Genomic DNA, 56,275 nt, shown 5'->3' on the forward strand with positions numbered 1-56,275 from the left:
GCGAAGATTCCGGAACAAGTGCAGTCGGTGACGCGTTTCGCTGCGGGCATTCCGGTGGGAGCGAAACACCCTGCCGAAGCCAAAGCGCTGCTGGACTATATGGCATCAGCACAGGCACAACCGGATGTGAAAGCCACCGGGCTTGATTCGGTCAGTCGCTGACAGCTGGCTGCTGGACTTTCATTTCCACCACCAGGCGTTCCAGTTCCAATGCTGCCGGGGTCAGGGTTCGGCCCCGGCGCTTGATCAAACCGACGCTGCGCATCACCTGCGGGCTGGTCAGTGGCACACTCGTCAGTATCGGATGATCCGCTGCCGGCATCGCCATCAACGGCACCGCCGCCACACCCAGCCCTGCCTCCACCAGACCGATCATCGTCGTCACATGCCGGGTTTCGCAAATGCTCGACCGTTGCGGCACCACGCGGGTCAATGCCTGATCCAGTAGAAAACGGTTTCCTGAGGTCTTATCCAGCGAAATGTAGTCCTGCTGATAAAACTCGTCCCACGTTACGCTTGTGCGCCCCGCCAACGGATGATCACGTCGACAAGCAACCACATAGCCCTCCTCCACCAGTGGCTCGAAATCCACTTCAGCCTCCAGCGTCCCCATGAAACTCAGGCCGAAATCCGCTTCGCCGTTGACCACAGCGCTCAGCACTTCATGGGCGCTGCAATCCAATACCTTGACCTTGATCCGCGGAAATTGCCGGTGGTAGTGAGCAATCACTCGCGGCATGAAGTAGTACGCCGCCGACGGCACACAAGCGACGGTGACGTGACCCAGTCGGGTCGAGGCGACTTCACTGATGCCCAGCAACGCGACGTCCAGATCGTCCAGCAGGCGCTCCACACTCGGCATGAAACCGCGACCGGCCTGGGTCAGGCTGACTTTACGGGTGGTGCGCTCAAACAACCTCACGCCGAGGGCATCTTCCAGTTTTTCGATGCGCCGGCTGAGGGCGGGCTGGGAAATACGCACCGTGTCGGCAGCCTTGCGAAAGCTGCCCTGTTCGACCACGGCACGAAAGGCTTGCAAGTCGTTGAGGTCAAAATTGATGGCCATGGGGTACTCGGAGACGGACCAGATTGATCCGCTTATTCTATGAATGTAACCAATTAATGCAAAATGTAACATCTGAGTTCCATCGTAGTGCTGACGCAGCCAGATGCAGCCTTTATCCTTACACCCCCCCGCCGTACCGAGTGAATGGAGTTTTTTCTCATGCCCCATGAAGGCAGTCTCTTACAAGCCGCTGTCGTGTTTCTGCTCGCGGCCGTGCTCACTGTTCCATTGGCCAAGCGCCTTCAGTTGGGGGCGGTGCTGGGTTACTTGTTCGCCGGCGTGATTATCGGCCCCTCTGTGTTGGGCCTGATCGGCAACCCGCAGAGCGTCAGCCACATCTCGGAACTTGGGGTGGTGTTGCTGCTGTTTATCATCGGCCTGGAATTGTCGCCGCGTCGTTTGTGGGTGATGCGTAAATCAGTCTTCGGTGTCGGATTGGCCCAAGTGCTGCTGACCGGTTCGGCGATCGGCGTGGTGGCGCTGTTTCTGTTTGGACAACCGCTGAATACCGCGATCGTGCTGGGTCTCGGACTAGCCCTGTCATCCACTGCGTTTGGCCTGCAAAGCCTGGCCGAGCGCAAGGAGCTGACCAGTCCCCACGGGCGCTTGGCGTTTGCAATTCTGCTGTTCCAGGACATCGCTGCGATCCCGTTGATCGCCATGGTGCCGCTGCTGTCAGGCGTGGATCACAACGCCAGCACCGCCGAAGATGTGAACCACGGCTTGCGCGTATTGGCCAGCATCGCCGTGGTGGTGATCGGCGGACGGTATCTGTTGCGCCCGGTGTTCCGCGTGGTGGCGAAATCCGGTTTGCCGGAGGTGTCCACCGCCACCGCGTTGCTGGTGGTGATCGGCACGGCGTGGTTGATGGACCTGGTCGGCGTGTCCATGGCTCTTGGCGCGTTCCTCGCCGGTCTGCTGCTGGCGGACTCCGAATACCGACATGAACTCGAAGCGCAAATCGAACCGTTCAAGGGGCTGTTGCTGGGGCTTTTTTTTATCAGCGTCGGCATGGGCGCAAACCTGAGTCTGCTGCTAAGTGCGCCCGTCGCGGTGCTTGGGCTGACCCTGCTGCTGATCGCCATCAAGCTGCCGTTGCTGTTTCTCGTGGGCCGACTGGGTGGAGGGTTGAGCAAAGTCAGCGCCATCCGCCTCGGCATCGTGTTGGCGGCGGGTGGTGAATTTGCCTTCGTGGTGTTCAAGATCGGCCGCGATCAGGGGCTGTTCGAAGCGCGCCTGTATGACGTGCTGGTGCTGACCATCACCCTGTCCATGGCGGTTACGCCGTTGTTGCTGCTGCTCTGTGCGCGCCTGGTCAGCCCCAAGGTGCAACCGGTGGTAGTGCCGGAAACATTCCGCGAAATCGATACCGATGCGCCCCGCGTGGTGATCGCCGGCATGGGCCGGATGGGCCAGATCGTCGCGCGGATCCTGCGGGCGCAGAACATCAAGTTTGTCGCCCTCGACACGTCGGTGGAAACCATCGAACTGTCCCGTAGCTTCGGCGGCGTGCCAGTGTTCTACGGCGACCCGATGCGCCCGGAAATCCTCAGCGCGGCCAAGGTCGGTGAAGCCGAATTCTTCGTGATCGCCACCGACGACCCGGACACCAACATCAAGACCGCCGAACTGGTGCACAGGCTGTATCCGCACATAAAAATCATCGCCCGCGCCCGTAACCGTCAACATGTGCATCGGTTGGTGGACGTCGGCGCCCAAGCTGTACGGGAAACCTTTTATTCCAGCCTGGAAATGAGCCGGCAAACGTTGATCGGTCTGGGCTTGACCCAGGCTCAGGCGGACGCGCGGATCAAACGCTTCAAGCATCACGATGAACAGGTGCTCGAAGCCCAGCACGCGGTCTACGACGACGCGGCGAAGGTCATTCAGACGGCGCAGCAAGCACGGGCGGAACTGGCGCGGTTGTTTGAGTCGGATCAGTTGGAAGAGCAGGCAGCCAGGAAATGAGGTGGCTGTAATGGCCCCTGTGGGAGCGAGCCTGCTCGCGATGAACGATAACGCGGTGCACTGGATAAACAACAATCAAGGGAATCCAAAATGGCTGCTGACCAATCCTCCCCCGCCCTCAAGGAAATCTTCAACGCCGAACGCCTCCAGCACATCGCCACGGAAATGACCGCGGTCTATCCCGCGTTTGATGCCAAGGCGTTCCTGAAACTGGCCAATACCGGTTTGGCGGAGTTGTCGGTGATGCAGCGCATGGCCCGTGTCAGCGAATGCCTGCACGCGGTGCTGCCGCTGGGTTATGAAGCCTCGCTGGAGGTATTGCGCGCCCTCGCCCCGCGCCTCAACAGCGGCTTCGTCAGCATGTGCCTGCCGCATTACGTGGCGACTTACGGTGCGGAGCGCTTCGAGTTATCCATGGACGCGCTCAAATACTTCACGGCGTTTGGCTCCTCGGAATTCGCGATCCGCCATTTTCTGCGCCGCGATATCGAACGCACGCTCAAGCTGATGTACGACTGGTCACTGGACGACAACGAACACGTTCGGCGCCTGGCCAGCGAAGGTACCCGCCCGCGCCTGCCATGGTCGTTCCGCCTGGAACAGATCCAGGCCGACCCTCGCCTGGCCGCCGACATTCTCGACAACCTCAAGGCCGACAGCAGCCTTTACGTGCGCAAGTCCGTGGCCAACCACCTGAACGACATCACCAAGGATCATCCGGACTGGGTACTGGACCTGATCGAGGGTTGGTCGCTGGACAACAAGCACACCGCGTGGATTGCCAGGCATGCCCTGCGCAGCTTGATCAAACAGGGCAATCAGCGCGCCTTGGCGATCATCGGCGCCGGTGGCAAGCCTGAAGTCGAGATTATGGATGTGCAGGTCAATCCGCCGGTGATTGGACTCGGAGAAAAAATCACCCTGTCGTTTGCAGTCAAATCCACGGTCGCAGCCAGTCAGCGCCTGGTGATCGACTACGCCATCGACTATGTAAAAGCCAACGGCAGTACCTCGGCGAAAGTCTTCAAACTCAAGGCCCTGACGCTGCCCGGCCAGAGCACCGAACACCTGAGCCGTGGTCAGCACATCAAGGAACTCACCACCCGCCGGCATTACGCGGGCAAGCATGCGGTGCATGTGCTGGTGAATGGCGAACGCCTGGCCAGTACGGCCTTCGAAATCCTCGCCTGATACGCGCTCCCCTGTAGGAGCTGCCGAAGGCTGCGATCTTTTGATCTTTTAAAATCAAGATCAAAAGATCGCAGCCTTCGGCAGCTCCTACACGGGATTAGCAGACTTACAGCCAGCACTCTTCCACCTTCAGACTCCGTTAAGAAACGGCCCGGATACTCCTCCCATTCTTTCCCGGGAGGCGCCTGCCAATGCCCCAAATCCACTGGAACATCCCTTTGCCGCTGCGCTTCGGCCACGCCGAGACTCCGCAGATGAGCCTGGCACAGGCATTGCCTGACGAACCGGCGCGCCCGGTCTTCGAAGCTTTTATCCAGCACCGTTTCCGCAAGGCTCACGGCGCCGACATCCGTCACTTCATGCCGGAACTGTTCGGCATGAGAAACGCGGCCGAAGAACTTTGTGCGGTGGTCGGCGTGCGCCTGGCGGATGGCGAACGGTTGTTCCTCGAACGTTATCTGGACGAACCGATCGATCCGCTGATCAGCGCTGCTGCCGAGCACCCCGTGGACCGGGCAGCCATCGTCGAAGTGGGCAATCTGGCGGCCAGCGATACCGGCAGTGCACGCCTGAGCATCATTGCCATGACCTACCTGCTGGCCATGGGTGGCCTGGAGTGGGTGGCGTTCACCGGTAACGTCGGCCTGGTCAACAGCTTCCATCGGCTTGGCCTGAAGCCGATAACCCTGTGCGCCGCTGACCCCGCCCGACTGGGTGGCGACCGCGATAGCTGGGGCAGCTATTACGAAAGCAAACCCTGGGTACACGTTGGCAACATCCGCGCCGGGTTCATTCACTTACGCAATATCGGGATGTTCAGTCGACTGGGGTTACCGTCGTCTTTTGAGGAGGCCAGCCATGTCGCCTGAAACCGAGCACTTGCGACAGGTCCTGCGTATTTATGCAGAATGTCAGCCCCACACTATTGCCTTGTGGGGCGATCATCTGAAGCTGGATTACGCCACGTTGTACGCCGAAGTGATCGATCGCCAGCAGCGCCTGCGCGAAGAAAACGTCCAGGTAGTCGCATTGGCGCTGGACAACGGCGTCGACGCGATGCTCTGGGACCTGGCCATACTGTTCGAAGGGCTGACCTGCCTGACGCTGCCGCCGTTTTTCAGCCCGTCTCAACGCAGCCACTGCCTTGAACAAAGTCAGGCCGAACTGGTGATTGCCGAGCCGGAAATGGAAGCCGAATTTCAGATGCACGGCTACCAGAAGCAAGGTGCATTCTGGCGACGCACGTTCAGCGGTCCAAAGCGCATACCGGAAGGCACCGCGAAACTGACTTTCACCTCTGGCACCACCGGCACGCCGAAAGGCGTATGCCTAAGCGCCGAGAGCATTCTGCGGGTCGCCCGCGAGCTGGATCAGGCCAGCAAACCCGCCCATCCGCAACATCATCTCGCCCTGCTGCCGTTGGCGATCCTGCTGGAAAATCTAGGGTGTTATGCCGCGTTGTACGCTGGCGCGACGCTGAGCCTGCCCAGCCAAAAGGTCTTGGGCATTCAGGGCGCCAGCGGCGTTGATGTGCCACGTCTGCTCGGATGCCTGGCCACGCGCGCGCCCCAAAGCCTGATCCTGGTGCCGCAGTTGTTGCTGATGCTGGTCAACGCTGCCGAACAAAAAGCCTTTAACCCTCACTCACTACGTTTTGCCGCCGTGGGCGGTGCGCGGGTGTCCGCAGAGCTGCTGCAGCGCGCGCAGAGGATCGATCTCGCGGTTTACGAGGGCTATGGATTGTCCGAATGCGCGTCCGTGGTCTGCCTCAATCGTCCTGGCGAGCACCGCCCGGGCAGCGTTGGCCGGCCCCTGCCCCACGTGGAGATTCGGCTGGCGGACGACGGCGAAGTACTGATCAAGGGTTCGACCTTGTTGGGCTATCTGGGCGATACGCCGAACGCTGATGAGTGGTGGCCCAGTGGCGATCTCGGTGAATTCGATACGGAGGGTTTTCTCTACCTCAAGGGGCGCAAGAAACACCAATTCGTGACCAGTTTCGGTCGCAACGTCAACCCGGAATGGGTCGAGGCCGAGTTGACTCAACGTCGGCATATCGCCCAGGCCTTCGTCTACGGCGAGGCCATGCCACACAACCACGCGCTGCTCTGGCCCCATCGACCCGACTGCACCGATGAACAATTGGCCGCTGCCGTGGCCGAGGCCAACGCCGATTTGCCCGACTACGCCCAGGTCCATTACTGGAGTCGCCTGAATCAGCCCTTTTCCCCCGCCAATGGCTTGCTCACTGCCAACGGCCGGCCCCGGCGTGACGCCATCGTCGAGCGTTACCGGGCACAGCTGACTGAATCTGTATTTTCCGAGGAACGCGCATCATGAGTTTTTTCGACACGCTGCAAGAGGCGACCCATCAAGAACGCCATGAGCTGTTCAATCTGCCGATCATTCTCGACGCCCTCGAAGGCCGCGTCAGCCTGCAAAGCTACCGGGCTTTTCTGACTCAGGCCTATTACCACGTGCGCCACACCGTGCCGCTGATGATGGCCTGCGGCGCACGCTTGCCCTCGCGCCTGGAATGGCTGCGCGAGGCGGTGTGCGAGTACATCGACGATGAATACGGTCATGAAAAATGGGTACTGGATGACATCGAGGCCTGCGGCGGTGACAAGGCTGCGGTACGCAGTGGTCGGCCGGCCTTGCCGATTGAATTGATGGTCAGCTTCCTCTACGACCTGATTGCCCGGGACAACCCTGTGGGGCTGTTCGGCATGGTCAACGTGCTGGAAGGCACGAGTATCGCCCTGGCCACCCATGCCGCCGGCAGCATTCGCGAGCGCCTGGAGCTGCCGGAAAGCGCGTTCAGCTACCTCAGCTCCCACGGTTCACTGGATATCGAACACATGCAGACTTACCGTCGGTTGATGAACACACTGGACGATCCGGACGATCAAGCCGCCGTCATTCATGCCTCCAAAGTCGTGTACAAGCTGTACGCCGACATGTTCCGTGGCTTGCCGCGTGACGGGGAGGACCTGCATGCGCCTGTCTGAAGCTCGCGTTGTATTGACCGGTGCCAGCGGCGGCATCGGCCTGGCCATCGCGACAGCACTGTGCGCCGCCGGGGCGCGAGTGCTGGCCGTGGCACGGCATCGGGAACCATTGGCAGCGCTGATCGAACGTTATCCGCGAAACCTGTGCTGGATCGGCGCTGATCTGACGGTTGCCACCGACCGCCGTGAAGTGCTGGCGGAAGCGCAAAGCATCGGCGGCATCAACCTGCTGGTCAATGCCGCCGGGGTCAACCATTTCGCCATGCTCGATCAACTGGATGACAGCGAGATCAACGCAATGTTGGCGGTGAACATCAGCGCGCCGATCTGCCTGACCAAACTCCTGCTGCCGCTGCTCAAACGGGCCGACAGCGCCATGGTGGTGAACGTCGGCTCTACCTACGGCTCCATTGGCTACCCCGGTTACGCCAGCTATTGCGCCACCAAGTTTGCCTTGCGCGGGTTCTCCGAAGCGCTGCGCCGGGAACTGGCGGACACCCGCGTGAGCGTGCTCTACGTCGCCCCGCGCGCCACGCGCACCAGCATGAATAGCCCGGCGGCACAGGCATTCAATGATGCCATCAAGGCCAACGTCGATGACCCGAAAACCGTCGCCACCGCGGTCATCCACGCCATCGCCGGTGACCGTCGCGACTTGTACCTGGGCTGGCCGGAACGCTTTTTCGTACGCCTGAACAGCTTGCTGCCCAACCTGGTTGATCGTGGCCTGCGCAAGCAATTGCCATTGGTACGTCGTCTGAGCCAGAAACCCGACAAGGAGAATCTCGAACCATGAAAAAAATCGTCGCTTGCCTGCTGATGGGTGCGCTTAGCCAGAGCGTCTGGGCGCTGGACGCCGCCGATCAACAACGGCTGAACGGTATCCAGCAAAGTTGGGCGCACATTCAGTACGAGGTGCCGGAGGACCAACGCACCGCCGCTTTCGAAAAACTCGCCGCCCAGGCGTCAAGCTTTACTCAACAGCGACAGTCTGTGGCGGAAGCGTGGATCTGGTCCGGCATCGTCACCAGCAGTTGGGCCGGTGCCCAAGGTGGGCTCGGCGCCCTGAGCAAGGTCAAGGACGCGAAGGCTGATCTGGAAAAAGCTTTAACCCTGGATCCCAAGGCTTTGCAAGGCTCGGCCTACACCAGTCTCGGCGCGCTGTATGACCGCGTGCCGGGCTGGCCCATTGGTTTCGGCGACTCGGACAAGGCCGAACAATTTCTCAAACTCGCCTTGCAAATGAACCCGAACGGCATCGACAGCCTGTACTTCTGGGGTGATCACCTCTACCGTCAAAAGCGCTACAGCGAAGCCAGGACAGCACTGCAAAAAGCCTTGCAGGCCTCCCCAAGACCAGGGCGCGAAACCGCCGATGCCGGGCGCCGCAAAGAAATCGAAGCGTTGCAGGTGGACGTGAACAAGAAACTCGACTGACAGGAGTCCGTGTGCGCTTATTACTGATCGAGGATGACGTGGCCTTGGGCGAAGGCATTCACCAGGCACTTGGCCGCGAAGGTTATACCGTCGACTGGGTGCAAGACGGCAGCAGTGCCCTGCACTCGTTGCTCAGTGAAGCTTTTGACGTGGCGGTGCTCGATCTGGGCCTGCCGCGCATGGACGGCCTCGAAGTGCTGCGGCGCCTGCGTGACAGTGGCTCCAACCTGCCAGTGCTGATCCTCACCGCCCGGGATGCCACCGAGGACCGCATTGCCGGGCTGGATGCCGGGGCTGACGACTACCTGATCAAGCCGTTCGACCTCGCGGAACTCAAGGCGCGTCTGCGTGCCTTGTTGCGGCGCAGCGCCGGCCGCGCCCAAGTGCTGATCGAACATGCCGGCATCAGCCTCAACCCCGGCACCCAGCAAGTCAGCTATCAGGGCGAACCGGTGGCGCTGACGCCCAAGGAATATCAACTGCTGCACGAACTGCTTTCACCTCCGGGCCGGGTCATGACCCGCGATCACCTGATGCAGTTGCTGTACGGCTGGAACGAAGAAGCCGAAAGCAACACCCTGGAAGTGCACATCCATCACCTGCGAAAGAAATTCTCCACCGACCTGATTCGCACCATCCGTGGTGTCGGCTACCTGGTGGAGGAGCGTCGATGACTTCGATCCGGCGTCGCACCCTGACACTGATCATCGGCTTGATGCTCGCTGGTTTAGCCGTGATCAGCGTGTTGAACCTGCACGACAGCAACCATGAAATCGCCGAAGTCTATGACGCCCAACTGGCGCAAAACGCGCGGTTATTGCAGGGCGTGATGCGCATGCCCATGGCCAGCCAGGAACACGCCGATTTGTACCAGGCATTCAACAAGGCGTTGGGCGAGGCGGTGCCGCGGGTCGATGGCCATCCTTATGAAAGCAAGATTGCCTTTCAGGTCTGGAACCGACAGGGCGAAGTGCTGGTGCACACGGCCAGTGCACCCGCCTTCACCGCGCCGCCGACCAAACCCGGTTTCAGCGATGTGGTGGACCTGAACAACCGCCACTGGCGCGCGTTCCTGCTGGAAGACAAACAGACTGACCTGAGGATCTGGGTCGGTGAGCGCGATGACGTGCGCGCCGATCTGGTGGATCGCATCGTGCGTCACACCCTGTGGCCCAACGTACTGGGCAGCCTGATGCTGGCGGCGATGGTCTGGCTGGCCATTGGTTGGGGTCTCAAACCCTTGGCCGATATGGCGGCGACGTTGCGGGCCCGGCACAGTGGCTCGCTGCAACCACTGCACCTGACACCACTGCCCAGCGAACTTGAACCGATGCAGGCAGCGCTCAACCGCATGCTCGCGCAGATCCAGGAAGTGCTCGGACGAGAGCGGCGCTTCATCGCCGATGCCGCCCATGAAATGCGCACGCCCCTTGCGGTATTGCGGGTCCACGCGCAGAACCTGCTGGAAGCCGGCACCGAAGATGAACGCCGTGAATCCCTGGCGTTTCTGATCAGCGGGGTCGACCGTACCAGTCGTCTGGTCAACCAATTGCTGACCATGGCCCGGCTCGAACCCGACACGCAGCCAGCGGCCCTACGCCTCATCGACTTGACCGAAGCCGTACGCGACAGCCTGGTTCAGCTTAGCCCCTGGTTGCTGAGCAAAAACCTGGAACTGGTCTTCGACGTCAGCGACCGGCCTTGCATCGTGGCGACGGACGCCGCTGCGATCGACATCGCCTTGAATAACCTGATCACCAATGCTGCGAATTTTTCCCCTGAGCACGGCGTGATCACGGTGCGATTGAGTCAGGCCGAGGGCTTCTATCACCTGAGCGTCGAGGATCAGGGACCGGGGATCGAAGAAGCGGATCGCACCCGCCTGTTCGAACGTTTCTACAGCCGCGGCAACGCCCAGGGCGCTGGATTGGGGCTGACCATCGTCAACACCATCGCCACCCGTCTGGGCGGACGGATCACTCTGGTTAATCGCCCCGAGGGTGGGTTGCGCGCGACCCTGACGATTCCAAACACCCAGCCACCCGAAGCCTGAACGCCCCTGTCGGAGCTGCCGAAGGCTGCGATCTTTTGATCTTGATTTTAAAAGATCAAAAGATCGCAGCCTGCGGCAGCTCCTACACGGGATTGGGGCCGAGCAACAGGTCCTGCTCACGCTCACACAACTCCACCACGTAATCCCACATCACTCGCAGGCGCACTGACTTGTGCAGCTCGCGGCGGGTGCTCATCCAGTAGCTGCGCAAAATACTTTCGTCAGGAAACAACGGCACCAGTCCGGGATCGGCGCTGGCCATGTAGCACGGCAGCACCGCGATCCCCAGCCCTGCGCGGGCAGCCTGTTGCTGGGCGATGACGCTGGTGCTGTGGAAGACCACCTGCGGGTTGCGGCAGAAGCTGTTGAGGAACATCAGTTCCTGGCTGAACAGCAAATCGTCGACATAGCCGATCCAGGCATGCCGACCAAGGTCTTCGCGACTGCCCAGCGGTGGCGAGCGGTCGAGGTAGTCCTGACTGGCGTACAGCGCGAGGCGATAGCCGGTGAGTTTGCGTGTGACCAGCATGTCAGCCGCCGGGCGTTCGAGGTGAATGCTGATTTCCGCTTCGCGATTAAGAATGCTGACAAAGCGTGGCACTGCCACCAGTTCCACTTCCAGCCCCGGATAACGCTCGAACAAGCCGTTCATTCGGCTGGAAAGGAACATGATGCCCAGCCCTTCGGTAACCCCGACTCGAATCTTGCCCAGCGGCGCGGTGGATTGGGTGATTTCTTCCTGGGCCAACAACGCGACGTTTTCCATCGCTTCGGCGTGTTTAAGCAGCGCTTCGCCCGCCGGGGTCAGTTCATAACCCTGGGCATGCTGGACGAACAACGCAGTGCCGAGGCTTTTTTCAATGGCCTCGATGTGCCGCGCCACGGTGGCGTGGGTGGTGTTCAAACGTCGGGCCGCCGTCAGCAAACGCCCGCTACGCTGCAACTCGAGAAAAAACCTCAGGTCATTCCAGTCGAACATGACTCATCCTTGGGTGCAGGTGTTTAAAAACGCACAGCAGGTGCGCAAAAACTAACATTCTTTTGACGAAAGCTAACAACTAGGATGACCGACAACAAGAACAACAAGAACAACAAGACGAGGTCAGGGATGCAGTCTTCCCTTGATGAATACGACTACATCGTAGTCGGAGCCGGGCCGGCCGGTTGTTTGCTGGCCAATCGACTCTCGGCCAACCCGCAACATCGCGTCCTGCTGCTTGAAGCCGGTGGCCGCGACAACTATGCGTGGATTCATATCCCCGTCGGTTACTTGTTCTGTATCGGCAACCCGCGCACCGACTGGTGCTTCAAGACCGAAGCGCAACCAGGCTTGCAAGGCCGAACCCTGAGCTACCCGCGCGGTAAAGTGCTGGGTGGCTGCTCTTCGATCAACGGCATGATCTACATGCGCGGCCAGGCCGGCGACTATGACAGCTGGGCCGCCGACGGCAATTCGGGCTGGAGCTGGCAGGACGTGCTGCCGCTGTTCAAGAAAAGCGAAAACCACTTTGCCGGCGATTCGGACTTTCACAGCGGTGCCGGTGAGTGGCGAGTCGAACGCCAGCGCCTGTCGTGGCCGATTCTCGATGCTTTCCGCAGTGCTGCCGAGCAAAGCGGCATTGCCAGCATCGATGATTTCAACCAGGGCGACAACGAAGGTTGCGGCTACTTCCAGGTCAACCAAAAGTCCGGGATCCGCTGGAATGCGGCCAAGGCGTTTCTCAAGCCGATTCGTCATCGCCCGAATCTGACGGTGCTGACCGGCATCGAAGTTGACCGCGTCTTGCTGGAAAACGCCCGGGCTTCGGCGGTCAGCGCACGCTGGCAGGGACAGGCGAAGACCTTCAAGGCACGCAAGGAAATCGTCCTTTGCGCCGGTTCTGTCGGTTCGCCGAGCATCCTACAGCGTTCAGGAATTGGCCCTCGCCCACTGCTGCAACGCCTTGGCATCGGCGTCGCCCACGAACTATCGGGGGTGGGCGGCAACCTGCAAGATCACCTGCAACTGCGCCTGATCTACAAACTGGAAAACGCCCGAACCCTCAATCAGATCGCCGGCAACGTTTGGGGCAAGATGGGCATGGGCCTGCGTTATCTGTATGACCGCAGCGGCCCGCTGTCCATGGCGCCGAGTCAGTTGGGGGCTTTCGCTCGTTCGGGACCGGAACAGACGTCGGCGAACCTTGAATATCACGTCCAGCCGCTGTCACTGGAGCGATTCGGCGAACCGTTGCATGCCTTCCCGGCATTCACCGCATCGGTCTGCGACTTGCGTCCGCAAAGTCGTGGCCGGGTGGAAATCCGTTCCGCCAACCCGCAGGAATCACCGCTGATTCAACCCAACTACCTGAGCCATCCGGAGGATTTGCGCGTCGCGGCCGATGCCATTCGCTTGACCCGGCGCATCGTTGCCGCGCCGGCGCTGAAGGCGTTCAACCCGGTGGAATACTTGCCCGGTGATAGCTTGCAAAGCGAGGAGGAACTGCACGAAGCCGCCGCACGAATCGGCACTACGATTTTTCATCCGGTCGGCACTTGCCGGATGGGCAACGATGCCGATGCGGTGGTCGATGCGGAACTGCGCGTACACGGCATTCCGGGCCTGCGTATCGCGGATGCCTCGATCATGCCGAGAATCACCTCCGGCAACACGTGTTCACCTACGCTGATGATCGCGGAGAAAGCCGCACACATGATCCTCAACCCCAGCACAAGGAACATCACGCCAGAACTGGAACTGGCAACGATTACATGAATCACCCTGTAGGAACCGGCTTACTGGCGATAGCGTCCCTGAGATCGCCATCGCCAGCAAGCCGGTTCCTACAGGGTGCGAGGACACACGGAACATCACGTTTGAAGACCGACGTACACCCGATTTATGGATAAACGCGACGCCAGCCCACAAGGCCGGCGCCGACAGTGGAACAACAAAAACAATCACTGTGAGGGATACCGATATGTCAGAACATGTTCAGCCCCTGGAAGCCGTGCGCAGCGCGGGCACCAGCCAGGAAACCCAGAAAGTCATCTTCGCCTCGTCCCTCGGGACGGTCTTCGAGTGGTATGACTTTTTCCTCTACGGCGCCCTCGCGGCGGTGATCAGCAAGCAGTTTTTTGCCGGGGTCAACGACACCACCGCGTTTATCTTCGCCCTGATGGCTTTTGCCGCCGGGTTCATTGTCAGGCCGTTCGGCGCCTTGGTGTTCGGTCGGTTGGGGGACATGATCGGGCGTAAATACACCTTCCTCGCCACCATTATCCTGATGGGCCTGGCGACCTTCTGCGTCGGCTTGTTACCGACCTACGCCAGCATCGGCATCGCCGCACCGATCATTCTCGTGGTGCTACGCATGCTTCAGGGCCTGGCCCTGGGCGGCGAATATGGCGGCGCCGCGACTTATGTGGCGGAACACGCGCCTATCGGCAAACGCGGTTTCCACACCAGCTGGATTCAGTCCACTGCCACCCTCGGCCTGTTGCTGTCGCTGCTGGTGGTGCTCGGTTGCCGCTACTTCACCGGCGACCAGTTCGAAGTCTGGGGCTGGCGCATTCCGTTCCTGTTCTCGATCATTCTGCTGGGCATCTCGACGTGGATTCGCCTGAGCCTGCACGAGTCGCCTGCGTTCGTGAAAATGAAAGAGGAAGGCAAGCTCTGCAAGTCGCCGATCCGTGATTCCTTCGGCAAATGGGAAAACCTCAAAGTCGTGCTGATCGCCCTGTTCAGCATCAACGCCGGGCAAGCCGTAACCTTCTATGCGGCGCAGTTCTACGTCCTGTTCTTCCTCACCCAGTTCCTGAAAATGGACCCGGCCGTGGCCAACGGCTTGCTCATTGTCAGCGTGACCATTGGCGCGCCGTTCTTCATTTTCTTCGGCTGGCTGTCGGACAAGGTCGGGCGTAAACCGATTCTGATGCTCGGCCTGCTATTGGCCACCGCGCTGTATTTCCCGATCTTCAAGACCCTGGCCCACTACGCCAACCCGGCCATCGACCAGGCCAGCCGCCAGGCACCGATCACCGTGCTGGCCGACCCGGCGACCTGCACCTTCCAGTTCGATCCCGTGGGCAAGGCGAAATTTGATAGCCCATGCGACAAGGTCAAAACCTTCCTGGTCAAACAGGGTCTGCCCTACCAAAGCGCTGTGGCACCGGCCGGCAGCGGCGTGCAAGTGAGCGTCGGCGACGTGAAGATCGACGGTTTCGACGAAGCCGCCCTGCGTGGCGCAGTGACCCTCGCCGGTTACCCGCAACAGGCCGACATGCAGCAGATCAACAAACCAATGATCGTGGCGCTGATTGTCGCGCTGATCATCATCTCCGCCATGTGCTACGGCCCGCTGGCGGCGCTGATGGTCGAACTGTTCCCGACCCGCATCCGCTACACCTCGATGTCCCTGCCCTATCACATCGGCAACGGCTGGTTCGGCGGCTTCCTGCCAACGGTGTCGTTTGCGCTGGTGGTGTACACCGGCGACATTTTCTACGGGCTCTGGTATCCGGTGCTGATCACCGGGGTGAGCCTGGTGGTGGGGATGATCTGCCTGCGTGAAACCCGCAACGTCGACCTCGACAAAAACTGACAGCCGACGCAAAAAAAACGCCCCGCAAATGTGGGGCGTTTTCGTTAATCTGACCCTAGACTCGACAGCACACAGCCCCGCCAATCATCCGACCGAGGCAACCGCATGATCATTTCTTCTGCATCCGACTATCGCGAGGCGGCCCGTCGCAAGCTCCCGCGCTTTCTGTTCGATTACATCGATGGCGGCGCTTATGCAGAGCACACACTGCGCGCCAACAGCGCCGACCTGACGGGCATCAGCCTGCGTCAGCGAATTCTGAAAAACGTCGAGACCCTGAGCCTCGAAACCAGCCTTTTCAATCAACCCCTTGCAATGCCGATCATTCTCGCGCCGGTCGGTTTGACGGGCATGTTCGCTCGCCGGGGTGAAGTGCAGGCTGTAAGAGCAGCGCAAAACAAAGGCATTCCCCTGTGTCTTTCAACGGTATCGGTGTGTTCGATCGAAGAAGTCGTCGCCCAGAGCCAGCAACCCATCTGGTTCCAGCTGTATGTGTTGAAAGACCGCGGCTTCATGAAAAATGCCCTGGAGCGCGCGAAGGCCGCCGGGGTGAAGAATCTGGTGTTTACCGTGGACATGCCCACGCCCGGTGCCCGCTACCGCGACGCACATTCGGGGATGTCCGGTCCTTTCGCGTCATCGCGACGAATGCTGCAGGCCATGACCAAACCCGACTGGGCCTTCAACGTCGGCCTCATGGGGCGGCCGCATGATCTGGGGAACATCTCGAAGTACCTCGGCAAAGCCGTCACGCTCGAAGACTACATGGGCTGGCTGGCCAACAACTTCGATCCGTCGATCAGCTGGAGCGATCTGGAGTGGATACGTGACTTCTGGCAAGGCCCGATGATCATAAAAGGCATTCTCGATCCCCAGGATGCCAAGGACGCAGTGACTTTCGGCGCCGATGGCATTGTCGTGTCGAACCACGGCGGCCGGCAACTGGACGGCGTGCTATCCACTACCAAGGCATTGCCGCCGATCAAGCAAGCCATCGGTGATGACCTGACGGTGCTGGTCGATTCGGGCATCCGCTCGGGGCTGGACGTTGTACGGATGCTGGCACTGGGGGCGAAAGGCGTGTTGCTGGGGCGTTCAATGGCCTATGCCTTGGCCGCCGATGGCCAACGCGGGGTGGAAAACATGCTGGATATATTCGCCAAGGAAATGCGCGTTGCCATGACCTTGACCGGAGTGACGTCCATTGACCAGATCGATGAATCGACACTGGTGCCTGCGCACTGATCCCATGAAAAAACCCCACGCACACGAGTGAATGGGGCTGTTTCAGGTGTGCATTTCAGACTTCAGCGTCGAGTAACTCAAACTTGACCTGATCAGGATAGAACGCCATGTAACCGCGTATCTGATCCACTGAAATTTTCGGATCTTCATAACTCCATACCGCGTTGGCGCCTTCGTGCCCGGGGATTTGCAGGCTGAAGTAACTCGCATCTCCCTTGTAGGGGCAATAACTGGTGTGATCGGTGCGAGCAAAGTATTTTTCGTCGATGTCCTCGCGCGGGATGTAATAGACCGGTGGATAGTTGGCTTCCAACAGAACCAGCGCCCGTGAGGTCGCCGCTACCTGCATCTCATGGAATTTAACCAGCAGGCAGCCAGGCTGCTCGGCAATGGTGATGACAGGACTAGGACCGGTGCTTTTCATGGAAGACGTTCCTCATGACGGTAATGAACCTGTGGGAGCCCCGTTTTCCTGTGGCGAGGGAGCTTGCTCCCGCTGGGCTGCGCAGCGGCCCCGATAACGGAGTTTGCGATCAAACAGGTATAACCCATGTTTGGCATTCATGACCGCTGCGCAGCCGAACGGACGCCAGAAACACAAAGCTGTACATCCATACAGATAAAGATTGCCCCCGCGCGCATCAACCGCCATTCTGTGCACCTCCCCGGACACTGATCGACGATGGTGGTTATGCGGCTGTACCTCTGTGAAAAACCTTCCCAGGCCAAAGACATTGCCGCCGTGCTCGGCGCCAAACGCCGTGGCGATGGCTGCTGGCTGGGAACGGACGTCACAGTGACCTGGTGCATCGGCCATCTGCTGGAAACCGCACCGCCGGATGCCTATGACGCGCGTTACAAGCGTTGGGTGCTGGCGGACCTGCCGATCATTCCGGACAAATGGAAAATGACCGTCAAACCGCGCACGGCCAGCCAGTACAAAGCGGTCAAGCGCCTGCTCGGTGAAGCCTCTGAATTGATCATCGCCACGGACGCCGACCGTGAGGGCGAGATGATCGCGCGGGAACTGGTAGAGCATTGTCGCTATCGAGGGCCGATCCAACGGCTTTGGCTGTCGGCACTGGACGATGCCTCAATCCGCAAAGCCCTCGCCGCGCTCAAACCGGGAGCCGAGACCTTCAGCCTCTATCATTCTGCGCTGGGCCGCTCCCGGGCCGACTGGCTGATCGGCATGAACATGAGTCGTTTGTTCACCTTACTAGGGCGCCAATCCGGGTATCAGGGCGTGTTGCCGGTGGGCCGGGTGCAAACGCCGACGCTGCGTCTGGTGGTGGACCGCGATCGCAGCATTGCCGACTTCGTACCGGTCGCCTACTGGGCCATTGATGTACAACTGCTGCACGACGGAACCGCGTTCACCGCCCAATGGCGGGCGGCTTCCGAGGTTTGCGACGATCAGGATCGCTGCCTGAATCAAGCGTTGGCGCAACAAGCCGCTGCGGCGATGATGGGTGCGGAGAGTGCCAGGGTGATCAAGCTGCGCACCGAGCGCATGCGCGAAGTAGCACCGCTGCCCTTTGATCTTGGTACTTTGCAAGAAGTCTGCTCGAAGAAGCTCGGCCTCGGCGCCCAGGAAACCCTCGACATCGCCCAGGCGCTCTACGAAACCCACAAAGTCATCACCTACCCGCGCAGCGATTGCGGCTTTCTGCCCGTCAGCCAGCACAGCGAAGCGCCGGGCATTCTGGCGGCGTTGCGTCAGGCCGATCCGGCACTGAACGCCTTGCACGATCATCTTGAACCCCAACGGCGTTCCAGGGCCTGGAACGATGCCAAGGTCAGCGCGCACCACGGCATCATCCCTACCGCGGCGGCGAAGAACCTCGAACGCCTGACCGGCAAGCACCGCGCGGTCTATACGCTGATCCGGGCACGGTATCTCGCGCAATTCCTGCCCAATCATGAATACGATCGTACCCAGGCTGACTTCGACTGCGCCGGTGAAGCGCTGCGCGCGGTCGGCAAACAGATCGTCGAACCTGGCTGGAAGCGCGCCCTGCCCGAAGCGCTGGCTCCGGCGAAGGGTCGCGAAGCACCGGCGCCGCAAACCCTGCCGAACCTTCGAGAAGGGATTGAGTGCGCGGTGGCCAACGTGCAACTCAAGGATCTTTGGACGCAACCGCCCAAACCGTTCACCGAAGGTGACCTGATCAAGGCGATGAAGAACGTCGCCAAACTGGTGGAAGACCCTCTGCTCAAGCAAAAGCTCAAGGACACCACCGGTATCGGCACCGAAGCGACCCGCGCTTCCATCATCCAAGGCCTGCTCGATCGCGGTTATCTGATCAAGAACGGTAAAGCCCTGGCCGCAACTCCCGCGGCGTTCAGCCTGATCGATGCGGTTCCGCGTGCGATTGCCGATCCGGGCACCACGGCCATCTGGGAGCAGGCGCTGGATATGGTGCAGAGCGGGGAAATGAGCCTTGAAGAATTCGTCACCAAACAAGCGGCATGGATGAGCAAACAAGTCGCCCGTTGTGCCGGCCTGAGCCTGACCATCAGCGGCCCGGCAAATCCTGCCGGGCGTGGCGCAGCACCTTGGAAAAACAAGCGCAAGCCGGCCAAGCGCAAACCATCGAGTGGCAACAAACGCACGGTCAAGGCCTGAACCCTGTGGCGAGGGAGCTTGCTCCCGCTGGACTGCGCAGCAGGCCCTCTTTTTTGGGGGCGCTACGCACCCCGGCGGGAGCAAGCTCCCTCGCCACAAATCAATCCCCACAAGTCCATCGTCGTACAAACTATCCTTGACTGACTGATATCTGGAGTCGTCAGTTATGCCCACGATAGAACTGCACGCAGCCCAGCGCGACGAACTGGAAACCATCGAAAACCTGATGCAGTTCTACACCTACGACTTCAGCGAATGGTTGCCGCTGGAACTCGGTGAACACGGTTTTTTCAACCTCCTGCCCCTGCCCGACTATTGGCAAAAACCCTCAACCCGGCCGTTTCTGATTAAGGTCGACGGCGAACTGGCCGGTTTCGTGACCGTGGATGACGAAACCCATCTGCGCGGCGCTGAACACAACATCGGCTACCTGTTCGTCAGCCGACGCTTCCGTGGCCGGGGTGTCGCGAAGTTTGTCGTTTCCACCCTCTTGAGCCGGTTCCCCGGTCAATGGCAGATTCTCCACATTGAGGCGAACGAGCCAGCGCGGCTGTTCTGGATCGCCGTCATGCCTGCTCTGACGAATGGCGACTTTAGCCTGCATAGCCAGTCGATTGGCGGCTATCGGTGCACGCTCTACCGCTTTGAAACAACGCAGCCTACCCCAATCCTGTAGGCGCTGCCGAAGGCTGCGATCTTTGCGTTGTCACCCGCCCCGCCGCCCTTCGACCTCCCCCTGTTAATTCCAAAACGACTTTGTCAGACAATATGTAGTGCATAAAAATATTCACTACAAAACCGTTGACGACTCCGATTTGCCCTTGCATGATGCAGACGTCTCCCCGATCGGGAGTACAGGCAACACGTTTGAGCAAGCTCGTCTGACCGCCGAGCTGTTATTTCCGGATACACGCTGCCCACAAGGCAGATTGAAGAAGCTGACCTGGCCTGAACGTCCAGTACAAGGGCGAGAAGCGCTGGCGATCCATCCTCAAGAAGCTTGTGGCCGACCCTGAAAGCGTCGGCAGTGGCCTGAAGGTTATCGCCGCTTCTCTTCGTTGTGACGCTATTGCGTAGCAGTTATTCAACACGACTACATGCAACAGACGCGGGACCCCGTCGACTTTGACGGACGACTGCTGACGTCCTGGTTACGGTGCCAGGGATCAACTAACCGGTGGGCTACTTGTATTAGCGACTCAACTTTGAAAGATCACCAAATGGTCAAGGGGTTTTTATGATGAATCTGAACAATCAACCAACTATCGAAGAACTGGCTCGTATGTTCGCTGCGCAAAAAGACAGCCACGACAGCCATATTCTGTGGATCAGCAAGTCGGGCCAGGTTCATATCGACTGCCTGTCGCCACATGCCCATGAAGCCGAATTTGACCAGAACAACCAGAATCTGCTCGCCCGACTGAAGATGTACCGTCGCGGCCAGGGCTACGTCGGCAAGAAAGCCGCGGCCGACAAGGACTTCATCGGTAATGTTCTGCAAACACTGAAACAAGCGTGGGCATCAATGCAGAACCAGAACGAAGTTCGGGTGATTGATCGGTTCTACTAATTGAAGTGAGTGATTAATCACTCATTAAAAGAAAAGGGCCCGCTCTCAATAAGAGCAGGCCCTTTTTATTGCCTCCGATTTACCATATCCCCTTGCTCGCGATAGCGCTGTGTCAGTCGCCAGGGATGTTGGATGTGATGGCCTCCTCGCCAGCAAGCCGGCTCCTACAAGGGGATTGGGTTGGCCACAAGACACGACACGATCCACTGTAGGAGCAAGCTTGCTCGCGATAGCGGCGTGTCAGTCGCCAGGGATGTTGGATGTGATGGCCTCATCGCCAGCAAGCCGGCACCTACAGGGAATGGTGGTGGTCAAAACGTCGCAGCACCCAACACCAACTCCAAAAATGCCAACGCCGCCGCACTGTGATAGTTGTTCTTACGCCGAAGCAACGCAGCCCCGCGCTTCGGCCCCTCGCCCATCAATGGAATCCTGCTCAATGCACGCTCTGCGCTGGCGATGGGCTCCGGGAGGATCGTGGCAATGGCTGTGTGTTGAATGACCTCCAGCAACGTATTGACTGAATTGACCTCAATGGCCACCTTCGGCGTGATCTGCTCCTTCATGAAATACTCATCGATACAGGTGCGGGTAATGAAGTCCGGGGTCAGCAGCGCAAACTGCAATTGCGCGACGTCTTCAGCGGACAACACCGCCTGACGCTCATACAGCGGATGAGCCCGGCCCACCATCAACCCCAACGTCTCGGTAAATGCCGGGATCGACTCGATGTCGGCATTTCTCACCTGGTCAAAGGCAATCGCGATATCCAGCGAATCATCCGCCAACCCCGCTTCGATATCGGCCATCGACAATTCGAAAATCTCCAGATGGATGTTCGGGTATCGCACCACGTAATCGCGTACCAACGGCCCGACCAGATACGCCATGAAGGTCGGTGTCATGGCCAGGCGCAAGGTGCCGCGGGACAAATCCTTGACGTCATGCAGCGCCCGCTTGCCCGCCTCCAGTTCCACCAGCACCCGCCGGGCGCACTCGATGTAGGCCTCTCCCGCATCGGTGGGCTTGACGGTGCGCGAGGTCCGGTCGAACAGGCTGACGCCGAGGGTTTCTTCGAGTTGGCGGATCTGTTGCGACAGGGTCGGCTGGGAAACGTGCAGTGCTTCGGCGGCCCGGGTGAAGCCGCCATGGTCGGCGACGGCCAGCAAGTAACGCAGATGACGCAACAACATGGGATCACCCTCTATAGGCTGTGCTTATGCGTTGCATTGTATATCGGTCTTGGACGCTATGGATGGATCGGCAGAGGATGGCTTCACACCCAAGCACCTCCCCACTGCGACAGGAGATACACCATGCAACAGTCCCACGCCTACAACGATCCAAGCCTGGCCCTGACCACCGAAATCCTCGACGCCAAGGCGCGCAAGAACCTGTCCTGGCAGGATCTGACTGACGGCACCGGCCTTGGCCTGGCTTACGTCACCGCCGCCCTGCTCGGCCAGCACCCGTTGCCGGAAAGCGCCGCCAAAGTGATCGGCGAAAAACTGGAGCTGGACGCCGACGCGGTCGCCCGTCTGCAGATCATCCCGTTGCGCGGCAGCCTCACGGGTGTTCCGACTGACCCGACCATCTACCGCTTCTACGAAATGATCCAGATCTATGGCACCACGTTGAAGGCGCTGGTCCATGAGCAGTTCGGCGACGGCATCATCAGCGCGATCAACTTCAAGCTCGACCTGAAGAAAGTCGAAGACCCGGAAGGCGGCTCCCGCGCCGTGATCACCCTTGATGGCAAGTTCCTGCCGCTGCGTCCTTTCTAAGTTGATACCGGCCCGCGCTTTGCTGCGGGCCACACCCGATTCACCCATGAGGACGCCACCATGCAAGCGCTCATCGACGGTTTTTTGAAATTCCAGAAAGACGTCTTTCCACAACGCACCGATCTGTTCAAACACCTGGCCACCACGCAGCACCCGGGCACTTTGTTCATCACCTGTTCCGACAGCCGTGTAGTGCCCGAACTGTTGACCCAACAAGAACCCGGTGAGCTGTTCGTGATCCGTAACGCCGGTAACATCGTGCCCTCCTACAGCCCCCATCCCGGCGGTGTGTCGGCCACGGTGGAATACGCCGTCGCGGTGTTGGGCGTGACTGACATTGTGATCTGCGGCCATTCCGACTGCGGCGCGATGACGGCAGTTGCCAAGTGCAAATGTATGGATCACCTGCCCGCTGTCAGCGGCTGGTTGCAACACGCGGAGTCGGCAAAAGTCATCAACGAATCGCGGCCTCACGCAGATGAAGCGGCAAAGGTCAGTTCGATGGTGCGTGAGAATGTCATCGCGCAACTGGCGAACATCCAGACCCACCCGAGCGTGCGTCTGGCCCAGGAGAAAGGCCTGTTGAACCTGCATGGGTGGGTGTACGACATTGAAACCGGCTCGATCGATGCGCTGGATGCTGGCAGCCGTACGTTTGTGTCGCTGGCCGAGCACCCAGGCACCTGCGCCGTCTATGGCAGAGTGGTTGAGGCTGCGTGATCAGCGTCACAGCGACCGCCATTGCAGCGGTCGCTGTGGTTTTTTTAGCGCTTAACGCCCAGATCGATCTGGGTCATGCGACTGCGAATGGTGAACACGCCATCGCCCGAAAGAATCGCACTGCGCGCAAACAAGCGACCACTCTCCCAGTTCGACAGGCCCAGTTCCGGCTTGTTGAGCGCGTACTGACCATCGACCCAACGGGTGATCCCGTTGCCAACAAAAGGTGCGTTAACCGCGTTGTAGAAACGCTCCTGCGTCGCTGCGTCTTCACTGAGGAGGGACACGGTGAACTGCGGGCTGTAGCGATTGAACAAGGCGATGGCGTTGTCCAGGTCGTCGACGATCTTCAGGCTGACTTCCGGGGTTTCTTCCCACTCCCATTCGCGGCCCAATTGATCTTCCGGCAACGCCTCGGCCAGTGCTTCGGTGCGGTAGCCTTCGGCGCGATAAACCTCCACGCTGGCGGTTCGCCAATCTGCCGGCAGGAACGATTCGCTGCCTTCTACGATATGCAACTTGCAGCCTTGACCGCGTGCCTTGCCAGCCTGTTGCAGTGCGTCGAGAAACAGCGGCACCAGTTCGGCGGCGCGGTCGCGCTGGATCAGGCAGACGTTGAGGGTGTTGCAGACCTTGCGGTCGAGGGAGTTGCGCACCACGGCGGCAAAGCGCGTCGCATCGGCGCCAGTGTCGGCGATCAACCAGGCGCCGCCCGTGCCGTGCAGGCTGACGGCGGTGCCGGCCTGCTGCGCGATGCTGCCCAGTTGACTGACGGCACGGCCCGAACCACGCGCCACGGCCAGCGACAGACGACGGTCGGCGAACATCGCCCAACCAGCGGCGTGATTGACGCTTTCCACGAGCGACACCGCGCCGGTCGGCAACCCGGCGTCGTTCAGTGCCGGGTTCAATGCGTGAGTGACGATAGCTTGAGCCGTGCCCAACGCATCGCTGCCAATGCGCAGCACTGCGGTGTTACCGGTGCGCAGTACGCCAGCGGCATCGGCGAAGACATTCGGGCGACCCTCGAAGACGAACGCGACAATGCCCAGCGGTGAGACCACTTGCTCCACTTTCCAGCCGTCGTGCTCGACGCAACTGATCACTTTGCCACGGGTGGCCGACGCATCGCGCCAGGCGCGCAGACCGGCGATCATGTCGCGGCGCATGCGTTCATCCGCCAGCAAACGCGTGGTCGAACGCCCGCGTGCCTTGGCCCGTTCGATGTCGGCCAGGTTCGCGGCCTCGATCAAGGCCCAGCATTCAGCCGTCTCCAGGCGTTGCGCGAACAAATCGAAAAAGGCGCTGATGGCCTGATCCGACACCTTCGACATCGCCTTAAACGCCGCTTCGGCACGCTCGATCGCGACGGCAGCCGCTTGCTGGTCAGCCACCGGAATCAGCAACAACTCGCCGCTTACCTGTTCCACCAACAAGTGGTCACCGGGCTGGAAGCGTGCCGCCAGTTCGGGGCTTACCACAGTGACACGATTGCCAGCGAAAGGGATCGGCGTGCCAGCGACTAGACGTTCGAGCGCAAGAGACATGAAGCGGTATCACCATGCAATGGGCGGGCGGAAAATGTATAGCAAAACACCTGTGGGGGCGAGCCTGCTCGCGATAGCGGACAGACAGGCACATTGATTTCGACTGGCCTGGCCTCATCGCGAGCAAGCTTGCTCCTAAAGGGATATGCGGTGGCTGGTGATTGCTACGTATCAAAGTGTGTACAGCCCCGCCCTCGACACACCCCGCACTTAAAACCCGCCACAAACGACACACCGCAGATACACCCGGTTGATGAAATACGTCTCAACGGGCACACCGCCGCCCGACATCCCTGACTTGAAGGAGATCAACCATGAGCACCTCGATTTCATCGGCCGTCAAAAGCCTGCACCTGAACCTTGACCGTGCCGGTAGCTGGATCGCGCCACTGACTTTGCGGGTGTTTCTCGCCTGGGAGTTCTTCGAGTCAGGCCTGGAGAAATTCAATGGCGAAAACTGGTTCGCCGACATTCAGGACCGTTTTCTGTTTCCGTTCAACCACCTTCCGGCCACGCTGAACTGGGAACTGTCGATGTGGGTGGAGCTGATCTGTGCCCTCGCCCTGCTGGTCGGCCTGGCTACTCGGTTCTCGGCGATCAGCCTGATCGTGGTCACCATCGTCGCGACCGCCGCGGTGCACTGGCCAGCCGACTGGTCGACCTTGAGCGAACTGGCCCAGGGTTACTCCATCAGCAACAAAGGTTTCGGCAACTTCAAGCTGCCACTGATTTACCTCGCCGCCCTCGTACCGCTGGTGCTTTCCGGCCCTGGCAAGTTCAGCCTCGATGCGTTGCTGGCCCGATTTTTCTGGAAGCGCAATCAACACTGATACTAAGTCCCCTCAAACGCGGAGCGCACGGCATCCACGACACGGTCCGCCATGCGTTCTTCATCAAGTTGCGGGTAAGCTTTCTTTAACTTGCCGGACACTGCCCATCCGTTCTCCTTGATAGAACGGATGATGCGGTTCGCATCCTGGTCTGGCATTTCCAGCACCTCTTTGAGTTGCTCCTGAGCTCGCTGAAAAATCACCAATACTCTGGCTTCATCCGCCATTTCCTTGCGTATCGTGTGCTCGACCACGTACACGAAACCAAATGCCAAGACCGCGGCACGAAATCCTTTACGAAGACAAGAAAAACGCTAACAGAACAGAGATTGTATGGTGAAACGCTAATTTCCGTTGATGGAAAAAGACTAATGATCGAGGAAATTTGATAACGAATCCGGCTTTTGAGAAAAAAACGATAACAGGATTCAAGATAGACGTTATCGCGCCTGAAAATTATCGAATCTCTTCTTCCACTGCCTCGATCCCGACCAGTTTCGGATGCGTACTGCGTTCATGCACATGGGCATGCGGGGTGCGGTCGATCAGCAGGCTCAGCAGTTCCGGACGACTGTAATGCCCACGCGAATCCATCATGCGTTTGCGCTTGTCGATCAGGCACATGTCGAGGTCGACAATCACCTCGCCCTCGCCTTCGGTCAACGCCCCCAGCACCACGCCGTCGGGGCTGATGATCGCGGTGTAGCAACCGCCGGAAATCGGCCCGATCGGGCAACCGGTGTCGGCCATGATCTGCGCTTGTTGCTCAGGGTTGAGCCAGGCGGTGGAGTTGACCACGAAGCAGGCCGCTTCCAACGCGTGCTGGCGGATGCTGACTTCCATTTGCGAGGTGAACAGCGGACCGGCAAACGAGCCGGGGTACATCGAGGCGTGGATCTGTTCGCCGTCGGCCATCAACGCATATCGGGCTAGCGGATTGTAGTGTTCCCAGCAGGCCAGTTGGCCGATGCGCCCTACCGCGCTGTCGACGGCGCGCAGGCCGGAACCGTCGCCCATGCCCCAGATCATGCGTTCGTGATAGGTCGGGGAAATCTTGCGGCGGCTCTGGATCAGCGTGCCGTCGGCATCAAATAGCAGTTGCGTGTTGTATAAAGTGCCAGCGTCACGTTCGTTGACGCCGATGGAGACGACCATGCCCGCCTCTCTGGCGGCGGCGCCAATAGCGTCAGTCGCTGCCGACGGCACGGTGACGGCCTGATCCAGCAACTTGTAGTGCTCCGCGCCCATGGCGAACGGCGACTGGACGAACGAGAAATACGGGTAGTACGGCACGATGGTTTCCGGGAACACGGCGAACTGCACGCCCTGCTCGCCGAGTTCGAGGATCTTCTCCACGACTTTATTGACGGTGCCTTCACGGCTGTAGAGCACGGGGCTGATTTGTACGGCGGCGGCTTTGACGAAGGTCATGGCGGTGATCTCATTGAGAGGATGGGCTTCAACGAGATCAAGATTACGGCAATCATATTCAGTCCTGAATGTCGTATGTACCACCTTTTAGGACAAAAAAAGATGTCACGTACAATCTGTGGCGAGGGAGCTCGCTCCCGCTGGACTGCGCAGCAGTTCCCTTCTTTTGGGTGAAGAGGGGTCGCTACGCGGCCCAGCGGGAGCAAGCTCCCTCGCCACAGGTTCGGTGTTTAGAATTGAAAGATGTGAGTTAGCCCCGATTGGCCCGCTGGATGACTTGTGGTGGCTGGCCGAAGGCACGGAGGAATGCCCGCCGCATGCGCTCCCTGTCACCAAACCCGGTCTCGGTCGCCACCACATCTATCGAGTGCCGGCCGGATTCCATCATCAACCGCGCGGACTCAACCCGCATGCTTTCGATGGCTTTGGCCGGCGATTGCCCGGTTTCGGCATTGAACACGCGGCTGAACTGGCGAGGACTGAGATGGACCGCGTTCGCCAGTTCCTCGACCGACAATTCGGACTTCAGATTTTGCTTGGCGTATGTCAGCGCCGCCTGGATGCGGTCGGTCTTGGGTTCCAATTCCAGCATCACCGAAAACTGCGACTGTCCACCTGCCCGGCGGTGATACACCACCAATTGCCGGGCGACCCGCCGTGCAATCTCGGCGCCCAGATCCTTCTCGACCAAAGCCAGCGCCAAATCGACGCAAGCGCTCATGCCCGCAGCGGTCCAGATGTTGCCATCGTTGATGAATATACGGTCCTCTTCGACCTTGATCCTGGGATACGTCCGCTGCAGTGACGCGGCGTGACACCAGTGAGTGGTCGCGCGCCGGCCATCCAGCAAACCGGCCTCGGCCAAGGCAATGGCGCCGGTGCAAATCGAACCGAGGCGACGGGTGGTTCGGCTGGCCTGACGCAAAAATTCGACCATGCCCGTCGATACTGGACGAATCACGTTATCGCCCATCACCAACAGCGTATCGAACGAACGCTGGTCGAACGCGGTGGTTTCCACGGCAAAACCGGCAGAGGTTTGCACCATGCCGCCGTGCTCGGACAACAAGGCAATGCTATACAGCGGCTCTTCCAGCGCGTTGTTCGTCAGTTCGAACGTGGCACACATGGCCAGGCCCAACACCTGGAAACCGGGGTAAACGATGAGTCCGATGTGCTGCATGGCGCTTGTCTCGATGTCCATAAAGGTGGCATGGCCGTTTATTCGGCCACAGGATCGGACTTTACGCCTGCCAAGGCTCTCATCTGTAAAAAACCGTCCAATGGCCATTGAGGCCCCGCCCATGGCCACCTTCGAATCAGAGCTGATTCGCCATCGCCATGTTCACGAACCGCGTATCGAAGCGCAACTTGATGTTGTTTTTGTCGCCCAGGGTCGAGCCGTCGGCGAACTGCATGCCCACCGCATCGGCGCTGGTCGCGGCCTGGCCGAGCAAGCCCTTGGCGAAGGAAAAGGTGCGGACCTTGTCCATGGTGTGACGAATCGCCTCGGAACTGGCGAACTCATAAGCAGTGGTCGGCGTATAGAACAACATGGTTTGGGTGAGTTGATCCTCGTAGCCCTTCAGATCGGTGCCCGAACGTTCGGCCATCGACGTGCGTGCGGCGATGGCCTGTGCGTTGTCGCCAGACATCAATTGCAAGGTTTCAAACCACGCGCCCACCAACGCCTTGCCCAGTTCCGGGTTGGCCGCCAGTGTCTCGGTGTTCACCGCCATCATGTCGATGATCTCCCCAGGAATTTCCCTGGAGGTGAAGACCTGAACCGCCGTCGGCGATTGCTTCATCACCATGCTCAATTGTGGATTCCACAACGCCGCCGCTGTCACGCCGGGGGTGGTGAAAGAGGCCACTGCATCGGCGTCCGAAGTGTTCATGATCTTGATGTCGCGCTGGCTCAGGCCGTGGATATCCAGCGCCCGGGACATCAGGTAATCGGAGACCGACAGTTCCACCAGATTGACTTGCTGGCCCTTGATGTCGGCGAAGGTCTTGCCGTGTTTGAGGACAATCGCGTCGTTACCGTTGGAGTAATCCCCGAGGATCAGCCCCGTGGTGTCCACGCCGTTGGCGCCTGGAATGGTCAGGGCATCCATGTTGGTCATGCCGCAAGCATCGAATGCGCCCGCGGAGTATTGGTTGATCGACTCGATGTAGTCATTGAGCTGAACCAATTCGATCTTGATGCCGTACTTCTTTGCCCATTTGTCGATGATCCCGTGTTCGCTGGCGTAGCCCCACGGCATCCAGCCGGAATAGATCGACCACGCGACCTTGAATTCCTGTTTCTTCTCAGCCGCCGAAGCACCGAAAGCGAGACAGGAAACCGCCAGTAACACGGCTGCAAAACGGTAAAACACGCACGAGAATGCCTTCATGGAAACCTCACGGGTTATGAATGGGGTGACGCATTGATTTCAAACGAGCGGCTGGGTGTAGCGGCTCAACGTCGGGGATTCGCGCTCGTACCACTGCGCGGCGTCGCGGGTAAATCCGGTGGATTGCGCGTAGCTGACTTGCTGCTCCAGCGTGTCAATGATGAACAGCCGTTCGCAGGCCAGACCATCGACGAGCAATCGTTGAGTGACGTGAACCCCGTCAGCTTGAAGCTCGAAACCATCCAGTGAGATCAGCGGCTGACCCACACGCGCGGCACAGGTGGAGAGCGTCACCTTGTAGCCCTCGTCGAGCGAGCCCTGAGCCACCGAAGTCTCGAAGTTGAACGCACGGCGCAGCCATTGCGGATCATCAGCGTGTTGGGCGACCCGCTCTCGCAGGGGCACACCGCTCTCGAGCGGATGGGCGCGCCCCAGCACCAGAGCCGCATATTCACCGCAGACAATCAGACCACCACCGCGATGGCGCACGACGCCGCTCTCGAGTTCCTTTTCCTCCAACAGCCGCAAACCAATCAACGCACCCGGCGCCGACGATTGCAGGCGCCAGTCTTCGACATAGGCGCCGCTGGGCGCGAACTCGATCATGCAGTTGCCGATACGTTTGAGCAGCCCCGGCTCAGGCCAGCGATTGTGCAACTGCAAGGACGTGTCGGTGTGCCAACTGAGGACTTCGCCTTCCCATGAACACAAGGCTTCCCAACCTTCGTAGTTGGCCAGTCGTTGCAGCTCTTCAGCGCTGTAGGCCAGCAACGGTCTGGCTTGCACCTGGTGTTCTTCCAGCGGCAGGCGCAAGTCGATGGTGAAGTTGCGGCTTTGAAACCAGCACACGTGGGTCTGCGTATCGGTCAGGCCGTCGGCAAAGCTGATTGCCCGGCGTTTGTAGAAACCCAGCATCCAGTCCGGAACACCTTGCTCCGGTTGCTGCGGGTGACGCGAGACAAGTTCATTGAGGTGCATATCAAACCTCCAGGGCGCGGGCGGTACGGCCGAATGAGGACAAGCCCATTGCCCCGTCCGGCAAGCTCAGCTCACCGCGGGCCAGGCGCTGTTTGAGGTAGCGAAAGGTTTGCAGGGTTTGCGCGTACAAATGCTCGCCACACACAACCGGACCGTAGCGGCTGGGTGTTGCCGGATCGACCAGTTGCTTAATGGGCTCGATGACCGTGTCGTAATCACAGGCGCAAAACATCGGGAACGAGTAACGCTCCTGGGCGACTTTGCGAACCCGGTGCGCCGTGGCGACGTAGGCGCCGTTGCTCAGTACTTCCATCATGTCGCCGATGTTGATGACAAACGCGCCCTCCACCAGGGGCACATCGATCCACTGCCCTGCTCCGTTCAGCACTTCGAGTCCCGGCGCGGTCGGCAGCAAAATGGTGAAGCACTCATAGTCGGTGTGCGCACCGATACCGGGACGATCCACCGGCGCATCCGGCGCGTACGGATAGTGGATCAGCCGCAGTTGACTGGGGGGATTGTTGACGCGTTGAGTGAAGGCATTTTCCGCGAGCCCCAGTGCCAGTGCGAAGCCTCGAAAAAGCGTGAGGTTGAGGCTGAACACGGCGTCGTAATAGGCCTTGATGTCTTCCTTGAACCCCGGCAACGCCGACCAGCGATTGGCACCCAGCATCGGACGCGTCCCGTGCGGCAGACGGTAATCGAAGCCGACATCGAAGGCCTCCTTGTGATCAATGCTGCCCTCGACGAATTGCTCTTCGCCCTCCGGTACATAACCGCTGTGATTGCTTGAAAGGCCGATGTAGTCGTTCATCTTCTGCTCAAGCGGCTGAGCGAAATACTCCACGGTCCGCTGCTTGAGGCGGTGGATGATCTGCGGGTCGATACCATGCCCGGTTACGTACAGAAAACCTGCTTGCGAGGCCGCTCGGCCCAAGGCAGCGGCGGTTTCGATACGATTGGCTGCGCAGTCGGAAAAGAGTCCCTGAATGTCCACAAGCGGCAAGCTTGTGAACGCTGAATGAGGGGTAATTCGAGGCGTGGGCGCCATAAGTAACCTCCTGATGATTAGTCAAAATGTCACCTGGTCGTCCAGATATCGCAAAGCCGCGAGGCCTCCGGGTCGTCCCGGATCTGTCGCACCAGAAAAGGTGCTTGAGGGGTGGAGCAATGTGCGTGCCACGTTTGATCGTGAGGATAGGTGCAGCGCTATCTTCTTGATTTGAAAAGGTCAGCAGTTAATACGAGCGATTCAGCAGCTCAATCCTGAAGCCAATCAAAGCACCAGAATGGAGCCTGCTTGCCTGGCACCGATCAATTAAGCCTCACACTGAACCCGTGGCGAGGGAGCTTGCTCCCTCGCCACAGGCGATCAATTCGCGGCGGACGGCATCCAGTCGAATCGATAGACCGCATTTGGCGCCCCTGCATGACATTGGCCGTTATCAGCATCAACGCCAACGATCGACCAATGCGCCCGGGAGTTTTCGCCCAGTGCTTGAGCGGCCTCGGGCTTGAAACACTGCTCCAGAATTTCGGTCGGCACCAATGCATAGGCTTGCGAGTGTTCGCGCAGCCATCGTGCAGCATTCTCGACCGTGGAATGCTCCATGCCGAAATGCACGATCGGCTGCCGGGCGAACAACCAGTGGCCCTCTTCCCAATTGACCAAGACCAGGTCCGCGCCGTGGCTCATGATCGCTGCTTGCGCCATGAGCGCCTGATCCGGATTGGCGCCGTCCTTGACCGGTTCGATAAACCCTCGGGCGAACCACAGCGCAAACCAGGTCGCGACCAGTGCCGGAAATATCCGTCGAAACCGCGGCCGCTGCTTGAACCAGCGTCGCAGCAGCCAGGGCATCAACGGCGCCGCCACCAACACCAGCCCCGGTAACGCCGGATAGATGTACAACTTGCGCTTGCCGGCACTGATACAGAAAAACACCACCACCAGCACCACCCAACCGAGCAACACCAGCACCCGGCCGTCACGCTTCTGCAACTGCCGACGCCACGCGGGCACCAGCCAAGGCAGGAACAGCACCAACGGCAGCCAATACTGAGGAATGACGTTGGTGAAGAAGTACCAGAACGGTTCGCGGTGATGCCATGAGTTGGCGTAGCGCCCTGCGGTCTGCCTCAAGAGGATTTCCCGCGCGTAGGCCACTTCGTCAGCAGCGCCATTGAGCAGGATGGACACCGCCAAAGGCAGCAGCCAGATCGCAGTCGCCGCCAGCATCAGCAGCAACCCAAGGAGCCACTTTCGCGTCTCGCCCGGCATCGCCACCACGCCCGGCCAGTCCTTGCGCACCGCGTAGGCATAAGGGATCAGCATCAGCGCCGGCAGAAAACCCACGCCCTTGGTGATCACGCCAATACCCATGGCCGCGCAGCCCACGTAAAACCAGCGCCACGCGGGGCCGAGCAACAGGTGTCGCGCCAACCCGTACAAGCCCAGCGTGGTGAACAAAATCAAAAAGCTGTCGATCTGGCCGGTGCGCAGAATGCTGTAGGTCTGATAAGTCGCCAGGTACAACAGCACGGCCGTGCGCCCGATGCGCGGGTTCCATAACCGGCGCCCCAGGTCGTAGATCAGCGCCGTGACCGTCACTGCAGAAAACAGCCCCGGAATATACAGCGCGATGTTGGGCTTGCCGGTGAGCCAGACGAAGAACGCCACCGTCCACATGAAAATCGGCGGTTTATCCCCGTAGATCTCACCGGCACGGTGCGGAATCAGCCATGCGCCGTTGTGTAGCATCTCCAGCGCCACACCGAGGAAGCGCTCCTCGTCGACATTCTGCGCCTGACGCCAGCCCAAACCGGCGCCAATCAACAGTAGGGCAAACAGCATCAGGCCGAGGCATTCGACCCTGGGCGACAACGATCGGCGCATCGGTTATTCCTTCAGGCTTTTGCTTTTGGCAATCAACTGCAAATTGCGCAAATAAACGATGGAGCCAAAGGCCTGGCCGACGATGAAGACCGGATCCTGGCGATAGATCGCGTAGGCGAACAGCAACGTGCTGCCAACGATGCTCAAGTACCAGAAGCTCACCGGAATCACGCTGCGTTTCTTGTATTCGCTGTACAGCCACTGCAATACAAAGCGCCCGGTGAAGGCGATCTGGCCGGCGAAACCGATCACCAGCCACAGCGTTTCACGGGTCAGCGTCATCCTTCGAGCTCCTGGGCGTGGGTGTTCAGGCGCGTGCGCTTGATCAGCCACCAGACGCCGATCAGGTCCAGGATGCCCACGAGCGCCCGGTCGAGGTTGCCGTACTTGGACACCCCGGCCGTGCGCGGACGGTGGTTGACCGGGTGGACGATCATTCGGCCGTTGTGGCGCTGGATCAACGCTGGGATAAAGCGATGCATATGGTCGAAGTACGGCAGGCGCAAAAACGCCGCGCGTTCGATCAGCTTCAACCCGCAGCCGGTGTCCGGGGTGGCGTCCTTGAGCAGGCGCCGGCGCAAGCCGTTGGCAAAACGCGAGGCCCAGCGCTTGCTCGCGGTATCGCGGCGATTGACCCGGTGGCCTGCGACCAGTTGCACGTCGCCCCTGCCCCGTTCACTGCGCACCAGCGCCAGCATGCCGGGGATATCCGCCGGGTCGTTCTGCCCGTCGCCATCGAGCGTGACCAGCCATTGCCCGCGTGCCTCGCGCGCCGCGTGATAGAGCGACGTGCTTTGGCCCAGCGAACGTTCATGGTGCAGGATGCGCAACGCGCTCAAGCCGTTGAGCCGGATCTGCCGCAGTTCGTGCAGGGTGGCGTCGGTACTGCCGTCATCGACGACGATGATTTCGTACGCTTCGTTGGCCAATGCCTGGCGAACTTCCTCAAGCAGCGGCTGGAGATTGTTCGCTTCGTTCTTCGCTGGAATCACTACGGATACAAACAGGTCTTGGCTCATGGAGTCCCCCTCGCCTTTTGTTGTTGCGGTCATCAGAGGCGAACGTTTCATACTTGATAAAACTGCCGATGCCACTGCACAAACGCCTTCACGCCGGCAGCCACTGAAACCTGCGGACGGAAATCGATCCACTCGGCCAGCGCCGATACATCAGCCCAGGTCTTGACCACATCACCCGCCTGCAGCGGCATCAAATTGCGCTGTGCCTGCATGTCCAGGGCGGACTCCAGGCAGTCGAGGAAATCCAGCAACGCCACCGGCATGCCGCGTCCGATGTTGAATAGCCTGTTCACGCCGCTGGCAGAACCTTGCGCCACCGGCGGCTTGCTGCGCAGCCGGGCGATGCTTTCGACGATGTCGTCGATGTAGGTGAAATCCCGCGCCATCTGCCCCTGGTTGTAGAGGTCGATCGGCAGGCCTTTGATGATCGCGTCAGTGAACTTGAACAGCGCCATGTCGGGACGGCCCCATGGACCGTAGACGGTAAAAAAACGCAGACCACTGGCCTTCAACCCGTACAGATGGCAATAGCTGTCCGCGAGCAGCTCATTGGCGCGTTTAGTGGCGGCGTACAGGGAAACGGGATGGTCGACGGCATCGTCGACACTGAACGGCAGTTTGCTGTTGCTGCCGTAAACCGAACTGCTCGAGGCGTAGATCAGATGCTCAGGACGATGCTGCCGGCAGGCTTCCAGCACATTGAGAAAACCCACCAGGTTCGATTGCGCATAGGCATCCGGATTGTCCAGCGAATAGCGAACCCCGGCCTGGGCTGCCAGGTGCACCACTTCGGTAAAACGGTTCTCGCGGAACAAATCGACCAGGGCCGGTTTGTCGACGATGTCGAGTTTCTGGAAGCGAAAGCCTGGCAACGACTCCAGCAGCTTGAGCCGCGCCTGCTTGAGGGTCACGTCGTAGTAGTCGTTGAGGTTGTCGATCCCGACGACTTCATGACCGTCCTGGCATAAGCGCCGGGCCGTGTGAAATCCGATAAAACCGGCCGCGCCGGTGACGAGGACCGTCACGCTGACGCACCGATGAATGCGCTGTTGCTGCTCGATAACCACGCCTGCTTCATGTTTCTGTTCCCGCTCATGACGTTTCTAATGCGTTGTTCAGTCATGAAGCTTGTAAAACAGAAATATTGCAGTTTCGGTGCTCTGGATTAACTGCGAAGGGTTTTCCCTTTAAAAGCGACTACTTCGCATCGCCACCCTGCGGCTTGTAAAACTTGAACAAACCGATGTTGGCCGTATTGGTGTACTCCTTGGCCCAAACCGGTTTCACCGTGCGGTCATGGAAATACAGCGCGCCTTTTGTGCGATCCGGCAGTTGTTTGTTCAACGCCTTGCGCGCGATTTCCTTGGCCATCGAGTAAGGCACCTCTTCCTGGACCGAATCGGCTTTGCCATCGCACCACCAGGAGAACTGGCAGCTCTTGGTTTCGGAGCCTTGCTTGACCACCCCACACACCGTATCCGGAAAGCCCTTGTGGCCGAGTCGGTTCATGACCACGTTGGCCACGGCTTCCATATCGGCGGAGTTCTTGCCCTTGGCTTCCCAGTAAATGGAACGGGCAAGGCAGGTGATGGCGTCGTCCAGCGGCGCGGCGCCGGCGCGGTCCACGGACTGGACTTCGGATTGGGTGATGGCCTGGGATTTGGAAGCCGGTGCCTGGCTAATGTTCTCGGCGGCTTTATGCTCAAGCACTTGGGCCTTGTCTTCGGCGACTTTTTGTTTTTGATCTTGATCCGCTGCGAATGTCGGACCGACAACTAGAGTTACTGCGAGGCAAGTGGCTAACCAGTCGAGGCGCATGGTGGGAATAACTCAATGGGCAGTTCGCATCAGTGTAGTAGTGAAATGATTGCACATGGCCCACAACCTTCCTGAAAATACGCTGCCTTAGATGGGGCATCTTCGCGCATCATGTGCGCAACCAGCTCAAGGGGACTTCAATGCGCTTCACTTCATCCGCTGTGCGTTTTGCCGGGTTGTCACTGGGACTGCTGTTCGCCGCCAACGCCGTGGCAAGCGACGAGTCGCAGCTGATCGAATCGATCAACGTCTACCGCAGCCAGTTGCAGCGCTGTGGCGGTCAGGTTTCTTCGGAGCTGCCGCCGCTGGCCGCCGATCCGCGACTGGTGTTGCCAGCCCCCAGCATCGGGAATCTGCAACAAGCCATGGCAGCGGCGGGTTATCCGATGAAGAATGTCCAAGCAATCAGCCTGTCCGGTCCTCGTGATGCGCCTTCGGCGATGAAAGCCATTCAGGAAAGTTTTTGCCAGATCGTGCTCGACCCGCAGTTTGTCGATGTCGGCGTGAGCCGCCAGGACCTCAATTGGCGCATCGTGCTGGCGCGGCCGCTGTTGAGCGGGCGCCTCGGCGACTGGCAAGCGGAAGGCCAGAAACTGCTGGCCGAGCTCAATGTCGCGCGTTCGCAGCCACGCCAATGCGGCACGCAATCCTTCAGCGCCACCACACCGCTGAACTGGAATGCCACCCTGGGCACCGCCGCCGAGGCCCAGTCACGGAGCATGGCCAACAACAATTACTTCGACCACAAAGACCGCGATGGCCGCACACCGGGTGACCGTGCGGAACTGGCGGGTTACAACTTCCAGCAGATCGGCGAGAACATCTCCGCCGGGCAAGACACCGCGCATAAGGTGGTCGAAGGCTGGCTGGCCAGTCCCGGCCATTGCGCCAACCTGATGAACCCACAGTTCCGTGATGTCGGCGCGGCTTATGCGACGGATCCGAAGAGTGACGCGGGGATTTACTGGACGGTGATGTTTGGGGCGCAGTAAGCACTGAACTGGCATAAAACAAACAATGTGGTGAGGGAGCTTGCTCCCTCACCACAGGTTATTTCGGTGTTTTTGCGATGTGCGTCAATAACTTCTCAGCCCGGCCGCATGCATCAACATCCGCGCCTTCACAAGGAACCTTCGCTTGAGCCTCACGCCCGCCCCTAACATCGAAACAGAACCAGCAAAACCCGAGGCCATCAGCCTGCGAGAAGCGTTTCGCTTCTGGCTCAAACTCGGCTTCATCAGTTTCGGCGGGCCGGCGGGGCAGATTTCGATCATGCATCAGGAACTGGTCGAACGCCGACGCTGGATTTCCGAGCGACGCTTTCTGCATGCGCTCAACTATTGCATGTTGCTGCCCGGCCCCGAGGCCCAGCAGCTGGCGACCTACATCGGCTGGCTGATGCACCGGACCTGGGGCGGCGTGATCGCCGGGACGCTGTTCGTGTTGCCGTCGCTGTTCATCCTGATTGCTTTGTCCTGGGTGTACATCGCCTTTGGGGAGGTGCCAGTGGTGGCCGGCGTGTTTTACGGGATCAAGCCTGCGGTGACCGCGATTGTGCTGCACGCGGCGCATCGGATCGGCTCCCGGGCCTTGAAAAATAGCTGGATGTGGGGCATCGCCGCGGCGTCATTCGTGGCCATCTTCGCGCTTAACGTGCCGTTTCCCTTGATCGTATTGGGCGCGGCAATCATCGGTTACTTTGGCGGACGACTGGCACCCGAAAAGTTCAGGACAGGTGGCCACAGCGGCGCAAAAAAATCCTTCGGCCCGGCGTTGATCGATGACGACACACCGACGCCCGAGCACGCCCGTTTCAATAGCGCGAAACTGCTGCGTCTGGCGCTCCTGGGCGCAGTGTTGTGGACCCTGCCGATGGCCGCCCTCACCGCCCTTTTCGGCTGGGAAGGCACGCTGACACAGATGGGCTGGTTCTTTACCAAAGCAGCATTGCTGACCTTCGGCGGAGCCTACGCGGTGCTGCCGTATGTGTATCAGGGCGCAGTGAGTCATTACGGCTGGCTCACGCCGACACAGATGATCGATGGCCTGGCGCTCGGCGAAACCACGCCCGGGCCGCTGATCATGGTCGTGGCGTTCGTCGGTTTTATCGGCGGCTACGTTCATCAGGTGTTCGGCCCCGATCAGGCGTTCGTGGCCGGCGCTGTCGCGGCCATGCTGGTGACCTGGTTCACCTTTCTGCCTTCGTTCCTGTTCATCCTCGCCGGTGGACCGCTGGTGGAGTCGACGCACAACGAACTGAAATTCACCGCGCCGCTGACGGCCATTACGGCGGCGGTGGTCGGCGTGATTGTTAATCTGGCGTGCTTCTTTGGCTACCACGTGCTGTGGCCCAAAGGCTTCGCCGGTCAGCTGGACTGGCCTTCGCTGATGATCGCTGTGGCAGCGGCAATTGCGCTGTTGCGCTTCAAGCGCGGCGTCATTGAAGTGCTGATCAGTTGTGGGGTGATCGGGCTGGGCGTGCACCTGTTGCGCTGAAACAGACGTTTACAGCTTTCACTTTCACCCCTAGTATCCAGACACCCGCGGATAGCTTGTCATCCGCCACCGACGTTTTCCGCTACTGGAAACATGATTCATGCGCACTGCCCCGTCAGAGCACCACGTCTCGACCCTGACCACCTCCCCGGTGGTCGCGCAAGGCATTGCCTCATGAAACGCATCGTCAACCTGCCCATGGCCTTGCGCCGCTCAAAATTGCGTCACTCCGCACGCCCGCCGGATAGCACCCTGCTCGCCTGATTGCGTCCACCACGCATAGAGCGCCCTCCTTTTTCGCTATCGCTGCCAGCACGCTCCGGGTCTTTATCCGCCGTCGTGTCGTGGCCTGAATCCGTGCGTCCGCGGGACGCCAACGTGAGTGACGAACAATGAAATTCGCAGCCCTTGAAGACGCCCAAAACTTTTTGGCGAACAACCCCGATATCGACATGCTCGAGCTGTTCATTCTCGATGCCAACGGCGTGCCGCGCGGCAAGTTGTTGCACCGCGAAGAACTGCTGGCGGTGTATGAAAGCGGTCGTCCGCTGCCCAGCACCATTCTCGGCCTGACCCTGCAGGGCGAAGACGTCGAGAACTCCGGGCTGGTCTGGGACGTGGGCGACATCGACTGCCGCGCCTACCCGCTCGAAGGCAGCCTGGTGCGCTTGCCGTGGCGGCAGATTCCGACGGCGGCGGTGCAAGTCAGCATGCACCCGCAAGAGGGCATGCCCGCGAGCATCGCCGACCCGCGTCACCTGCTGATTAAGGTCATCGATGGCTTGAAAGCCGAGGGTTACCACCCGGTAATGGCGTGCGAGTTGGAGTTCTATTTGCTGGACGCCAAACGCGATCACAACGGTCGCCCGCAACCGGCGCTGGATGCCGACGGCGGTCGACCGCGACACACTCAGGTCTACGGCCTGCGTGAGCTGGAGCAGATCGAACCCTTCCTCGCCGACCTCTATGCGGCGTGCAAACTCCACGGCATTCCGGCGCGAACGGCGATTTCCGAATACGCCCCCGGGCAAGTGGAAATCACCTTGGAACACGGCGATGCCTTGGAGGCGATGGACCAGGCCGTGCGCTACAAGCGCCTGGTGAAAGCCGTCGCCCACAAGCACGGCATGCAGGCGACATTCATGGCCAAACCCTTCGATCATTTGGCAGGCACCGGCATGCACATGCACGTCAGCATCGCCGATGCCGAAGGACGCAACCTGTTTGCCTCCGAGAACCCGGCCGGCACCCCGCTGCTGCGCACGGCCATCGGCGGCATGCTCGCCTCGCTGCTCGATTCGTTGCTGCTGTTCTGCCCCAACGCCAACTCTTACCGGCGTTTCCAGGCCAACAGCTACGCGCCATTGGCGCCGACCTGGGGCGTCGATAACCGCACGGTGAGCCTGCGTGTGCCCGGTGGCCCGGCCAACAGTCGGCATATCGAACACCGCATCTGCGGCGCCGACGCCAACCCGTATCTGGCGGCGGCAGCGATTCTGGCGGGCATTCATCGCGGCATCCGTGAAGACCTCGATCCGGGCGAACCGGTGCAAGGCAATGGCTACGCACAAGCGACCGAACTGCTGCCGACTGACTGGCTGACGTCCCTGACGGCACTGGAAAATTCGGCATGGGCGCGGGATGCATTGGGGCAGGAATTTCTGGGGGTGTATCTGGCGGTGAAGCGTGCCGAGTATCGGCAATTCATGGCGGAAGTGGGTGAGCAGGATTGGCGCTGGTATTTGACTGAGGCCTGAGCCGTTCCTTATCCCCTGTGGGAGCGAGCCTGCTCGCGAAAGCGGTGCATCAGTCACTACAAGTGCTGAATGTGCTGGCCTCATCGCGAGCAGGCTCGCTCCTACAAAGGACTGCACTCCCGTACATTTTTCCGGACGCTGACATGACTCAACCACGCTGCAATTCCTACTACACCGCCACCCTCAATCACGAAACGGACTACCCGACCCTGCAAGGCAATCACCGCGTCGACGTGGTGATCATCGGCGGCGGTTTCACCGGCGTCGCCACGGCGGTCGAACTGGCTGAAAAAGGCCTGAAAGTCGCCATCGTCGAAAGCCATAAAATCGGTTGGGGCGCCACCGGGCGCAACGGCGGCCAGGTCACTGGCAGCCTGTCCGGCGATGAGGCGATGCGCAAACAAATGCGTCACACCATCGGCGAAGAAGTCGACGATTTCATCTGGCACCTGCGCTGGCGCGGGCACCAGATCATCCAGCAGCGGGTGGAAAAATACGGCATCGCCTGCGACCTCAAGCACGGCCACCTGCACGCGGCCTACAAGCCGAGCCACATGGGTGGTTTGCGCAAGGATTATGACGAAGCCGTGCGCCGTGGCATGGGCGACGAAGTCAGCCTGCTCGACCGCAGCCAGGTGCGTGACCTGCTGCAAAGCGACCTCTATCACGGCGCAATCAAGAACACCCGCAACATGCACCTGCACCCGCTCAACCTGTGCATCGGCGAAGCCCGCGCGGCGGAAAGCCTGGGCGCGTTGATCTTCGAAAACAGCGAAGTGCTGGAGATCATTCACGGCGATAAACCGGGCGTGCGCACGGCCCACGGCCGCATCGACGCCAATCAGGTGCTGCTGGCCGGCGACGTCTACCACAAACTGGAACCGGGCAAGCTCAAGGGCAAGATCTTTCCGGCCATGGGCGGCATTATCACCACCGCGCCGCTGGGTGACCTCGCCAAGCAGATCAACCCAGAGGACCTGGCTGTCTACGACTGCCGGTTCGTACTCGATTACTACCGCCTGACTGCCGACGGTCGCCTGCTGTTCGGCGGTGGCGCCAACTACAGCGGCAAGGATTCTCGCGACATCGCCGGTGAACTGCGGCCATGCATCGAGCAGACGTTTCCGGCGCTAAAAGGCGTGGCCATCGACTTCCAGTGGAGCTGCGCGATGGGCATCGTGATCAACCGCATTCCGCAACTGGGCAAGCTTTCGGACAACGTCTGGTACTGCCAGGGCTATTCCGGCCACGGCATCGCCACCACACACATCATGGGCGAAATCATGGGGCGCGCGATCACCGGGCAACTGGAGCACTTCGATACATTCGCCGCCTGCCAACACATCCGCGTGCCCATGGGCGACCTGCTCGGCAACCCGATGCTGGCGGCTGGCATGTGGTACTACCAGATGCTCGAGCGACTGCGCTGAGGCCGTTTGACTGACAGTTACACCGCCATCGCTGGCAAGCCAGCTCCTACAAGAATTCGGGTGGGCATGACGTAATACTGTAGGAGCCGGCTTGCTGGCGAAGCGATGGTGAGCTCGACACCGTCATGACGGGTCTCAAGCCTGCGCCTGCACCACCTCAATCCCCAACTGGCGATAATCCTCGACATTGCCCGTCGCCACATGACGCTCAGTAATCAACGTATGCAAGCGCGAACACGGCGCCACCACAAACGGTTCCACTGCCCCCAGTTTGTCCGCCGTGGTAACGGCAATAATGTGAGCCGCACTGTCCAGCATTGCCTGCTTCACCGGCACTTCATCGAAATGCAGTGAGGTAATGCCCACTTCCGGATGAATCGCACACACCCCGGTAAACAACAAATCCGCCTTGATCCCCTCCAGCAAGCGCAGGGTTTCATGCCCACTGGCCGACATCGTCGCAGGATTGATTTGACCACCCGCCAGAATCACCTTGATGCCCTTGAATTCGGACAAGGTAATCGCCGTCATCGGCGACGCGGTGATCGCGGTGATGGAAATGTCCAACGGCAGCAACCGCGCGATCTGCAACGTGGTGGTGCCTGAATCGAACATCACGATCTGACCGTTCTCAACCCGCGCTGCCGCCAATTGCGCCAGTTGGGTTTTGACTTCGTCGGTTTCGCTGATCCGCGTGAAGTAATCCTTGCCCGTGTCCTTGGGACGCGGCAACGCCCCGCCATGCACGCGCTGCACCAGCCCGGCGCTGTCCAGCTCGGCCAGATCGCGGCGAATGGTGTCCTCGGAAACCGCGAAATGCTGGCTCAATTCGGACGCCATCACCTTGCCGTCACGTTCAAGGATCAAGAGGATTTTCTGCCGACGCAGATGAGGGAGTTCGGCTGCAGAATGCTGGTCGCGCATGGTTATGCCTGTTCGTGCGTGTATTTGCTTGTTTGTGCGAGATTAGCCAAACAGCCGCGCAAACACAAACACGCGCACTAGGTATCAATTGTTTCGATCTTTCAAATCACGAAGCCGAATTTTTTATTTGCACCCGACCTGTTCAAGATGAGCGCCATCACCCCTGTATCGGATGGAAACGTCATGAATCTAAATTTCGCCTTTGTCTGCATGATCGTGGTTTCATTCACCATCGCGTTGGTGCACACCTGATTCGTAACAACGCGCATCCTTTTCCATCCAGAGTTAACCCATGCTTTTTGCCCTTGTATCGAACGGCGCCCTTCTCACGCCTCAACAGCCGGATACGACGGTGCCCTGGTGGAGCTTCACCAAAACCGTGCTCGCAGCGGCAGCCCTGTCACTGGTTCGAGATCGGTTGATCGATCTGGACGATACGCTGCCTGAAGGGCCGTTTACCCTGCGGCAGTTGCTACGGCACGAAGCCGGGCTGGCGGACTATTCCGAACTTACCGATTACCACGCCGCTGTTGCCCGCAATGAAACACCCTGGCCGGCAGACGAAATGCTGCAACGACTTGATGCTTCCCGACTGCGCTACACACCGGGCGACAGTTGGCGATATTCCAACGTTGGCTACCTGTTTGTCGTGAGACTGATTGAGCGCATCACAGGCCTGCCACTCGAAGACGCGCTGACCCAACGGGTGTTTTCTCCCCTCGATTTGTCCCTGGTGCGCCTGGCCAAAACACGTGCCGATCTGGCAGCCGTAAACATGGGTTCAGCGTCCGCCTACGACCCCGGTTGGGTCTATCACGGTTTGTTGGTCGGCCCACTTTCTGAAGCAGCCCTTTGCCTGAACCGCCTGCTTGCAAGCGACTGGCTGCCGCAATCCCTGCTGCAGGAAATGCAAACAGTCCGAACCCTGGGCGGGCCGATTCCCGGCCGTCCATGGACGTCTCCCGGTTATGGCCTTGGATTGATGCGCGGTGGTGTGGAAGGTCAACGGATCTTGAGTGGCCACACTGGCGCCGGGCCGGGCTGTGTAGTGGCGGTTTATCACTGCGCTAAAGGGAATAACGCTAAAAGTTGCGCCGTTTTTTGCGAGGATGGCGACCAAGGTACTGTTGAAGATCAAGCCGTGCGCTTGTTAAGCGCAAACGCCGACGATCAGTAGCTTCAATTCGACGCGACGTGATCCCCTTTGCCCGCCGTCACCAGCGTCTTCAACGACGCATCGAACTGCTTCAACGCGTTCACTTGCAACTGGGTTTGCTGGTTGATCTGCGCGGCAATCTGCGGCGCGGATTTGCCATGCACCCAAACAGAAGGCATCTGCTCGGCGCGTGAGCCTTCTGCCTGGCCGATGTATTGCAGGTTCGAGTCGTAGAACTTGGCGACAAACCGCGCTTCAACCTGGTTGTTGCGCTTGGACACCAGGCGGCTGAAGGTGTCGAGCATCACCACCACATCCGGATGCGCCTGCACCGCGGCATCGAGGTTGTCGTAGACGGTGACCGTGGCGAATTGCTTCTGCAGCGAGCCCATCAGCCAGTTGATTGCCCGCTTAGGGTCGGAGCTGTCGACGAACGCCTGGCTGATTTGTGAGTTCATTTCAGGGTTCTTCGCACCGTTGACCGCTACGGCGTGGTAGTTCTCAAGGTATTCCTGGGTATTGATAGTGTTTTCGCTGTAGAGCACGGCCACCGATTGCGCATGCTGCAAGCTCGCGGCGCTTTCAGTGATCGGTGGGAAATGGCAGGACAGATCGGCGGCAATGGCCGGCGCGGTGGCGGCAACGCTGCCGGTGAATGCGGCGACAAAAGCCAACAGGGTTGAAAGTTTCATCGCGCAGGTTCCTTCAATGGCGAGACTGAAATGACCCTATCCTCCTCCTATGACAGAAAAACAGAACTTGCATTCTTTAATGATGGTTATCGACCAAACCGATATCTGGCTATGAGGATTTGAACCGCAGGTCTGCAAAGTTTGTAGGACATTTCCCATTGTGGCGAGGGAGCTTGCTCCCGCTAGGCTGCGAAGCGGCCCTGATCCTTTGCGACCCTTTTCCTAGGACATAACGCAGTGCCCGGTTTTACGACGGCTGCGCCGCCGAGCGGGAGCAAGCTCCCTCGCCACAGGGGGCAAGTGCGGTCCTACAGGCCGGTTGCAGACGCCTGATTCGCTGCCTAGAGTTGGCCTGTCGCTGGCATTGGTTGGCGACAGGGTTTCGCAGCCCAACAGAAAATGACCTCGTACCGTCGAACAACAATTCTGGCAAAATTCGCCAGCATTACGTTTTATGGCGGTTGTGCGCGGGAGACTTTCAAGTCTGCCGGGTTTGGTCATGTTCCGGTCTGCGAACCCGCGCACAGCTGCCACCCTATTGAATCGCAGCAAAAAGGTGGAGCTTCTTTCTAATTTTTGAGAGCACTTCCTCATGACCAAGAACAACCCGCCCCGCCGCTTCACCCCGATGGCCCAATTCGCGACCAGCTACCCTGTCCTCCTCATTGACAGCGACGCCCCGATCCGCGAACTCCACAACTGCATCAGCGAGCGCCTGAACGCCGTACTCCCCTACCTGAGTCTCATGGCCTGCACCAACCTGCCCGACTACGCCGAAAATGACATCAACACCGTCGCCAACATCGCCAAAATCCTGCTCCAGGACGTTTCTGATGTTTTTCGAGTGATTGAGCAGCGTGGCTTTGACGTGCCCAACGGCAGTCAGCCCATCTGAGAAGTAGATCTTGCAGTCTGCAAAATGCACAGGACACTTACCCTTTGGCGAGGGAGCTTGCTCCCGCTGGGCTGCGAAGCGGCCCCCTGCAATCTGACAGACGCAGCGTGTTACCCGGTTTTACGACGGCTGCGCCGCCGAGCGGGAGCAAGCTCCCTCGCCACAGGGGACAAGTGCGGTTCCCAAGGGAATTTGAGACGAAAAAAACCCGCCTGATGGCGGGTTTTTTATGCGACTGAAGCTTTTCGCTTCAACAGCGTAATCAGTGAGACTTTTTGCTTCCCGACGGACCACCCTGACTCAGCCCTTTGGTGTTGTGATCACCTGGGGTCGAGGTCGAAATAGCCCTGGCCTTGGAAAGGCCTTGTGTGTCTTTGGAATGGGCGATGCCCGAAGTTGTGGTGCCATGACCGTTATCATCATTGCGCTCACTGCCGTAGTGGTTGCCGCTGACGCCATGGTTTCGAGTCGCTTTGCCGGCATGGTCGCTGTCCAGTCCGTTGGCGCGGCCGTTGCCGTTTCCGCCCGCGTGACCTGAGCCGGCATGACCGCCGCCCGCACCACCATGTCCGCCGCCGTTGCCACCGCCGTGACCGCCACCATTCCCGCCGCCGCCGCCACCACCACCACCACCACCACCACCACCACCTTCTTTGGCGAAAGCGGAGTTGATGACAGACAGATCATTCGGCAGTAATGGGGCTGCGGCCAGCATCAGGGCGCAGGACATGACGGCTACGAGACTCTTGTTTTTTAAAAGCATGATTGCTTCCGTAGGGGTTGATATCGCAATCTTTTTGACGCGATAACGCCCCGACAGTTCAAGTTCGTCGACAGACGGATCAAGTGCCCCCTAGTCAAACGCGCCATCGAGAATTTCGTAAATGAGCCCGCTGGCCAACGCGATCAAGATCAAGTCCGTGCCGACTTGCTGCCATTCGTAGCCGTCGTAATGCGGCAACCTGCCAATCAAACGGCCGTCCAGTTTCTTGGCAATCCCGGGGGGAAGTGGTTTGCCCCGAGCGAGGTTCTTTTGAATGCCCGGAGGCAAGGCCGGACCCGGGCTCCAGTAGTCACGGTTTTCGCCAATAATCCCCAAAACGCTGCCGCGATTGATGCTTGGGCCATGGCTCCACTCCCCGGAGTCCTTGCTCTTGTTGCCGTGGCTGCCCTGGTTACCGTGCTCCGCCTTGCCGTTCCCCTGACCTTTACCAGGGTCGGCCAGTGCAGTCACTGAGCCACAGACCAATGCCACACATGTGACTGCTGCAATCAACGATCGAGACCTGATCATGAGTCGTTCCTTCGTGACGGGAATATTCCCTGAAATTTAGACGCGATGCAGCCAGTTGGTTCACCGGATCATCCTTCGCCGCTTTCGAAACCTGCAAATTAAATGAACCCTGTATCTACCTGCCCACCTAACTGAAAGACCATCAGGAGGTGACTCATGCAAATCGAAACAACGTGGATCGTACTGGCAGCCGTTCTTCTGCTGATCGAGTTGTGGGCCATTAACCGGTTGCGCAAAAGCGAAGGGAAAGCGAGCACCAAAGGGGTGTGGATGGTGGTGATCGTGTTTGTGCCGCTGATTGGTCTGATTTTGTGGGCCCTGGCGGGACCGAAGCACATTACGCATAACCCGGACCCAGCGCAGGCCCGACAGTAAGGTCGCAAGAAAATCTCAATACAACGAAAACGTGTGGCGAGGGAGCTTGCTCCCGCTGGACTGCGTAGCAGTCCCTCTTTTTGGGTGAAGAAGAAGGGTCGCTTCGCGCACCAGCGGGAGCAAGCTCCCTCGCCACAGTTCATAAATGGATGGAACCGCGCGCTTCATTGAGGCCTCGAATCTCTATCAGCGCCGAGTCTTGGCGCCCTTGGAGAGGAAACCCCGATGAACAGTCGACTGCTGCTTCTAATCGCCTGCCTCTGTCCTGCCCTTGCCTTCGCCGAAGGCTGCGATGTATTGACCCGCTCGCAAAGCCCTTCCGTTCCCGTCGTTGAATCCCACAGTTGCTACGAGTACGAAGGCATGCCAGTCAACTCCATCGACTGGTCATGCAGCAACGAAAGCAAAGACATGCTGACCAGCACCAAGAAGAAAGTCGAACACTGTGCCGATCACTATAAAGCCACCTGCGTTGCCACGTTAACTCAGGAATCGCTGGCCAATCCTCATTCCACCAGCAAGGACAAGAACAGCCAGTCGCTGAATATTCCGGACAATGCTCAAGTCACGACCTATTACTACGGTGCAGAGCATATTGATCAGGCGAGGATTGATTGCGAGTCGGGTGGGGGGCACTGGAAAGCGAAGTAATTTGCTTGAGTGAACATATGACTGATTCGCACTACCTGTAGGAGCTGCCGCAGGCTGCGATCTTTTGAGTTTGTTTTAAGATCAAGATCAAGATCAAGATCAAGATCAAGATCAAAAGATCGCAGCCTGCGGCAGCTCCTACAGGGAGATGTGTATCCAAACCATCCCGCTGGCATCAGAAGTTGGCTGGGGTGTTCGCGCTGATGATTTCGGCCTCATCCTGGCCGATGTTGCGAAACCGATGCGGCAAGGTGGTCGGGAAGTAATAGCCGTCCCCGGCATTCAGCACACTGATCTGCCCATCCACGGTCAACTCAACCGTACCCCGTGTCACCAGCCCGCACTCCTCGCCTTCGGAATGCACAATCGGCTCTTCCCCGGAACTTGCACCTGGCGCGTACTGTTCACGCAGCAGACGCATTTGCCGACTCGGTACAGACGCGCCGATCAGCAGCAGGCGCAGGCCGTGGCGGCCGAGGTCGGGTTGTTCGTTGGCGCGGAAAACGTATTGGTGCTCGCGTGGCGGTTGATCGAAGGTGAAGAAGTCCGCCAGGGACATGGGAATGCCTTCGAGCAGCTTTTTCAGGGAGCTAACGGAAGGACTGACGCGATTCTGTTCGATCAGGGAGATGGTGGCATTGGTGACGCCGCTACGCCGGGCCAGCTCGCGCTGGGACAGTTTGTAGCTTTCGCGTACTAATTTGAGTCGTGAGCCCGTGTCCATGACAGCCTTATGTGCTTGGAACGTAAGGGGTGAGGAGCAGGCGCGAATCACGCCGTTTTCCGGTCCCGGAAACGTGAAAGGCGGCTATTAAATCACGTTTGGTGGTGTAGCTGTAGGAGCTGCCGAAGGCTGCGATCTTTTGATTTTGTTTTTAAGATCAAGATCAAAAGATCGCAGCCTGCGGCAGCTCCTACAGGGGAATGTGGTGTTTCAGGTAAAAACCGGCGGCACCTGATGGGGTAGCCGCCGGTGAGGTAATGCTTAGATGCCGAAACGATCGCGCAGCGAGTAGTACACGGCCCCAAGGGCGGTCAACGGCGCCGAGAACGTACGGCCACCGATCATCGGCATGTGCGGCAATGAGGCAAACGCATCGAAACGCTCGGCGTCGCCACGGATCATTTCCGAGATCAACTTGCCGGCCAGGTGCGAACAGGTGACGCCGTGGCCGCTGTAGCCCTGCATGTAGTAAGCGTTTTTCTCGATACGGCCGAATTGCGGCATGCGCGACATGGTCAGCAGGAAATTGCCGGTCCAGCGGTAGTCGATCTTCACGTCGTTCAATTGCGGGAAGGTCTTGAGGATTTTCGGCTTGATCAATTGCTCGATGTCGTCCGGTTCACGAGCGCCGTAGACCACGCCACCGCCGTAGAGCAAGCGGTTATCAGCCGTCAGGCGGTAGTAGTCGAGCAGGTAGTTGCAGTCTTCAACGCAGTAGTTGTTTTTGATCAGGCTGCGGGCCTGTTTTTCCGACAACGGCTCGGTGACGACGATCTGCGAACCGCACGGCATGCTCTTGCTGGTCACGCGGTTGTCGAGCCCCTGCGGCAGGTAGGCGTTGCCGGCGATGAGCAGGTACTTGGCCTTCACCACGCCTTTGGCGGTACGCACGGTAATCGGTTCGCCGTAGGTGATTTCCACCGCAGCCGATTGTTCGTAGATTTTGCCGCCCAGGCCGATGATCGCCGAGGCTTCACCGAGGGCCAGGTTCAGCGGGTGAATGTGGCCGCCCTGCATGTCCAGCAGGCCGCCGACGTAGGCATCGGAACCGACTTCGCGCTTGATGTCGGCTTCGCCGAGCAGTGTCAGGTTCTTGTTACCGTAGCGCTCCCAGCTCTTCTTCTGCTCGGCCAGGCCTTTGAGCTGCTTCTTGTTCATCGCCGCGAAGATGCCACCGGGACGGTAGTCGCACTGAATGTCGTAGTGCTGTATGCGCTGACGAATGATGTCGGCGCCTTCGAAGATCATGCTGCCGAGGACTTCGGCGGTCTTGTCGCCGTAGCGCTCTTCGATGACATCAACGTCGCGGCTGTAGGAGTTGACCAGTTGGCCGCCGTTGCGACCGCTGGCACCGAAGCCGACTTTGGCGGCTTCCAGCACGGTGACGCTGTAGCCGGCTTCAGCGAGGAACAACGCCGAGGACAGGCCGGTGTAGCCGGCGCCGATCACGCAGACGTCGCAATCAACCGCCCCTTCCAGCACCGGGAAATCGCCGGTGAAGTTGCGGGTGGCGGCGTAGTAGCTGTTTACATGTGCTTGTTTCATAGACTTCTCCGATGGCCGCCGACAGAGCCGGCGACCGCCGCTTTATTGTTATTAGAGCTTGATCCAGGTCGCTTTGAGCTCGGTGTACTTGTCGAACGCGTGCAGCGATTTGTCCCTTCCGTTGCCCGACTGCTTGAACCCGCCGAACGGCGCGGTCATGTCGCCGCCGTCGAACTGGTTGACCCAGACACTGCCGGCGCGCAGGCCACGGGCGAAGGTGTGGGCCTTGCTCAGGTTGCTGGTCCACACACCGGCGGCCAGGCCGTAGATGCTGTCGTTGGCAATCGTCAGCGCCTCTTCCGCCGTGTCGAAGGTGATGACCGACAGCACCGGGCCGAAGATTTCTTCCTGGGCGATGGTCATGGCGTTGGTCACACCGTCGAAAATCGTCGGTTCCACGTACTGGCCACCGGTGTCCTCGAGGGTGCGGCTGCCGCCCGCGATCAGTTGGGCGCCCTGCTCTTTGCCGATGCCGATGTAGCGCAGCACGTTGTCCAGTTGACGCTGATCGACGACTGCGCCGACCGATGTCGAAGGATCAAGGGCATGCCCTGGTTTCCAGGCTTGCAGTGCTTCCACCAACAGCGGGATGAACTGCTCGCGGATCGAACGCTCCACCAGCAAACGCGAGCCGGCAGTGCAGACCTCGCCCTGGTTGAACGCAATGGCGCCAGCGGCGGCCTGTGCTGCGGCGCGCAAGTCCGGTGCGTCGGCGAACACCACGTTGGCGCTCTTGCCACCGGCTTCAGCCCAAACGCGTTTCATGTTGCTTTGCCCGGCGTAGATCATCAGCTGCTTGGCGATCGCCGTGGAGCCGGTGAACGCCAGCACGTCGACGTCCATGTGCAACGCCAATGCTTTGCCAACGGTGTGGCCGTAGCCCGGCAGGACGTTGAACACGCCTTTGGGGATGCCCGCATCCAGCGCCAGTTGCGCGATACGGATCGCGGTCAGCGGCGACTTTTCCGAAGGCTTGAGGATGAAAGAGTTGCCCATTGCCAGGGCCGGGGCGAATTTCCAGCTGGCCATGATCAGCGGGAAGTTCCACGGCACAATGGCGGCAACAACGCCAGCCGCTTCACGCGTCACCAGACCCAGTTGATCGTGTGGCGTGGCGGCGACTTCGTCGTAGATCTTGTCGATGGCTTCGGCGGTCCAGCGAATCGCGTTGGCGGCTGCCGGAATGTCGATGCTCATGGCGTCGCTGATCGGCTTGCCCATGTCGAGGGTTTCGAGCAGCGCCAGTTCTTCCTGGTTGGCCATGATCAGATCGGCGAAGCGGATCAGGATGCGTTTGCGCTCAGCCGGGGCCAGGTTGGACCAGACGCCGGATTCAAAGGTGCGGCGTGCGACGGCGACTGCGGCGTTCGCGTCGGCTTCGTCGGTGCTGGCCACGTTCGCCAGAAAGCGACCGTCCACCGGGCTGATGCATTCGAACGTGGCGCCGCTGGCGGCTGCGCAATATTGGCCGTCGATGAAGGCGCGGCTTTCGATGGTCAGGGACTGGAAGCGTTGCTCCCAGTCGCTGCGAGTAATTGTCATGGTTGGGACTCGACGCAGGGGAATAGATGATCGTGTTAACAGATGGGGCGAGTGCTGAGTCACCTGTGGCGAGGGAGCTTGCTCCCGCTGGGGCGCGTAGCGGCCCTAAAAGAAGGGACTGCTGCGCAGTCCAGCGGGAGCAAGCTCCCTCGCCACGAGTTGGGTGTCAGCGCCGTCAAACGGTGTGCAAGTACCAGTTGTACTCAAGGTCCGAAATGGAGTTCTCGAACTCGGCCAACTCGCTTTCCTTGCACGCCACGAACACGTCGATGTACATCGGGTCGATGTATTTGGCCATGACTTCGCTGTCGTCCAGCTCGCGCAGTGCGTCGCGCAGGTTGTTCGGCAGGCTCTGCTCGTTTTGCTCGTAGCTGTTGCCTTCCACCGGGGCGCCCGGCTCGATCTTGTTGGTCAGACCGTGATGCACACCCGCCAATACCGAAGCCATCAACAGATACGGGTTGGCATCGGCACCGGCCACGCGGTGTTCGATACGCACCGCGTCCGGCGAACCGGTGGGTACGCGGACCGCCACGGTGCGGTTGTCGATGCCCCAGCTCGGTGAGTTGGGTACGTAGAACTGCGCACCGAAACGACGGTACGAGTTGACGTTCGGGCAGAGGAACGCCATCTGCGCCGGCAGGGTCTCCAGCACACCGCCGATCGCGTGTCGCAGCGCGGCGTTCTGCTCGGGATCCTCGCTGGCGAAGATGTTGTTGCCTTCTTTATCCAGAATCGAAATGTGTACGTGCAGACCGTTGCCCGCCTGGCCTGGATACGGCTTGGCCATGAAGGTGGTGTCCATCTCGTGGTCGTAGGCGATGTTCTTCACCAGACGCTTGAGCAAGACCGCGTAGTCGCAAGCCTTTATAGGGTCAGCCACGTGATGCAGGTTGACTTCGAATTGCGCCGGGGCGCTTTCCTTGACGATGGCGTCAGCGGGGATGCCCTGCTCTTTGGCGCCTTCGAGGATGTCCTGCAGGCAATCGACGTATTCGTCGAGGTCGTCGATCAGGTAGACCTGGGTCGACATCGGACGCTTGCCCGATACTGGCGAACGTGGCGACTGTGGACGACCGTTCACGTTGTCCTGGTCGATCAGGTAGAACTCCAGTTCGAACGCGGCACAGATGGTCAGGCCCATTTCATCGAACTTGCGCACGACGTTGGCCAGCACTTCACGCGGATCGGCGAAGAACGGCTGGCCTTCCAGCTCGTGCATGGTCATCAACAGTTGCGCGGTTGGGCGCTTCTGCCATGGCTCGATGCTCAGGGTGCCAGGGATTGGGTAGCAGATTCGATCGGAGTCGCCGATGTCCAGGCCCAGGCCGGTGCTTTCCACCGTGGAGCCATTGATGTCCAGAGCGAACAGCGATGCCGGCAGGTTGATGCCTTTCTCGTAAACCTTATGAAGACTGGTGCGTTCGATGCGCTTACCGCGCACCACACCGTTCATATCCGCAATCAGAAGGTCGACGTACAAAACCTCAGGATATTTCTTAAGGAATGCGTTTGCTTCGTTGAGTTGAACGGTACGCAGAGGGACCGACATGATGCACCTATTTTTTACTGTTAATTATTATGTTCACCGCCCTTTCACGCAGCCAGTCAATCCGAAAGGCAAAGTGAAGTCAATAGCGAACACTTGGCCTTTCAACGTTTATTTTCGGGCCTCTCAGCGGCACGAGAGTGCCAGATTATCCTTGGAACACGTGTAAATCCTCAGCTTCAGACGTGCGGCGTTTAGAATTTTTTACATGAGAGTTGTTAATTAAAATCAACAAGGCTAAGCTCCGGAAAAGCTCGTTCAAGTGTGAAACTTCGAGGTGATAAAAATGGCATTCAAGCCATTGATCGGCGTTACTGCATGCGTCAAACAGATTGGCCTGCACCCCTACCACGTCAGCGGCGACAAATACTTGCGTGCTGTCAGCGTTGCGGCGCTGGGGCTGCCTGTCGTCATTCCTTCCCTGGCCGAACTGACCGAAATCGAAGACCTGCTGCCGCAGCTCGATGGTCTGTTGCTGACAGGCTCGCCGTCGAACGTGGAACCCTTCCACTATCAAGGCCCGGCCAGCGCCCCCGGCACGGATCACGATCCGGCGCGGGACGCCACCACCCTTCCCCTGATTCGCGCGGCCATTGCGGCGGGCGTTCCGGTGCTCGGCATCTGCCGGGGCTTTCAGGAGATGAACGTGGCGTTCGGTGGCAGCCTGCATCAGAAGGTCCATGAACTCCCCGGCTTCCTCGATCATCGCGAAGCCAACCATCCCGACCTGGCGGTGCAGTACGCACCGGCGCATGACGTCAGTGTGCAGGTGGGCGGTGTGTTCGAAGCGCTGGATCTGCCTTCGGAATTCCAGGTGAACTCGATTCACAGCCAAGGCATCGACCGACTCGCTCCCGGCCTGCGCGCCGAAGCCGTCGCGCCCGATGGCTTGATCGAGGCGGTCTCGGTGGAAAACAGCAAGGCCTTCGCCCTCGGCGTGCAATGGCACCCGGAATGGCAGGTTCTGGACAACCCGCCCTACTTGAAGATTTTCCAGGCGTTCGGCGAAGCGTGCCGGCAACGGGCGGCGCTGCGTAACTCGCGCTGACTTTAAACCCGATTAATCAAATTACTGCCCCCGTGTGTCTGGCGGGTGCGCTTCTGTGCATCCGTGACTCACGACAACAACACACTGCAATAACAACAAGCACTACCAGGCAGCCAGGATGGCAGCGCCGAATTAACCCGAACGGGTGCGTCGCCCTGTAGGAGCTGCCGAAGGCTGCGATCTTTTGATCTTGATTTTGAAAAACAAAGTCAAAAGATCGCAGCCTTCGGCAGCTCCTACAGGAGACCGCGCTAGCCAGGGTTTGCAATCAACTATTAAGTCTGGCCGCGTTGGCCCGACGACTGAAACCTGTTGGGAGTTTCACATGGCAAACGCCTCCAGCATTTACAGGAAGGCTCTTGAAGGTCACCAGGCACCGAAAAAGGTGTTGGTGAAAGTCGATCGCGTCACCAAGAAGTTCGACGAAACCACCGCCGTGGACGATGTGTCCCTGGAAATCCATCAGGGCGAAATCTTCGCCCTGCTCGGTGGTTCCGGTTCCGGTAAATCGACGCTGCTGCGCATGCTCGCCGGCTTCGAGCGCCCGACCGAAGGGCGGATTCTGCTCGACGGTGTCGACATCACCGACATGCCGCCGTACGAACGTCCGATCAACATGATGTTCCAGTCTTACGCGCTGTTCCCGCACATGACGGTGGCGCAGAACATCGCCTTCGGCCTCAAGCAGGACCGTTTGCCCGCCGCAGAAATCGACGCCCGCGTAGAAGAAATGCTGCGCCTGGTGCACATGACCCAATACGCCAAGCGCAAGCCGCACCAGTTGTCCGGCGGGCAACGTCAGCGCGTGGCGTTGGCCCGCTCCCTGGCCAAGCGTCCGAAGCTGTTGTTGCTCGACGAACCGATGGGCGCGCTGGATAAAAAGCTGCGATCGCAAATGCAGCTTGAACTGGTGGAAATCATCGAGCGCGTCGGCGTGACCTGCGTGATGGTGACCCACGACCAGGAAGAGGCCATGACCATGGCCCAGCGCATCGCGATCATGCACCTGGGCTGGATTGCCCAGATCGGCAGCCCGGTCGACATCTATGAAGCGCCGGTCAGCCGCATGGTCTGCGAATTCATCGGCAACGTGAACGCCTTCGATGGCACCGTGGTGGAAGACCTGGAAGGTCACGCGATCATCCACAGTCCGGACCTGGAACAGAAGATCTACGTCGGTCACGGCGTCAGCACTTCGGTGCAGGACAAGTCGATCACCTACGCCATCCGCCCGGAAAAACTGCTGGTCAGCACCACCAAGCCCGACGCCCGCTACAACTGGTCCAGCGGCAAGGTGCACGACATCGCCTACCTCGGCGGCCACTCGGTGTTCTACGTCGAGCTGCCTGGGGGCAAGGTGGTGCAGTCGTTCATGGCCAACGCCGAACGCCGTGGTGCGCGTCCGACCTGGGACGATCAGGTCTACGTGTGGTGGGAAGATGACAGCGGCGTGGTACTGCGCGCATGAGAACCTTCAATCAGCAATTCCTGCGCCTGGTGCCCAGTGGGCGAAAACTGGTCATCGGCATTCCGTTCGTATGGCTGTGCCTGTTCTTCATGTTGCCGTTCTTCCTGGTGATGAAGATCAGCTTCTCGGAAGCCGCGCTGGCGATTCCGCCCTACTCGGAGATCTACACTTACGCCGAGCAGAAATTCGAGTTGATGCTCAACATCGGCAACTACACGCTGCTGGGTGAAGACGAGTTGTACCTCTCGGCTTATCTCGGTTCGTTGAAGGTCGCGCTGTTCAGCACACTGGCGTGTCTGGTGATCGGTTTCCCGATGGCCTACGCGATCACCAAGGCGAGCAAGGAAGCGCAAAACGTCTTGATGCTGTTGATCATGATGCCGACCTGGACCGCGATCCTGATCCGCGTCTACGCGTGGATGGGCATCCTCAGCAACAACGGTTTGCTCAACGGCTTCCTGATGTGGACCGGCCTGACCTCGCACCCGATCGAGATCCTCAACACCAACACCGCCGTGTATATCGGGGTCGTTTACGCTTACTTGCCGTTCATG

General features: G+C 59.6%; 53 protein-coding genes and 1 pseudogene (2 of these 54 cut by a window edge). 30 read left to right on the plus strand and 24 right to left on the minus strand.

Annotation, left to right across the window (positions count from 1 at the left end; translation table 11 throughout):
- Nucleotides 1-162, plus strand: partial view of a substrate-binding domain-containing protein gene (locus tag NL64_RS15175; protein ID WP_034148882.1) — the 3' end only. Its footprint begins 615 nt before the window's first position; 162 of the gene's 777 nt are visible here — the last part of the coding sequence; the start codon falls outside the window, past its left edge; the stop codon is at nucleotides 160-162.
- Here NL64_RS15175 and NL64_RS15180 read toward each other — a convergent pair.
- The gene (locus tag NL64_RS15180; RefSeq protein ID WP_034148883.1) at nucleotides 152-1,066 is read right to left on the minus strand and encodes a LysR family transcriptional regulator; all 915 of its coding nucleotides are present in this window, start codon (nucleotides 1,064-1,066) and stop codon (nucleotides 152-154) included. The two genes, NL64_RS15175 and NL64_RS15180, sit on opposite strands and share 11 nt — an antisense overlap.
- A 159-nt stretch (nucleotides 1,067-1,225) precedes the next feature.
- Here NL64_RS15180 and NL64_RS15185 point away from each other — a divergent pair, with 159 nt between their 5' ends.
- The 9 genes from NL64_RS15185 to NL64_RS15225 all read left to right on the plus strand — a co-directional run bounded on the left by NL64_RS15185 (nucleotide 1,226) and on the right by NL64_RS15225 (nucleotide 10,726).
- A complete protein-coding gene (locus NL64_RS15185; RefSeq protein ID WP_034148884.1) occupies nucleotides 1,226-3,034 on the plus strand; it encodes a monovalent cation:proton antiporter-2 (CPA2) family protein in 1,809 nt (602 codons plus the stop codon).
- A gap of 90 nt (nucleotides 3,035-3,124) precedes the next feature.
- Entirely contained in the window at nucleotides 3,125-4,225 is a 1,101-nt protein-coding gene (locus tag NL64_RS15190; RefSeq protein WP_034148885.1) for a DNA alkylation repair protein, read from the plus strand.
- Between the two features lie 191 nt (nucleotides 4,226-4,416).
- The gene (locus NL64_RS15195) at nucleotides 4,417-5,094 is read left to right on the plus strand and encodes a thermostable hemolysin (RefSeq protein WP_034148886.1); all 678 of its coding nucleotides are present in this window, start codon (nucleotides 4,417-4,419) and stop codon (nucleotides 5,092-5,094) included.
- Nucleotides 5,084-6,565, plus strand: a complete 1,482-nt coding sequence (locus NL64_RS15200; protein WP_034148887.1) for an AMP-binding protein — start codon at nucleotides 5,084-5,086, stop codon at nucleotides 6,563-6,565. Before NL64_RS15195 ends, NL64_RS15200 begins: the two co-directional genes overlap by 11 nt.
- Nucleotides 6,562-7,236, plus strand: coding sequence for a TenA family transcriptional regulator (locus tag NL64_RS15205; protein WP_034148888.1), 675 nt, complete (start codon nucleotides 6,562-6,564; stop codon nucleotides 7,234-7,236). The genes NL64_RS15200 and NL64_RS15205 overlap by 4 nt, the downstream gene beginning before the upstream one ends.
- Nucleotides 7,223-8,032, plus strand: coding sequence for an SDR family oxidoreductase (locus tag NL64_RS15210; protein WP_034148889.1), 810 nt, complete (start codon nucleotides 7,223-7,225; stop codon nucleotides 8,030-8,032). The genes NL64_RS15205 and NL64_RS15210 overlap by 14 nt, the downstream gene beginning before the upstream one ends.
- Nucleotides 8,029-8,673, plus strand: a complete 645-nt coding sequence (locus NL64_RS15215; protein ID WP_034148890.1) for a tetratricopeptide repeat protein — start codon at nucleotides 8,029-8,031, stop codon at nucleotides 8,671-8,673. Before NL64_RS15210 ends, NL64_RS15215 begins: the two co-directional genes overlap by 4 nt.
- An 11-nt stretch (nucleotides 8,674-8,684) precedes the next feature.
- A complete protein-coding gene (locus NL64_RS15220) occupies nucleotides 8,685-9,347 on the plus strand; it encodes a response regulator (RefSeq protein WP_034148891.1) in 663 nt (220 codons plus the stop codon).
- Complete coding sequence (locus NL64_RS15225) at nucleotides 9,344-10,726, plus strand: ATP-binding protein (RefSeq protein ID WP_034148892.1); 1,383 nt, start codon at nucleotides 9,344-9,346, stop codon at nucleotides 10,724-10,726. Before NL64_RS15220 ends, NL64_RS15225 begins: the two co-directional genes overlap by 4 nt.
- An 82-nt stretch (nucleotides 10,727-10,808) precedes the next feature.
- On the opposite strand, the gene NL64_RS15230 is transcribed toward NL64_RS15225, so the two are convergent.
- Complete coding sequence (locus NL64_RS15230; protein WP_034148893.1) at nucleotides 10,809-11,705, minus strand: LysR family transcriptional regulator; 897 nt, start codon at nucleotides 11,703-11,705, stop codon at nucleotides 10,809-10,811.
- A 129-nt stretch (nucleotides 11,706-11,834) separates the two neighbouring features.
- Here NL64_RS15230 and NL64_RS15235 point away from each other — a divergent pair, with 129 nt between their 5' ends.
- The 3 genes from NL64_RS15235 (at nucleotide 11,835) to lldD (ending at nucleotide 16,554) form a co-directional block, all read left to right on the plus strand.
- Nucleotides 11,835-13,481: a GMC family oxidoreductase gene (locus NL64_RS15235; RefSeq protein ID WP_034148894.1), complete on the plus strand. Its 1,647-nt coding sequence runs from the start codon at nucleotides 11,835-11,837 to the stop codon at nucleotides 13,479-13,481.
- Between the two features lie 205 nt (nucleotides 13,482-13,686).
- Entirely contained in the window at nucleotides 13,687-15,309 is a 1,623-nt protein-coding gene (locus NL64_RS15240) for an MFS transporter (protein ID WP_034148895.1), read from the plus strand.
- 105 nt (nucleotides 15,310-15,414) lie between these two features.
- Nucleotides 15,415-16,554, plus strand: a complete 1,140-nt coding sequence (lldD, locus tag NL64_RS15245; RefSeq protein WP_034148896.1) for an FMN-dependent L-lactate dehydrogenase LldD — start codon at nucleotides 15,415-15,417, stop codon at nucleotides 16,552-16,554.
- A gap of 55 nt (nucleotides 16,555-16,609) precedes the next feature.
- Here the strand turns inward: lldD and NL64_RS15250 are convergent, their stop codons facing one another.
- Nucleotides 16,610-16,978: a DUF427 domain-containing protein gene (locus NL64_RS15250; protein WP_034148897.1), complete on the minus strand. Its 369-nt coding sequence runs from the start codon at nucleotides 16,976-16,978 to the stop codon at nucleotides 16,610-16,612.
- Nucleotides 16,979-17,245: 267 nt separating this feature from the next.
- On the opposite strand from NL64_RS15250, the gene NL64_RS15255 reads away from it, so the two are divergent.
- The 3 genes from NL64_RS15255 to NL64_RS15265 all read left to right on the plus strand — a co-directional run bounded on the left by NL64_RS15255 (nucleotide 17,246) and on the right by NL64_RS15265 (nucleotide 20,753).
- Nucleotides 17,246-19,183 carry a DNA topoisomerase III gene (locus NL64_RS15255; protein WP_034148898.1) on the plus strand — a complete coding sequence of 646 codons (1,938 nt, stop codon included), beginning with the start codon at nucleotides 17,246-17,248 and terminating at the stop codon, nucleotides 19,181-19,183.
- Nucleotides 19,184-19,349: 166 nt separating this feature from the next.
- Nucleotides 19,350-19,859: a GNAT family N-acetyltransferase gene (locus NL64_RS15260; RefSeq protein ID WP_034148899.1), complete on the plus strand. Its 510-nt coding sequence runs from the start codon at nucleotides 19,350-19,352 to the stop codon at nucleotides 19,857-19,859.
- Nucleotides 19,860-20,423: 564 nt separating this feature from the next.
- Nucleotides 20,424-20,753 (plus strand): hypothetical protein, encoded by a 330-nt coding sequence (locus NL64_RS15265; protein ID WP_034148943.1) that lies wholly within the window; start codon nucleotides 20,424-20,426, stop codon nucleotides 20,751-20,753.
- 311 nt (nucleotides 20,754-21,064) lie between these two features.
- Here the strand turns inward: NL64_RS15265 and cynR are convergent, their stop codons facing one another.
- Nucleotides 21,065-21,946 carry a transcriptional regulator CynR gene (cynR, locus tag NL64_RS15270; RefSeq protein WP_034148900.1) on the minus strand — a complete coding sequence of 294 codons (882 nt, stop codon included), beginning with the start codon at nucleotides 21,944-21,946 and terminating at the stop codon, nucleotides 21,065-21,067.
- 123 nt (nucleotides 21,947-22,069) lie between these two features.
- Between cynR and cynS the strand changes: the two genes are divergently transcribed.
- Both cynS and NL64_RS15280 read left to right on the plus strand, forming a co-directional pair.
- The gene (gene cynS / locus NL64_RS15275) at nucleotides 22,070-22,537 is read left to right on the plus strand and encodes a cyanase (protein WP_034148901.1); all 468 of its coding nucleotides are present in this window, start codon (nucleotides 22,070-22,072) and stop codon (nucleotides 22,535-22,537) included.
- A 60-nt stretch (nucleotides 22,538-22,597) separates the two neighbouring features.
- Nucleotides 22,598-23,257, plus strand: coding sequence for a carbonic anhydrase (locus tag NL64_RS15280; RefSeq protein ID WP_034148902.1), 660 nt, complete (start codon nucleotides 22,598-22,600; stop codon nucleotides 23,255-23,257).
- Between the two features lie 44 nt (nucleotides 23,258-23,301).
- On the opposite strand, the gene NL64_RS15285 is transcribed toward NL64_RS15280, so the two are convergent.
- Entirely contained in the window at nucleotides 23,302-24,804 is a 1,503-nt protein-coding gene (locus NL64_RS15285; RefSeq protein WP_034148903.1) for an aldehyde dehydrogenase family protein, read from the minus strand.
- Nucleotides 24,805-25,118: 314 nt separating this feature from the next.
- Here NL64_RS15285 and NL64_RS15290 point away from each other — a divergent pair, with 314 nt between their 5' ends.
- Nucleotides 25,119-25,634, plus strand: coding sequence for an HvfX family Cu-binding RiPP maturation protein (locus tag NL64_RS15290; RefSeq protein WP_034148904.1), 516 nt, complete (start codon nucleotides 25,119-25,121; stop codon nucleotides 25,632-25,634).
- Nucleotides 25,635-25,636: 2 nt separating this feature from the next.
- Here the strand turns inward: NL64_RS15290 and NL64_RS15295 are convergent.
- From NL64_RS15295 to NL64_RS15345, 11 genes and pseudogenes are all read right to left on the minus strand, one after another.
- A pseudogene (locus NL64_RS15295) lies at nucleotides 25,637-25,888 on the minus strand (Fic family protein); the annotation flags it as partial.
- 202 nt (nucleotides 25,889-26,090) lie between these two features.
- Complete coding sequence (locus tag NL64_RS15300; protein ID WP_034148906.1) at nucleotides 26,091-27,065, minus strand: nitrilase-related carbon-nitrogen hydrolase; 975 nt, start codon at nucleotides 27,063-27,065, stop codon at nucleotides 26,091-26,093.
- A gap of 250 nt (nucleotides 27,066-27,315) precedes the next feature.
- The gene (locus NL64_RS15305; RefSeq protein WP_034148907.1) at nucleotides 27,316-28,248 is read right to left on the minus strand and encodes a GlxA family transcriptional regulator; all 933 of its coding nucleotides are present in this window, start codon (nucleotides 28,246-28,248) and stop codon (nucleotides 27,316-27,318) included.
- 136 nt (nucleotides 28,249-28,384) lie between these two features.
- Nucleotides 28,385-29,464 carry a putative urea ABC transporter substrate-binding protein gene (locus NL64_RS15310; protein ID WP_034148908.1) on the minus strand — a complete coding sequence of 360 codons (1,080 nt, stop codon included), beginning with the start codon at nucleotides 29,462-29,464 and terminating at the stop codon, nucleotides 28,385-28,387.
- Between the two features lie 39 nt (nucleotides 29,465-29,503).
- Complete coding sequence (locus tag NL64_RS15315; protein WP_034148909.1) at nucleotides 29,504-30,442, minus strand: hypothetical protein; 939 nt, start codon at nucleotides 30,440-30,442, stop codon at nucleotides 29,504-29,506.
- 1 nt (nucleotide 30,443) lies between these two features.
- Nucleotides 30,444-31,493, minus strand: a complete 1,050-nt coding sequence (locus NL64_RS15320; RefSeq protein WP_052321252.1) for an isopenicillin N synthase family dioxygenase — start codon at nucleotides 31,491-31,493, stop codon at nucleotides 30,444-30,446.
- Between the two features lie 321 nt (nucleotides 31,494-31,814).
- Nucleotides 31,815-33,338: an ArnT family glycosyltransferase gene (locus NL64_RS15325; protein ID WP_034148910.1), complete on the minus strand. Its 1,524-nt coding sequence runs from the start codon at nucleotides 33,336-33,338 to the stop codon at nucleotides 31,815-31,817.
- A 3-nt stretch (nucleotides 33,339-33,341) separates the two neighbouring features.
- On the minus strand, nucleotides 33,342-33,620 hold the full coding sequence (locus NL64_RS15330; RefSeq protein ID WP_034148911.1) for a lipid-A-disaccharide synthase N-terminal domain-containing protein: 279 nt from the start codon (nucleotides 33,618-33,620) through the stop codon (nucleotides 33,342-33,344).
- Complete coding sequence (locus tag NL64_RS15335; protein ID WP_034148912.1) at nucleotides 33,617-34,357, minus strand: glycosyltransferase family 2 protein; 741 nt, start codon at nucleotides 34,355-34,357, stop codon at nucleotides 33,617-33,619. Before NL64_RS15335 ends, NL64_RS15330 begins: the two co-directional genes overlap by 4 nt.
- Nucleotides 34,358-34,404: 47 nt before the next feature.
- Complete coding sequence (locus NL64_RS15340; protein WP_034148945.1) at nucleotides 34,405-35,382, minus strand: SDR family NAD(P)-dependent oxidoreductase; 978 nt, start codon at nucleotides 35,380-35,382, stop codon at nucleotides 34,405-34,407.
- 172 nt (nucleotides 35,383-35,554) lie between these two features.
- Nucleotides 35,555-36,175: a cell wall hydrolase gene (locus NL64_RS15345; protein WP_034148913.1), complete on the minus strand. Its 621-nt coding sequence runs from the start codon at nucleotides 36,173-36,175 to the stop codon at nucleotides 35,555-35,557.
- Nucleotides 36,176-36,315: 140 nt separating this feature from the next.
- Between NL64_RS15345 and NL64_RS15350 the strand changes: the two genes are divergently transcribed.
- From NL64_RS15350 to NL64_RS15365, 4 genes are all read left to right on the plus strand, one after another.
- Complete coding sequence (locus NL64_RS15350; RefSeq protein ID WP_034148914.1) at nucleotides 36,316-37,167, plus strand: CAP domain-containing protein; 852 nt, start codon at nucleotides 36,316-36,318, stop codon at nucleotides 37,165-37,167.
- A 145-nt stretch (nucleotides 37,168-37,312) separates the two neighbouring features.
- Nucleotides 37,313-38,671: a chromate efflux transporter gene (gene chrA / locus NL64_RS15355; RefSeq protein ID WP_034148915.1), complete on the plus strand. Its 1,359-nt coding sequence runs from the start codon at nucleotides 37,313-37,315 to the stop codon at nucleotides 38,669-38,671.
- A gap of 392 nt (nucleotides 38,672-39,063) precedes the next feature.
- Nucleotides 39,064-40,428: a glutamine synthetase family protein gene (locus NL64_RS15360; protein WP_034148916.1), complete on the plus strand. Its 1,365-nt coding sequence runs from the start codon at nucleotides 39,064-39,066 to the stop codon at nucleotides 40,426-40,428.
- A 143-nt stretch (nucleotides 40,429-40,571) separates the two neighbouring features.
- A complete protein-coding gene (locus tag NL64_RS15365) occupies nucleotides 40,572-41,858 on the plus strand; it encodes an NAD(P)/FAD-dependent oxidoreductase (protein WP_034148917.1) in 1,287 nt (428 codons plus the stop codon).
- Nucleotides 41,859-41,993: 135 nt separating this feature from the next.
- Here the strand turns inward: NL64_RS15365 and NL64_RS15370 are convergent, their stop codons facing one another.
- Nucleotides 41,994-42,782: a DeoR/GlpR family DNA-binding transcription regulator gene (locus tag NL64_RS15370; RefSeq protein ID WP_034148918.1), complete on the minus strand. Its 789-nt coding sequence runs from the start codon at nucleotides 42,780-42,782 to the stop codon at nucleotides 41,994-41,996.
- A 292-nt stretch (nucleotides 42,783-43,074) separates the two neighbouring features.
- On the opposite strand from NL64_RS15370, the gene NL64_RS15375 reads away from it, so the two are divergent.
- Entirely contained in the window at nucleotides 43,075-43,959 is an 885-nt protein-coding gene (locus NL64_RS15375; RefSeq protein ID WP_034148919.1) for a serine hydrolase domain-containing protein, read from the plus strand.
- 2 nt (nucleotides 43,960-43,961) lie between these two features.
- Here NL64_RS15375 and NL64_RS15380 read toward each other — a convergent pair whose 3' ends face one another.
- A complete protein-coding gene (locus NL64_RS15380; protein ID WP_034148920.1) occupies nucleotides 43,962-44,630 on the minus strand; it encodes a hypothetical protein in 669 nt (222 codons plus the stop codon).
- Between the two features lie 592 nt (nucleotides 44,631-45,222).
- Between NL64_RS15380 and NL64_RS15385 the strand changes: the two genes are divergently transcribed.
- Nucleotides 45,223-45,525: a fructose-bisphosphate aldolase gene (locus NL64_RS15385; protein ID WP_034148921.1), complete on the plus strand. Its 303-nt coding sequence runs from the start codon at nucleotides 45,223-45,225 to the stop codon at nucleotides 45,523-45,525.
- Between the two features lie 262 nt (nucleotides 45,526-45,787).
- On the opposite strand, the gene NL64_RS15390 is transcribed toward NL64_RS15385, so the two are convergent.
- A complete protein-coding gene (locus NL64_RS15390) occupies nucleotides 45,788-46,288 on the minus strand; it encodes a hypothetical protein (RefSeq protein ID WP_034148922.1) in 501 nt (166 codons plus the stop codon).
- Nucleotides 46,289-46,378: 90 nt separating this feature from the next.
- Complete coding sequence (locus NL64_RS15395; RefSeq protein ID WP_034148923.1) at nucleotides 46,379-46,819, minus strand: anti-virulence regulator CigR family protein; 441 nt, start codon at nucleotides 46,817-46,819, stop codon at nucleotides 46,379-46,381.
- Between the two features lie 156 nt (nucleotides 46,820-46,975).
- On the opposite strand from NL64_RS15395, the gene NL64_RS15400 reads away from it, so the two are divergent.
- Nucleotides 46,976-47,194: a PLD nuclease N-terminal domain-containing protein gene (locus tag NL64_RS15400; RefSeq protein WP_034148924.1), complete on the plus strand. Its 219-nt coding sequence runs from the start codon at nucleotides 46,976-46,978 to the stop codon at nucleotides 47,192-47,194.
- 225 nt (nucleotides 47,195-47,419) lie between these two features.
- Complete coding sequence (locus tag NL64_RS15405; protein WP_034148925.1) at nucleotides 47,420-47,845, plus strand: hypothetical protein; 426 nt, start codon at nucleotides 47,420-47,422, stop codon at nucleotides 47,843-47,845.
- Nucleotides 47,846-48,020: 175 nt separating this feature from the next.
- On the opposite strand, the gene NL64_RS15410 is transcribed toward NL64_RS15405, so the two are convergent.
- The 4 genes from NL64_RS15410 to NL64_RS15425 all read right to left on the minus strand — a co-directional run bounded on the left by NL64_RS15410 (nucleotide 48,021) and on the right by NL64_RS15425 (nucleotide 53,208).
- Nucleotides 48,021-48,569: a cupin domain-containing protein gene (locus tag NL64_RS15410; protein WP_028623608.1), complete on the minus strand. Its 549-nt coding sequence runs from the start codon at nucleotides 48,567-48,569 to the stop codon at nucleotides 48,021-48,023.
- A gap of 261 nt (nucleotides 48,570-48,830) precedes the next feature.
- Nucleotides 48,831-50,114: an NAD(P)/FAD-dependent oxidoreductase gene (locus NL64_RS15415; protein ID WP_034148926.1), complete on the minus strand. Its 1,284-nt coding sequence runs from the start codon at nucleotides 50,112-50,114 to the stop codon at nucleotides 48,831-48,833.
- 51 nt (nucleotides 50,115-50,165) lie between these two features.
- Nucleotides 50,166-51,656: an aldehyde dehydrogenase gene (locus NL64_RS15420; RefSeq protein WP_034148927.1), complete on the minus strand. Its 1,491-nt coding sequence runs from the start codon at nucleotides 51,654-51,656 to the stop codon at nucleotides 50,166-50,168.
- A gap of 175 nt (nucleotides 51,657-51,831) precedes the next feature.
- Complete coding sequence (locus NL64_RS15425; RefSeq protein WP_034148928.1) at nucleotides 51,832-53,208, minus strand: glutamine synthetase family protein; 1,377 nt, start codon at nucleotides 53,206-53,208, stop codon at nucleotides 51,832-51,834.
- Between the two features lie 283 nt (nucleotides 53,209-53,491).
- On the opposite strand from NL64_RS15425, the gene NL64_RS15430 reads away from it, so the two are divergent.
- The 3 genes from NL64_RS15430 to NL64_RS15440 form a co-directional block, all read left to right on the plus strand.
- Nucleotides 53,492-54,253 (plus strand): gamma-glutamyl-gamma-aminobutyrate hydrolase family protein, encoded by a 762-nt coding sequence (locus NL64_RS15430; protein ID WP_034148929.1) that lies wholly within the window; start codon nucleotides 53,492-53,494, stop codon nucleotides 54,251-54,253.
- Between the two features lie 325 nt (nucleotides 54,254-54,578).
- Nucleotides 54,579-55,721 (plus strand): polyamine ABC transporter ATP-binding protein, encoded by a 1,143-nt coding sequence (gene potA / locus NL64_RS15435; RefSeq protein ID WP_034148930.1) that lies wholly within the window; start codon nucleotides 54,579-54,581, stop codon nucleotides 55,719-55,721.
- Between the two features lie 29 nt (nucleotides 55,722-55,750).
- Nucleotides 55,751-56,275: the 5' portion of an ABC transporter permease subunit gene (locus NL64_RS15440; RefSeq protein WP_437176921.1), read on the plus strand. The gene runs 357 nt beyond the window's last position; only the first 525 of its 882 coding nucleotides appear in the window; its start codon is at nucleotides 55,751-55,753; the stop codon falls past the right edge of the window.

It is taken from the genome of Pseudomonas fluorescens (assembly GCF_000802965.1).
Lineage (GTDB): Bacteria > Pseudomonadota > Gammaproteobacteria > Pseudomonadales > Pseudomonadaceae > Aquipseudomonas > Aquipseudomonas fluorescens_A.

What these genes read in the sequence shown, in the direction of transcription:
- NL64_RS15215 (WP_034148890.1), top strand. Translation starts at nt 8,029, where the DNA reads ATGAAAAAAATCGTCGCTTGCCTGCTGATGGGTGCGCTTAGCCAGAGC.
- NL64_RS15320 (WP_052321252.1), bottom strand. Translation starts at nt 31,493, where the DNA reads ATGGCGCCCACGCCTCGAATTACCCCTCATTCAGCGTTCACAAGCTTG.
- NL64_RS15390 (WP_034148922.1), bottom strand. Translation starts at nt 46,288, where the DNA reads ATGCTTTTAAAAAACAAGAGTCTCGTAGCCGTCATGTCCTGCGCCCTG.
- NL64_RS15235 (WP_034148894.1), top strand. Translation starts at nt 11,835, where the DNA reads ATGCAGTCTTCCCTTGATGAATACGACTACATCGTAGTCGGAGCCGGG.
- NL64_RS15195 (WP_034148886.1), top strand. Translation starts at nt 4,417, where the DNA reads ATGCCCCAAATCCACTGGAACATCCCTTTGCCGCTGCGCTTCGGCCAC.
- NL64_RS15425 (WP_034148928.1), bottom strand. Translation starts at nt 53,208, where the DNA reads ATGTCGGTCCCTCTGCGTACCGTTCAACTCAACGAAGCAAACGCATTC.
- NL64_RS15395 (WP_034148923.1), bottom strand. Translation starts at nt 46,819, where the DNA reads ATGATCAGGTCTCGATCGTTGATTGCAGCAGTCACATGTGTGGCATTG.
- NL64_RS15305 (WP_034148907.1), bottom strand. Translation starts at nt 28,248, where the DNA reads ATGCAGCACATCGGACTCATCGTTTACCCCGGTTTCCAGGTGTTGGGC.
- NL64_RS15185 (WP_034148884.1), top strand. Translation starts at nt 1,226, where the DNA reads ATGCCCCATGAAGGCAGTCTCTTACAAGCCGCTGTCGTGTTTCTGCTC.
- NL64_RS15180 (WP_034148883.1), bottom strand. Translation starts at nt 1,066, where the DNA reads ATGGCCATCAATTTTGACCTCAACGACTTGCAAGCCTTTCGTGCCGTG.
- NL64_RS15325 (WP_034148910.1), bottom strand. Translation starts at nt 33,338, where the DNA reads ATGCGCCGATCGTTGTCGCCCAGGGTCGAATGCCTCGGCCTGATGCTG.
- NL64_RS15255 (WP_034148898.1), top strand. Translation starts at nt 17,246, where the DNA reads ATGCGGCTGTACCTCTGTGAAAAACCTTCCCAGGCCAAAGACATTGCC.
- NL64_RS15250 (WP_034148897.1), bottom strand. Translation starts at nt 16,978, where the DNA reads ATGAAAAGCACCGGTCCTAGTCCTGTCATCACCATTGCCGAGCAGCCT.
- cynS (WP_034148901.1), top strand. Translation starts at nt 22,070, where the DNA reads ATGCAACAGTCCCACGCCTACAACGATCCAAGCCTGGCCCTGACCACC.
- NL64_RS15350 (WP_034148914.1), top strand. Translation starts at nt 36,316, where the DNA reads ATGCGCTTCACTTCATCCGCTGTGCGTTTTGCCGGGTTGTCACTGGGA.
- NL64_RS15260 (WP_034148899.1), top strand. Translation starts at nt 19,350, where the DNA reads ATGCCCACGATAGAACTGCACGCAGCCCAGCGCGACGAACTGGAAACC.
- lldD (WP_034148896.1), top strand. Translation starts at nt 15,415, where the DNA reads ATGATCATTTCTTCTGCATCCGACTATCGCGAGGCGGCCCGTCGCAAG.
- NL64_RS15365 (WP_034148917.1), top strand. Translation starts at nt 40,572, where the DNA reads ATGACTCAACCACGCTGCAATTCCTACTACACCGCCACCCTCAATCAC.
- potA (WP_034148930.1), top strand. Translation starts at nt 54,579, where the DNA reads ATGGCAAACGCCTCCAGCATTTACAGGAAGGCTCTTGAAGGTCACCAG.
- NL64_RS15335 (WP_034148912.1), bottom strand. Translation starts at nt 34,357, where the DNA reads ATGAGCCAAGACCTGTTTGTATCCGTAGTGATTCCAGCGAAGAACGAA.
- NL64_RS15370 (WP_034148918.1), bottom strand. Translation starts at nt 42,782, where the DNA reads ATGCGCGACCAGCATTCTGCAGCCGAACTCCCTCATCTGCGTCGGCAG.
- cynR (WP_034148900.1), bottom strand. Translation starts at nt 21,946, where the DNA reads ATGTTGTTGCGTCATCTGCGTTACTTGCTGGCCGTCGCCGACCATGGC.
- NL64_RS15230 (WP_034148893.1), bottom strand. Translation starts at nt 11,705, where the DNA reads ATGTTCGACTGGAATGACCTGAGGTTTTTTCTCGAGTTGCAGCGTAGC.
- NL64_RS15420 (WP_034148927.1), bottom strand. Translation starts at nt 51,656, where the DNA reads ATGACAATTACTCGCAGCGACTGGGAGCAACGCTTCCAGTCCCTGACC.
- NL64_RS15345 (WP_034148913.1), bottom strand. Translation starts at nt 36,175, where the DNA reads ATGCGCCTCGACTGGTTAGCCACTTGCCTCGCAGTAACTCTAGTTGTC.
- NL64_RS15430 (WP_034148929.1), top strand. Translation starts at nt 53,492, where the DNA reads ATGGCATTCAAGCCATTGATCGGCGTTACTGCATGCGTCAAACAGATT.
- NL64_RS15190 (WP_034148885.1), top strand. Translation starts at nt 3,125, where the DNA reads ATGGCTGCTGACCAATCCTCCCCCGCCCTCAAGGAAATCTTCAACGCC.
- NL64_RS15405 (WP_034148925.1), top strand. Translation starts at nt 47,420, where the DNA reads ATGAACAGTCGACTGCTGCTTCTAATCGCCTGCCTCTGTCCTGCCCTT.
- NL64_RS15310 (WP_034148908.1), bottom strand. Translation starts at nt 29,464, where the DNA reads ATGAAGGCATTCTCGTGCGTGTTTTACCGTTTTGCAGCCGTGTTACTG.
- NL64_RS15380 (WP_034148920.1), bottom strand. Translation starts at nt 44,630, where the DNA reads ATGAAACTTTCAACCCTGTTGGCTTTTGTCGCCGCATTCACCGGCAGC.
- NL64_RS15360 (WP_034148916.1), top strand. Translation starts at nt 39,064, where the DNA reads ATGAAATTCGCAGCCCTTGAAGACGCCCAAAACTTTTTGGCGAACAAC.
- NL64_RS15375 (WP_034148919.1), top strand. Translation starts at nt 43,075, where the DNA reads ATGCTTTTTGCCCTTGTATCGAACGGCGCCCTTCTCACGCCTCAACAG.
- NL64_RS15280 (WP_034148902.1), top strand. Translation starts at nt 22,598, where the DNA reads ATGCAAGCGCTCATCGACGGTTTTTTGAAATTCCAGAAAGACGTCTTT.
- NL64_RS15290 (WP_034148904.1), top strand. Translation starts at nt 25,119, where the DNA reads ATGAGCACCTCGATTTCATCGGCCGTCAAAAGCCTGCACCTGAACCTT.
- NL64_RS15240 (WP_034148895.1), top strand. Translation starts at nt 13,687, where the DNA reads ATGTCAGAACATGTTCAGCCCCTGGAAGCCGTGCGCAGCGCGGGCACC.
- NL64_RS15330 (WP_034148911.1), bottom strand. Translation starts at nt 33,620, where the DNA reads ATGACGCTGACCCGTGAAACGCTGTGGCTGGTGATCGGTTTCGCCGGC.
- NL64_RS15300 (WP_034148906.1), bottom strand. Translation starts at nt 27,065, where the DNA reads ATGACCTTCGTCAAAGCCGCCGCCGTACAAATCAGCCCCGTGCTCTAC.
- NL64_RS15400 (WP_034148924.1), top strand. Translation starts at nt 46,976, where the DNA reads ATGCAAATCGAAACAACGTGGATCGTACTGGCAGCCGTTCTTCTGCTG.
- NL64_RS15200 (WP_034148887.1), top strand. Translation starts at nt 5,084, where the DNA reads ATGTCGCCTGAAACCGAGCACTTGCGACAGGTCCTGCGTATTTATGCA.
- NL64_RS15285 (WP_034148903.1), bottom strand. Translation starts at nt 24,804, where the DNA reads ATGTCTCTTGCGCTCGAACGTCTAGTCGCTGGCACGCCGATCCCTTTC.
- NL64_RS15415 (WP_034148926.1), bottom strand. Translation starts at nt 50,114, where the DNA reads ATGAAACAAGCACATGTAAACAGCTACTACGCCGCCACCCGCAACTTC.
- NL64_RS15265 (WP_034148943.1), top strand. Translation starts at nt 20,424, where the DNA reads ATGAATCTGAACAATCAACCAACTATCGAAGAACTGGCTCGTATGTTC.
- NL64_RS15315 (WP_034148909.1), bottom strand. Translation starts at nt 30,442, where the DNA reads ATGCACCTCAATGAACTTGTCTCGCGTCACCCGCAGCAACCGGAGCAA.
- NL64_RS15205 (WP_034148888.1), top strand. Translation starts at nt 6,562, where the DNA reads ATGAGTTTTTTCGACACGCTGCAAGAGGCGACCCATCAAGAACGCCAT.
- NL64_RS15385 (WP_034148921.1), top strand. Translation starts at nt 45,223, where the DNA reads ATGACCAAGAACAACCCGCCCCGCCGCTTCACCCCGATGGCCCAATTC.
- NL64_RS15410 (WP_028623608.1), bottom strand. Translation starts at nt 48,569, where the DNA reads ATGGACACGGGCTCACGACTCAAATTAGTACGCGAAAGCTACAAACTG.
- NL64_RS15210 (WP_034148889.1), top strand. Translation starts at nt 7,223, where the DNA reads ATGCGCCTGTCTGAAGCTCGCGTTGTATTGACCGGTGCCAGCGGCGGC.
- NL64_RS15225 (WP_034148892.1), top strand. Translation starts at nt 9,344, where the DNA reads ATGACTTCGATCCGGCGTCGCACCCTGACACTGATCATCGGCTTGATG.